Genomic DNA, 57671 nt, shown 5'->3' on the forward strand with positions numbered 1-57671 from the left:
GCTGCAGAGCTAAAAATCCACGACTTTGAGGACAACGCCATCGGCGATGTCTTCGACATGAAACACATTAAAGGAGAGACTGCAAATGCATCAGCTACCGTTACAGAGGATCACACAAAAGATGCCAACAAAGTATTGTGTATAAAGTCAGATTCATGGGAGACCCTCGTGTCTATTCCATTACCGGAAGGAATAACCGGACAAAACTTCTGTGACACATATCAGACCATTCAATTTGACCTACTCCGTCTCGCCTCTTCAGATGATGACTATATGCAATGGGTAATTATGCTCGGCGATGACGAACTGTATCGTGACGAAGGATATCCCCATCAGGGTGAAGAAGAGAAATGGCAACAGCGCAATTACAATTTTAAATCAGTAAAGAATAACGCGACTGCTCTCTATATCGGGTTTAATAATGACAAAGCCGACTACTATATTGACAACATAATTCTGTCGGGATCAGCATCTCAGACCACAGGAACCGCAATTTGGACTGGAGAAAAGTCAAATGTATGGGACATGGCGACGACACCAAACTTCACCGACGGAACCACGCCTGTAACGTTTAGGGAAGGTAACAGCGCAATATTCAATGATGAACCCGGTGCCGACCAAATCGTAAGAACAGAAGCTATTATCAAGGCTTTTGATGTCACATTTAACAATAATCGTTACTCTTACACCATTCTGCCCGGGGAAAACGGTGGAAAGATTACTGGTCGGGGAACCCTTGTCATAGACAACGGGGCTGACGTGACATTAGGTGTGGCAAACGAACTTGAGGGCGGCACTAATCTAATAAACGGAAGATTACGCCTGGCGTCAGTCAATACTACAGCCGGATTTGGAAAATCAATCAATGTTAACGAGGGTGCAATCGACTTCTGTATTGACAATACGTCAAGCAGCTATGCTGAAGTCACAACTCCAATTATCCTTAACGGCAATTCAGTTGATGTGTACACCTCTCGCTATACTTACTGGACCTCTCCCATGACAGGAACCGGTGATATAAATATATATTGCGGAGGAGAACGATCATATATGGGACACCAGAAAAAGAAGGAACAACCCGACTGGAGTGCATATACCGGTACAGTGACCCTATATCCCTACAAAGATGTCATTTCAACCGCAGGCTTTTACGGACTTGTTTTTGAAGGCAACAAGACGTTCAGTCCGGAAGATTACAGTATAAATCGCACAAATCACGTATTTGAGCATTGCAAAGTAATTGCCACTGACGGAACAGCGCTTGCAACTGAAAGCAACGACCGCGGAGTGTGCATAGGTGAGCTGCATCTCGCCGAAAAAGCCAATCTTTACGGTTACTATAAGTCATCGGAAAAAGCTCGTTCCTATTTCATAATAGGAACTACCGGTACTGACGGAATATTGTCAGGACGCATGTGTCCGCCGGAAAAAGAAGGCAAAGTCGTAAAAGGTCAGCTCCTCGGATTGATTAAGGAAGGCAAGGGCACTTACACTATCACCAATAATAACAACCGCCTTACAGGTGGTATAAGAATACAAGACGGAAGGATACTTGTAAGCAATAACACGGAAGAAGCCCGCAACGGCAATCTATCGGGTGCCACCGGTAGCATGCACGAAATCGATGAGACGCAGATATTTGTAAAAAGCAGTGCAATACTTGGTGGCTCAGGCAATATCAGCGGGAATGTCGACCTCTTTGGCTCGCTACAGCCCGGAAACGACAATATCGGCACTCTGACACTTGCTGACTTCGCCGGAGGCTCACCGGTATCACTAATCGTACGCCCGTCAACTCGGATCGAAATTGAGCTTGGAACAGACGGCTGCGATAAAATAGAAGTAAGCAATGCCATTCGTTATTATAATCTGACGGAAGAATTTGAAGAGAGCGACAAGATGCCGCTTATAAAACTCTCCGTAGCCCCCGGTGCCGTTTTCAACGATGGCGACGAGTTTACCATTATCTCTGCCAAAAAGAAAGAAGCTCTCGACGAGTCGGCGAAATGGATGTTTGACCTTGACGCACCGAAGGGATGGCGTATTGAAGAGCGCGAGTGTGCCGACAACTATTCAGTCGTACTCATCACCGACAAAAACGCATCGCTCGCCAAACTGACCGACAGCAACAATCAACCATATATAAAGGATGGCATACTCATAGTAAGCAATGCCGTAGCCGGAGAAACAATCAATCTCTACTCAACCGACGGGCTATTGCTTGGACATACAGTCGCAACAAATGGAGTTAATGCAATTCCGGTCAATAAACTCAATGGCATAATCATCGTGAATTACGGCGACTGTTCTGCCAAACTTACAGTAAAATAATAATTCAGCCTTAAAATAATGACCCGAAAATTTATCAGCATCATCTGCGCGGCAGCAACGCTTACAGCGATTGCCGATGAAAAGATACTCTTTGATTTCGAGGATTACAGCGTCGGAGACAAAGTGGCGATGAGAGACTACTACAGCGAAGACGGAAGCACAGCCTCAAAAGCAGAGATAACAAATGACCCGACAGGAAAACCGGGGAAAGTGCTACATGTTAAAAACGCGAGCTGGAACACGCTTGCCGAACTAAACTTAACCGGGGTAACAGCCGAAGATATAGCCGACGGTTACGGACTCATTGCATTTGACCTCTACCGCCCCAACACCGAGACCGACCATTACCGCCAGTTCCGCTGCGGCATCGGTGACGAATATCTCCATAATGTAGACAACGAATTTGTCTTTCAGGGAGAAACCGGCAAATGGGTATCGCGCACCTACCCCATTAACCCGGTCAACACCACGAGCGATAAGTTCTATATCGGCTTCAACAGCATCGATATGGAATATTACCTTGACAATATCCGTATTATCTCAACCGAGAGCGACTACGACATGACCAATCCGGAGGAGACGCTCCGCCATCATGCCGACAAGTGTGGTATCGGTTTCGGATGCGCCGTACCGGCGTGGAACGATGACGTGGTCGACGACAATAATATCGCAGCACAGACCATTTACAGCAATTTCAATATCATAGTTGGTGAAAACCAGATGAAACCGGCTTATCTCCAGCCCGAAAAAGGAAAATTCTCGTGGTGGGACGCCGACCGCCTTGTCGGTCTTGCCGAACGTCATGGCATGGAAATACGCGGTCACACACTGGTGTGGCATTCTCAGACACTTCCCTGGGTCACCTCCGACGGTTACAAAAACGACAAAGGCAACGGCGGCAAAGGATATACCCGCGATGAACTGCTTAAAATCATGAAGGACCATATCACCACCGTCATGACCCGCTACAAGGGTAAAATCAGGGAGTGGGATGTAGTCAACGAGTGTCTTGACGACGATCAGAGCATCGTATACAGCCAGCCGTCCAAATACAACATGCGCAAGTCAGTGTGGTACAATGTCATCGGCGAAGATTTCCTCGACTCGGCATTTGTATATGCCCATCGCGCCGACCCTGAGGCGATACTCTATATCAATGATTACGGTGCCGACTTCAAGGGCGACGCAAAGACAGAGGCATATTATAATCTGGTAAAACGTCTTCTTAAAAGCAATATCCCCGTTCACGGCGTAGGATTCCAGTGTCATCTCGGTCTGGGTGTTGATGCCGCAAAATTTGAAAACAACGTTAAGCGCTACGCCGATCTCGGGGTAGAGGTGAGCCTTACCGAGCTTGACATCACCACTTGGGAAGCAGGCAACTACGAGCAGCACATACGCCAGGGCGAAGACTACAAGGCGCTGATGGACGTGGCTTTGAAGCATGACCATATACGCAATTTCGTGGTATGGGGTGTGACCGACGACAAGTCATGGCGCAGTCCCGACCCTCTGCTCTTCAATTCGGAATATAAACCCAAATACGCGTTTTTCGCACTCCGCAACACCCTTGAGGCGTGGGCCAACGAGCATGCTGCCGGAATCGAAGAAACCATCTCCGACAAAAATCAAGCGACATCACCCTTTGTCAATGTATATGACATAACCGGACGCCTTGTAAAGCACGGGCTTGAACGCGGACAAATCAATAGCCTTGAACCCGGGCTGTATATAATCGACCGTAAAAAGATATTGATTAGATAAAATGATATATTTGTACAGAGCACGTACAGGGCAGGTAAAAAACATCGGATTTTTTACCCGCTCTGTACCTAATTAAACGATAAAAAGCAAGCATAATCACCGTCATTACTGTTAAAACCGGCATTTGCCATTTACAATATGCAAGATTTTGTTTAATTTTGTAATAGAAATTAGCTTGAATACCCAAAACGATATCGCCTTAAAATCCATGACAATCAAAAGAGTAATTCTGCTATTGTCGCTGACCTTTATATGCTTATTGTCAGCAAAAGCTCAGTCTCACAGGTACTTTTCTTCTGACCATGAACTGTCAAGCAGTCTTATCAATCAACTGTTTCAAGACAGCTACGGAATGATATGGATTGCCACCGAAGACGGACTTAACCGATACGACGGTTCTAAATTCACGGTCTATCACAACATTCCGGGTGATTCGACATCACTCTGCCATAACTTTGTCAACCTGATTTTCGAGCATAGTAACCGGGAATTATTTATCAGCACATATGCCGGACTTCAGATTTATGACCGTGGAGCCGACCGTTTCTCTAAAAAGCTGCCTGTGGTTACACGTGAGGGCGTCGAGAAGATTCAGCCCGTATCGCGTATTCTCGAGCGCAAAAACGGAGATGTGTTGTTTCTAAACGATGACATCTATAAATTTGAAGAGATAAAAGACGGAAAAGCCATAATCAGCCGGCTAAAGTATGACAAAGAGATAAATGCCTCTCCTTACCGAATTATCGAGGATAACGACAGCAATCTCTGGGTGCTTGGCAGGGATGCTGAAAACAACTATATCTACCGCATCGACACAAAGGGTCACACGACCGTAATGAAGCATCATCCGGCAAAACGCTTCCTTGAAACCATCGTAATGGGAAATGACGGTAAAATATATACCGGAAGCATGCGCACAGGGCTATACCGCTATGAACCCGCCACCGACACGTTTACCCGATTCACCACAGCCGACGGCTCCGACCTGTCGATAAAAAACCTTATCAACGACCCGGCGAGCGGACTCATACTGATAGCAACCGACGGACAGGGACTGAAGACTTTTAATCCACGCACCGAGCAGATAAAAGAGTTCTTCCGAGGCCAGCTTGACTTCAATCTTCCCGGAGAAAAGGTCCATCACGTGCTGAAAGACAATTTTGACAATTTCTGGCTTGGGATATTCCAGAAAGGAGTTGTCATGTTTCCTGAACGTCAGAGTACATTCGGCTATATCGGCAACCGCTCCGCCATACATAATGTAATCGGCGACAAATGTGTCACCGCGCTCTGCAAGGACGACCGCGGTGTTTTGTGGGTAGGAACCGACAAAGGAGGCATCTACGCCCTTAACCCTGACCTTACCTTGAGAAATCATTATGAAAAAGGGTTGCCTACGGTGATAATGGGCATGATGGACGACAAAGACCATCTGCTCATCGGCTCTTATCTCGAAGGCTGGGGTCTGCTTGACAAAAACACCGGCAATGTAGAGTATATCGAGACCGGCGACACTCGCAAATCACTGAGTGTATATGGATTTTCCGGTGACGATGACGGCAATGTATGGATTGCGTCAATGGGCAGCGGTGTGTTCACCTACAATCCCAAAGAAAAGAAGGCGGTAAAAAACGAGACTATCTCCTCTCATATAAATCTATGGGTAGGCAGCATTCTATATTCCGCCAACAAACGGCGTCTATATCTCGGCACCTACGACGGACTGTTTGCTGCCGATAACTGCAACGACAGTAACTCGGTAAAGGTATCATCGATAAAGCGCGGCACAATAGTTTACTGCATCCAGGAGGAGCCGACCGGAAAGATATGGTGTGGCACCTCTACCGGATTGCTCGGCTACGACCCGGAAAGCGGAGAGATCGTAAACTATACCACCGCCGACGGACTCCCGTCAAACACAGTATATGCAATCCAGAGAGAAAGCATAAACGCCCTTTGGCTCAGTACCAGTTCCGGGCTGTCGCGCTTCGACATAACAGGACGTAAATTTTCCAACTATCATGCCGATAACGGACTGCAAAGCAATGAATTTTACAAAAATGTTTCGTATAAAGACAACAGAGGCATAATGTATTTCGGCGGCATGAACGGCATAACCTTCTTCTCGCCAAACGACATAAAAAACAGCGGTATAAAATACACGACACGAATAGTGGACTTCTATCTTCACGGCAATCCGGTAAAGGTAGGCTCCAAGTCAGGATTTCGCGACATTATTGACCGCCCGATCTACGAAGCGGAGAGAATCAACCTGTCTCACTACGACAATTCATTTTCAATTGAGTTCAGCACATATGAGCTAAACCGTCCGGAATCGGTAGTGTTCATGTATTCACTTGACGACGATGACTGGGAAACACTACCCTACAATGTCAATAGAGTGAACTTCAGCAATATAAACCCGGGCATGCACACCCTAAAGGTCAAAGCTGTCGACAACGATGTCGAGTCAGATGTTTTGTCAATAAAAATCGACATTGCACCGGTGTGGTACAACTCCATGCTCGCGCGTCTTGTATATATCCTGCTTATCGCTCTTGTCGCATGGTACTTTCTCAATCAGTACAAGAAGCGCCAGCTTCACAGAAAAGAGATCATGGAGAGAGAAAACAGCGACCAGATGAAAGAGGCACGCCTGCAATTTTTCACCAATATCTCCCATGAGATCAGGACACCGATGACCCTTGTGATCAGTCCTATCGAGAAACTGATTAACAACGACCCCGACCCGTCGCGACAGAAAGAGTACAGGCTCATCCACCGCAATGCAAAACGCATCCTGCGCCTTGTTAATGAAATCATGGACATAAGAAAGATTGACAAGAGTCAGATGCACCTTACATTTACCGAAGCCAACCTTGTCCCGATGATTGAGGACTTGTGTGCCACATTCTCCCAGGTCACTTCCGACCATAACATCACTCTTTCATTCAATCACGGAGAGAATGATGAAATTTCAGCCTGGGTAGACGCCGCCAACTTTGACAAGATAATAATGAACCTGCTGTCCAATGCCGTAAAGTTTACTCCCGACGGCGGCAAGATTGACATCGACCTCAAGACCGGAGTAAATCCCGACGACGATTCTCCGCTCGGTGAATATGTGGAGATTTCAGTAAGCGATACCGGCATCGGCATACCGGAAGAAGACCGACTTCACATCTTCGAGCGCTTCTATCAAGTCGACACCAGCAACATCAAGGGAACAGGTATAGGACTTCACCTCGTCAATTCTCTCGTACAGCTACATTACGGCACAATAGAAGTATCGGATAATCCCGATGGTCAAGGCTCCCGTTTTGTCATCCGCCTCCCTCAGGGCAATTCCCATCTTAAAGTAAGCGACATCGCTCTTGAGCCTGTCGCTGCCGAGACGGGAGATGAGGCGGTCACTCCCGACCTGCCCGAAGAGCCGGCGGAAGAGAACAATCCAAAATCAGTCTCCAACGAGCGAATACTCATCGTTGAGGATGACGAGGAGATACGCCACTATATCAAAAAGGAACTTTCATCGCGCTATAAGGTGGAAGAGTGCAGTAACGGCAAAGAAGCCCTTGACCTGATATTCAAGAAATCACCGTCGCTGATAATAAGCGACGTGATGATGCCGGAAATCGACGGTCTCGCGCTTACCCGTAAAATCAAGAAAAATATCAACCTGCAGCATATTCCCGTGATACTCCTTACCGCCAAGTCGCAGGACAAGGACAACATAGAAGGATTGCAGTCGGGGGCCGACGCTTACATCACCAAGCCGTTCAACATAGATGTGCTCATCTCTACTGTCAATAATCTTCTTCTCTCCCACAAGCGGCTGCGCAACATTTACAGCGGCAACCAGAGTCATGACGCAAAGGTTAACATCAATGTGTCGTCAACCGATGAAAAGCTTATGGAGCGCATTATGAAGGTTCTTGACAAAAACATTTCCAACCCCGACATCACGGTGGAAATGCTCGCGGAGGAAGTAGGCATGAGCCGCGTGCATCTTCACCGAAGGCTGAAGGAACTCACCAATCAGTCGCCCCGCGACTTCATACGCAACACAAGGCTGCGCCAGGCTGCTAAACTGATGAGCGAAAAACGCCTGAGTGTATCGGAGGCCGCCGCGCTGACCGGCTTTAAGAATGCCAATAACTTTGCCACATCATTCAAGGCTCTGTTTGGCATGACTCCTACAGAATATGTTAACTCAAAGACTGATAGGGGGGGAGAAACAGTATGATTTCCAGCAAGATGCGTCACTTGACAAGTCTCCGTGCAATTATATTTGCATTTATAGTATTCTCATTCATAATGTTGCCGATACGTAACGGCTACATCCTCCGGTGGTATGACGAAATGTCGCTTTTCATGACAGGCGGCTCGTTTCTGCACCACATGCTTCACTATCCCGGTGGAATGCTCCAATATGCCGGTTCATGGCTTACCCAGTTTATGTATTATCCATGGCTCGGAAGCGCGATACTCATATCACTCTGGGTGATAGCCGGATTGCTCAGTGACCGTATATGGAGGCTACCGGAAGGTATGCGCGGGCTCTCCATGCTTCCGTCTCTGTTTCTCCTTGTATCCGTGCTCGTTCTTGACGAGGCATGGGTCTCAATCAACTATCCCGGCTATCTCTTCGCCCCTACCCTCGGCATCATCAGCTCTCTCTTCATCGCCGACGCGGCACGCATCATCAGCGGAGTGCTTTGGCGCGGGATATTCCTGACGGCATGCACATTATTGTTCATGCCACTTGGATTCTACGCAATCCTCGGGATAATCTTAGGGATAATCGGGTTGATGCAGCAATTCAAGCGCCACAAGCTGTCGGCAAGCACAATCATCCTTATAACTCTTGTCGCCATAATAATTGTACCACAGCTTTACTATTATCTATATGACGGCTTTGCCGGCGACAGCAGGCTGCTGTATCTTGAAGGTCTGCCTGACTTTCTTATGAAAAAGCACGACATCTATCTCTGGCTGCCATTTGCCGGCATAATACTCTCCACATTAATCCAGCCGGCGGCGGCAATGACTGCCAAGCCATTAAGGGCGGGCCGAATTATAACTTGCTGTGTGATTCTTGCCTCAGGATGCTATGGCGCTGTCGCCGGACAGAAAAGCGAACAGTTCAGAGCCACCGTGCTTATGATGCAGCATATCGACACCATGAGATGGGATAAGATAGCCTATATCATGAACCACATAAAGGAACCGCCCACCTTTACAATGAAAATAATAGGCAACCTCGCCCGTATAAAGCTTGGCGGCGGAAATGAGAAAGTAAGTCATAATCCGACCGACAGGAACGCATCACCAAGACACAAGGAAGAGTTTCTTATGTCGGCATTTGTCAACGTGCCTGTATATTATCATCTCGGAAACACCCACGGCAGCTACCGCTGGGCAATGGAGCACACGGTGAAATACGGGACAAGGGCGTTTTATCTGAAATATATGGTAAGGAACTCAATCATGCACGGTGAATATGAACTTGCATCACGCTATAACCGGCTGCTTCTTAACACCATATTCCATCGCGACTGGGCAAGACACTTCCAGCGCTATATTGACAATCCGGAATTAATCAAGGAGAGCCGTGAGTTCAATTCCATCCCGGAAAATCCGGCAGAGACGCTTTTCGTATAATCAGCTGCCTACTCATATACAGCCCGTACAGCCTCCGCGCCGACTGTCCTGACAAGCTCACGCCGCGGCACTTTTACTGGCTGCACCATAAACTCAGGCACATTATAAGACTTCATCAGATTCTTATAATATGAAGTGTCTTCCTGCGGAACGACAAATGCCTTGGAGGCTGTTCCCTCCGGTGAAAAATATGTTATGTAAGGGCGCGTATAGGAACCGTCGTCACGACGCGAGCTAAAGATTATCCACCGTGAACCTGACGACCATGAATGATAGCTGTCAGTATCATCACTGTTGGCACCGGAAAGCGGAATAATCTCTCCCGAAGAAAGATTGACGACAAAGAGATCGCTGTCTTTATGCCATATGTGAAAGGTCCCATAATCAGCCTCACAGAAAAGGAGCCACTTGCCATCGGGCGATATGCGCGGGAGCAGGGCGCTCTTCCCTCTTGACGATGCAGCTACAACCGTGTCAGGCACCGAGAAGCTTCTCTCGGCAGGATTGAAGTCCATGACAAGTATGTCGTAATGCAGACTGTCAAAAGATGCATCGACATTGTCAGGTGTCACTCCGGCAGGATACCTCGCCGCCGAATAATATAGCTTCGTCCCGTCGGAAGACCATGCAGGAAATGTCTCCATGACATCAGGGCTATCCACAATCGTGGAGACTGTCCCTCTGTCGACATCATAAAGTATCAGTCCCGACGAGCCATCAATGACCTCAACCTTCTGATTGTCGCCGGTAAAAAAGCGCTGATGAGTCTCGTTGACGGAATAAGCTATCAGATTCAGCGTTGGATGCCATGCAGGATAAACGCCGGCAGAGAGTGTACTGTCGGTCTTGAGATTCACTTTTTCCGCCTTGTCACCGTTTATAATCACTGTTCCCCCGTTGAACTGCCTTACATGAAACTGCGACATCCCGTCGGCATTTTGATTACGCGGGACATGACAATTTATACAGAACCCTCTTGACTCCTCGCAGGGAAAAGCATTGTTAAAAATCACCGACTCGTCAAAGCTCGACAAGTCACGCTGATTTATCGACAAAGCGCCATATTGCACATATGACGGCTCGATAAGGCGATAGGAAAAATACCTGTCGATGGAGTCATTGGCAACATGGTTGATAAAACCATATCGTGTCCAGCGACCGTCACCGCCACTTACGTAAACCGAATATCGCAGGTCATCGCCTTTATTTGCCTCGAGCAACCTGTGCCAATCGTTCATGTCAAATTTCACCATCTTGCCTTCCACTACAAGCGGAGTTCCGGCATTGCCCTCCACCTTAGTCACATAACGCTCTCCGGGCATGTCGATTTCAAAATTCATGGGTGCGATATTCGGGGGCATCACGATACCTGTATAGTCGGGGGTTAGCGCCGGCACATCGTCAGAGTCGGTCACATTTTCGTCAGGCACCTTGACGGAGCAAGCGGCAAGCAGAGCCGTCAACATTATGACATTAAGAAAAGAAAAAGTTTTCATGGCATTATATTCAAGATTATTATCTAATTGAGATTATCTTTCCTTGTGTTATATACAGTCCTCCTGCAAGTGAAGCCAGCGCGTCACCATCAGCCGCGACCAGTCTACCCGACAGGTCATAGACAACCGCCGACTCATTGTCAACCGACACGCAGTCAGTCACGCCCGCATAAGGGTTATTGTTAGTGGCATAGACATGCTTTATAATCACGGGCTTGAAACCATAAGCCCAGAAGCCTACACGATAGACCTCTGATGTCTTCAGCGGCACAATGCCCGATTCCGTATTTTTCATCATCCCGTCAAGCTCGGCAACTATAAGCTTGCCGCCGTTGAATTTTGACGAATAAGGAGTCGCCCAATAACTTGCCGTGTCAAACACGCGAAATTCCACGCCATTGGTCTCCGGCTCTTCAAGTTCGGCGACTATATAGCGGTAGCCCGACAGGTCAATCGGCTTGTCATACTCCCAGCCGCCGAAACCATATTGTCCCGCAATGAAAGTGTTGGTTGACGCATCAAACGACCCGTCTTCCCATATGTCAGGATTAAAATACTTGAAATCAAACACAAAGTCACCTTCTGCAGGCTCAGGCTGCGGCACAAAGGGAATTTCCTCCGAATATTCCACCTTCGGGTCGGTAATCCCCATTGTAGCAAGCATCGCCACAGCATAACGGCATCCGAGCACACGATAGCCGTGGGCAGTGAAATGCAATCCGTCGCCTTTCTGCGGCAGATTTGCAGCGGATACCACATGAGCATTAGGGATAACCGACGGAAGCATGTTGACGACAGCATTATGGCCGCCGCACACACCGCCCTGTGCCGTGGTCACGACTTCTCCGGCAATAAGCGGCACCTCGGCTGCATTCAACCCGAGGTCGGCTATTATGTCGTCATAGAGCCTTTTTACTTTAAGCGTCCAGTCCTGCTGTCCGGCATTGGACTCTCCCTGATGCAGCAGAATGCCTTTGATTACTCCTGATTTCTGAGCCTCACGGGCACACTCAATCAAGCGGGCATAAGGCACATTGCCATATTCCTTCATCATATTTTGAAGCCAGTCAGCCTCATTGACAAGCGAAGCAGGGTCAAAATCCTTTGAGAGCTGTTCGATACGACAGCCGCCGACAGCCACGGGCACGACACCGACAACCACCTCTTCAGGCAGATTGGCAATCATCGTACGCCCGAAATAATCCATAGGCGTAAGCCCGGTATATTGCCTTACCAATGGCGGTTCAGCCGTGTACCATTCTCCCTTTGACCGTCCCGACTGAGGGAAATCCACAGCTGCCATCACCTTAAAACGCACAGGGACATCAACACGATCAATCGGCTCCACCTGGGCATTTCCTTCCATATTTGACTGTCCGAGGCAAAGATAGATATGAAAATTCTTATCTTGAGCGGTTGCCGCGACAGCAATTATCGCGGCAACCGTAAATATCAGAAAATGTCTAACCATCGCAAATGTAATTATTTAGTCTGCACGACATAATTCATCGTTCCGTCGGGATTATATGACAGAGAATCCACACATACGGAACGGCGTCCTATCGCACCCTTGTGACCGTCAAGCTCAAGCGTCGCATTATGATAGAACAGATAAGGCTGTCCCTTGAACTCGATGATTCCCGGATGTATGGTAAAGCTGTTTTCCGCACTGCCGGTAAGCTCACCTCTCGGAGTCCAGGGACCATCCATTGACGGAGCTGTAGCATAAGATATTGTCTCACTGCCCTTGCCAAAAGAGGCGTAAGTGAGGTAATATATGTCATTTCGCTTGTGAAGCCACGGACCCTCGACATAGTTAGGCACATCAATAACCTTAATTTCACCGTCAAGTTCAATCATATTTGGCTTTAGCTTTGCAAGGAAACATGTACCGTTGCCCCAGCACAGCCACGCGTCGTCACCGTCGATAAGCACTGTCGGGTCGATGTCATTCCACCATCCGCGCTTTCCATTGTCAGTCATGTCGTCAGACACAAGAGGCTTGCCTATAGCATCGACAAACGGACCGACAGGAGTATCGGCGACTGCTACGCCGACAGCCTTTCCAACATAGGGTTCTCCACCCTGCACAGTGGTAAAATAGTAGAACTTGCCATCTTTCTCCACTACCTGCGACGCCCACGCTTCTCCTACCGCCCACTTGAAATCGGCAGGACTCAACACAGCACCGTGGTCAGTCCAGTTTTTCATGTCGTCGGTAGAATAACACAGCCATTCCGTGATATTAAATTCCTTACCTCCCGAAGCCGAGTCCTGACCTTCATAAAACTCATCGTGACCTACGTAGAGATATAATCTGCCGTCGTGTACCATCGGTGCCGGGTCGGCGGTAAACTTGTCTCTAACAAGCGGATTTCCGGCAAATACAAATGTCTTGACTGAATCCTTTGTTTCCTCTGTTGAATCAGACTGCTTGTTTCCGCCACATGCCGTAAGCGCGAGAGCAAGCATAAAATAAGCTGAATGTTTCATGATTTATAATTTATTACCTTTAATAAGAACCCCGCCGTTACATGGCATGGAAATTCTCAACCTCTGTTTTTTATCGATTTTAAGTTGTTTTACTTGACCGTTAAGTGAGCTGTCATCACTATACACGGTAACAGCCTGTCCGGGAGCAAACATGGACAATGGTAGATTGACCGTAACAGGGTCTTTCTGAGCATTTACTCCGGCAATATACCACATGTCGCCGTGTCGGCGAGCAAGAATCACATACTTGCCGGGGTAGCCGTCGACATAAAGAGTTTCATCCCATAAGGTCGGTACCTCCTTCATGAAGTCAATAGCCCATGCCGGTGCATCGGTCATATTGCCCGGAGCAAGTGCGAAATGCTGTACAGGACTCTGAAACAGCACTGCGGTGGCGAGAGCAAACACGTCGGAAGTCACACGTCGGCTTCCACCCGGGGCATTTGCCGCGTTATAATACTTGTTGAGCGCACTGCCTCCGAAATCCATGCTACCTACCGTGTTACGGACAAAGGGATGAATCGTGGCGTTAAATGCCTCCGCGTCACAGCTACCCTGAGAGAAATGCAGATTTTCACTTGCCAGCACAGCCTCACTTGCCGCATAATTGGGATACATGCGCTCCCATCCTCTTGGCAAAGTGCAGCCGTGGAATATCACCAGAAGTCCATAGTCATTGGCATCGGCAAGAATATCTTCATAAAGCTGCATCATAGGCTGCTTGTCGCCGCCAAAGAAATCGACCTTTATTCCGCGTATGCCGTTGTCATGCATCCACTTCATCTCGCGGCGCCGCGCGATTGCGTTGTCCATTATGCCGCGAGGCCCCTGAGGCGCATCATTCCAATAACCGTTGGAGTTATACCACAGATACAGCCCCACTCCTTTAGACTTGGCGTAACGCGCAAGCTCCTCAACGCGGTCATATCCTATCTGTGTATCCCAAAGAGCATCCACGAGCACAGAATTATAGCCCATTGCAGCGGCAAAATCTATATACCTAAGCTGCTCGTCAAAATTAGTGGCACCATCCATTCCGATGATCCAGCTCCACGTCCCTTTTCCGTAGGTATAGTCGCGCGACGGCTCATATTTACGCTCCACTACATCAAATGGCGCGGTTGTCTCCACAATCGGTGACAATGAATTGCCGACAGTGATTATGCGCCACGGCGTAAACCCCGGCAACGGAATGCCGGGAGTCACTGAATGAAGACCGTTCATCTCCCCTTCCTGAGGGAATCCCACTTTATAAGAACCGGCAGAGTCATCCCAAAGAAGACGGCAACCACAATAAGCACCGTCCACCCCGGTCTCTGAAATCAGAGTCCATCCTCCTTCCGGATTCTTAAACAGGCAGGGGAAGGTATAGCCCTCACCCCAACCGTTACGCCCTATCGGCTCATCAACTCCATAGGGAGTCTCATAGCTTGGAGAGGTGCGGGCAAATCCGCCCATCGGCTTGCTCTGCGGAGCCATAAACGTCACTGTCCCCTCCGGCAAGGAAAATCCTGTAATCTCATCCTTAATCACGGCACTGCGTGTATCGCGCACCGGCAACATCCTGTAGCGGAACGCCACGTCATTGTCCGCGACCCTGAGTTGGAGTTCAAACACCGGCTGCGAGTCCTTGGCAAAGGTAAACCACTGCTCATTAGCCACGTAGTTGACGTGGCTCTTCTTGATTCCGGGGAGAGAATAGCTGTCGGAAACATTCTTTATCCCTGACTTCGCCGACATGGACAATCCGCGAGAGAAATCGCCCGTGTTGGCAACCATGCCGAGTGACGAGGGCTGAAGGAAAGTCTTACCATCATACATCACACTGTATAAAGGAGCGCCGTCCCCATTGACCGATACCTCAACGACAAGTCGTCCGTCGGGGCTTGTGACAGTATCGGCACTGACCGCCGACACTGCAAACATCGATAAACCAAATAATAATATCCTGTACATAATCGATTTTAATTCTTTTAATAATACCAATTATCAAAATCAAGGCTTCACGATGCGCACATCGTAGATGCCTCCCGTGCTTGTATTTTCGCGGCTTTGGAACGTAACCGTGACAGCATCAGCCGAAGAAAGCGAGGCAGGAATCTTATAAGACTCCGTAACAAACTCATCTACATTCCACTTTCCCGAAAACGATTCCGATGCTATCAATTCACCGTCAACATAAATGTCGACAATCCTTGACGCAGGCTCATTACCCCAATACTTCACAAGCAAGCGCACGTCTTCCACCCCTCCGGGATTCATGCGGTAAGAGAAGAATCCTCCATTTGACGCGTCTCGCCAGGCAACGTCATTGAAATAGCCTGTCTTTGAGCCTTCACTCGCCATGTAATGGTCAGCTTCAGGCTGCTGCTCACCCGGCTTCACGACATCGACAGTGCGCCTGTCAAGGTCAAGCCTCATAGCCTCAGCCGCTTTCTCCACTTTAAGATAGTTGTCATATTGCTCCGGAGTCATCGAGAGCCAATAAATGATGTAACGTGCATCATGGATGTCGGCAAAAGGCTCAAGCTCAAGCGTCTCAAACTTATCACCGAAGAGTCCGGGCACAGTGAAATGCAGCGGCTTGCCGTCAACCGGAACCATAGCATCCAATTTGTTGACAATCTCATCGCGCGAGCCGATAATGACCGGAGTGTCAAAAACCGACACCAAAGGTCCATGAGCTATATGAGCCCAACGACTGTCATCGGCGACAAGACCGTCGAGCCGCTCATTGCCAAACCGTGCAGCAAGAGTGACCGGGCCGTAAAGCACCGATATATAGTCAGGCACATTGGGCACTTCCTCCACCGATACTTTCATCGGCAATTTTATGCCTATCCGGTCGCCGTTTTTCCACTTGCGGTCGAGCGCCATGTAAGACTGAGGCAAAGAAGTGACCTTTACCGGCTTGCCATTGACCGTCACCTCCATTCCATCACACCATCCGGGATGACGCAGCAACATGGTGAATCGCGACGGCTTGTCAACCTCAACGGATATTTCCGTAGAGTCTTCATAGGGGAAACCGGTAATCTGGGTTAGTCTTACGCCTCTCTCTTTCCAGTCAAGACGCGACGGCATAAAAAGATTGACATAGAGCGAATCACCGAAATGACTGTAGACAAACTCACCATATTTGCCGTGGTTCTCCATACCTGTCCCGACACAGCACCACATGCCTGAATTAGGGCTTGAATACACGCGGTAATGCCCCGGGCGCGCCGGAGTAAAGTAGACATATCCCCCATGTCCGGGATGCTGCGTCGACAGGATGTGGTTGTACAACGCACGCTCGTAGAAATCGGCATACCGTGCCTCCTGCGACATTCTGAAAAGACCTTCCGTAAGTTTCAGCATGTTATTGGTGTTGCATGACTCAGGTCCCTCCCTGTCGGTAACGTAGCTCTTGCAGTCATCCTTTGGGGCAAAATGCTCTCGACGGCTGTTTCCTCCAAAAGACAAAGAGCGTGTTCCGGTCACTGTCTCCCAGAAAAAGCCGGAGGCATCAAGATAAAGAGAATCCCCCGATACTTCGGCGATACGCTCGTAGCCCACCACTTTAGGCACCTGGGTATTGGCATGCATGTTATCAAGATTATCGACATGGGCAGCCATGCTGTCAAGAAGCCGGTGATGAGAAAACCGACGTGCGGCATCAAGATAGCGGGTGTCGCCAGTAATAGCGTAAGCATCGGCATACACCTCAGGCATACCGCCAAACTCCTGGTCAAGCATCGCCTCCATCTGCGCGTCGGAAAGCGGCTCGATAACCCCTATCCCCCAGTCACACAGTCTCAGAAACATATCCTTTGCCTGCGTGCTTCCTGCATAGAGCCATGCATCACGCAGTCCGGCATAAATCTTATGGACATTATACCAGGGTACCCAATATTTCCAGACCATCTGCACGTCGCCGTTTTTCAATCCGTCCCAAAGAGGCGCGCCGCCGGGCACTCCGCCGACATATCCGTCGCCCGAAGCATCCTGACATCGCTTCAGCTCCGACAGCATGTATTCCATGCGCTCCTTCAGCCTTAAATCGCCGGTCGAGGCATAATGGATTGCAAGAGCCGACAGATAGTGTCCGCCGACATGTCCGTCAAGACCATCCCAGCAAGGAAAACTTTCCCCCTTTGGCTGCAGCCCCGCCTCTTTCAGATAAGGCGCAAGAAGACGATCCACATCATATTTCAGCAACACGTCAACATTAAGCTGGCAGGCATGGCTGAAACGGCTGTCAAGCAATTGCACGTCGCCAAGCGGAAACGTGGACGGATAAAGTGACTGCTGTGAATATGCGAGACCCGCTATACCACAAGCTATAATCGTGCTACAAAGTGCTTTCATCGGTATTGTCAAAATTTATCATTTCATTTTCCAGTAATCCATACGGAAAAGGTCGTTGCCTTCTCCCTTGAAATACAAATATAAGTCATGAGTTCCTGACACGGGCAATAATTTGGCAGTATGTAACCGATATGTGTCAAGATTTCCTGTAGGCTCGATCTTGACTGTGCCGATTACTTTGTCACCGGCACGAAGCTCGACCTCCGCACCCGGCTTTACCGACGATGCCGAGATTTCGATAGATTTCGCACCTTTCTTGCCGAAATCCACACCCTTTATCATTATATGCTCGCCATTGTCAATATCATGAACATACATGTTACGGTTTCCAAGAGGCGCTGTCTTCAATCCATATCCCCATGCCATTGTCTCTGCCTCAACGCGACGGAACGGATTAAACGGCTCTATCTGGTTCACCACATTCTCGCTGAAGTAAGGCAATTCCATTATGGTCCCGTCGGGGGCATAAGTCATCTCGGCAGCCGAGACCGACCTGCGTTCATGATGCTCGGGGGTAGACAGACGGAGAATATCATAGTTCAGACCAAACACATAAGACTTCCCTTTATAGTCTATGATGCCGGGATGATTGCCACGTGTCTTTGGAGTATGATCCATGATGTGTCCCTTGTATTCCCAGAGACCGAGCGGGCTGTCGCTCATGGCATAGCCTATGCCCTCGGGACAACATGTTGATGCAAATGCAAGATAATACTTTCCGTCGCGCTTATAAAACCAGGGGCCTTCCTGATAGTCGGTTATGCGCGGAAATTTGATAATATCGCCGGAATAAGACACCATGTCTTTGTTGAGCTTCACTCCATAAAGGTCAGGATTGCCCCAATACATATAAGCCTGTCCGTCATCATCGACAAAGACCGTGGGGTCTATGTCATCCCAATGCTCTTTCTGCCACACAAGCGGCTTCCCTATTGGATCGGTAAAAGGTCCATAGGGCGAATCAGCCACCAGTACACCTATGCCGTTTCCATGAATGGGACAGTACATGTAAAACTTTCCGTCGCGCTCGACAACCTGCTCTGCCCACGCACCATTGTCGCGGGAATGCCACTTGAAGTCTTTAAGCGATGCCACAGCACCGTGGTCGGTCCAGTTAACCATGTCGGTCGAAGTATAGAGCAGCCAGTCAAGCATTTTAAAGCCGTCGGCATCATCCTCGTCATGGGTCGTGTAGAGGAAAATAGTGTCATTATACACCATCGGAGCCGGGTCGGCTGTATACTTGGTCTGTATGATAGGACGCTGAGCGTGTGCAAGGGCGGCACAACCAAATGCGGCAGCAACCGCAACATATTTTACAAAAGTCATAATCAAGAATTTTCAGGTAAGATAATACGATAATTTCCACTAAGATGCATGAAAGCGAAAAGGCGTAGCAGCCCGTCATAATAGGCGTCAAAATACCCGTCGTCATAAGGCTCGTGACGGGAATCCCACAACCGCTTTACAAACTCACGGCTCTTCATGTCGGTAGCAGCAAGCGACACAGCGGCTGATGTAGCCACAAGCCCTACGGAATGGCGCAACGCCTTATGCTCTCCCGCACCGAGAATGCGCTCGACCGGAGTGCCGTCGACATTATACTGGTCGACAAAGTCATCAATGCCCTGCGAATACAGGAAATCCTGAATCAAGCCGGCATAATGCTGCTGCCACTTACGGTCGGCACACGACCATGAATAATCAAGCGCGATATTCATCGGCACACGCCATGAATCAAAACGGAAAGCATCTCCGATAATACCGCCTCGATTCAGCAACGACCCGTCATAAGCGCTATAATCGGGATTAAGACCGGTAACCGGATGAATGCATGAGCGAAGATATTCACGGCTTCTTTCAGCACACTCTCGCCAGAACAGGCTTCTGCCGTCGCCAAGCCACTCCGCCCACACTTCATAAAATGCAGGGACATGATAGGAAGGATCGGTGAAACTTCCTCCAAACCGGTCGGGCGTAAACGTAATCAGTTTATGCTCAAGACTGATGAGCGGAGCCACCCTGTCATGTCCCGCCTTCTTCATGGCGCAGTCAACTATATTGCGCGCTTCGTCAAGATAGCGTATCTCTCCGTCATTACCCCAGCGATTAGCGGCAAATATCAGCGACGTGACATAATACAGCTCGCCATCCGATGCCGGACCTGCGGCATTGCGCGAACCGTCGGTCTTGCAGCTCCAGGCAAAATATCCTTCAAGTTCTCCGTCATGATGCTGCATGTAACGCCTGCCCCATCTCCACAGACGGTCAAACATGTCCTTATTGTCAAATTGAACTGCAACCATCAATCCGTAAGACATGCCCTCTGTGCGCACATCATGATTCTTTATATCACTGATATAAGCCATTGAGTCACCTACCTCAAAATATATCTTGCCGGGACCACTGAAAATAGACTTGTAGATTGAATCAAGTTTTGTCTTCACCGCCTCCGGCTCATAGCCCATCTCGACAAAAAGATTACGGTAACGGCGGGAGGCAAAAGCCCCGTCTTTCCACGGGAGGGCATCAAACCCTATCCAGTCAACCTCTACATTACGCCCCGACTTCAGGGTCACGACAAGGTCAGCCACACCCTCGACCGTTGACGCGGCAACCGGGTGAGTGACATCAATCCATTCCTTTGTCGAAGGCAACCCTACAAGAGCTATCTCTTTGCCATCGGCAGTAGCGACAAGCATTTTCCCTCCTGAGGGAGCCTTGACACGCATAGTGACTGAAGCCACCGGTTTAGTGCCGAAGTCCACGTTATTGTAACGCACCCATGCACCCTTTCCGGAAAACACGCACTTCCACCCGTCAAATGGCGACTTACGGTCGAGAAAATCCACTTTCAGCGACTTTCCTGACGACGCGCTGTAACGGTCAAGCTGTATACGCTCCCTTGCATCGGAAATACCGACTCCGCGAAGCGTAGGCACGACCTTACGTATAAGACCGTCGGGCGTAAATTCGAGAGAATCAATACGCACCGAGCGGTTTTTATCAAAATCGGGCGACATGTCATTATGGTGATAGAAAAGATACCATTGACCGCGATAGTTGACAATCGAATGATGATTGGTCCAGCATCCTACAGGTGACTCATCCATTATCACCCCCTTGAACTCAAAAGGACCGAGCGGACTGTCACCGACCGCATAGGCAAGAGTCTCTGTATTCTTGCGCACCCAAGGAAATGTATAATAATACCTTCCGTCATGCTTGAACACAAAGGGACCTTCTTTAAACCCGTCGGGCAGACCTTCGATCTCGACCGGTTCTGAATCGAGTTCCATCATATTGTCTTTAAGACGCGCGCCTTGCATGCCGCGACCCGCCCAGTAGATATAAGACTTTCCGTCGTCATCCACAAGCACACAAGGGTCTATGCCGCCTATTCCCTCTATCGGGCGGAACATAGGGCGAAAAGGTCCTTCCGGAGAGTCGGCGACAGCCACTCCGACATGAAAGCCAGGCGAACCGTCATTGGCGGCGGCAGGAAAATAGAAATAATACCTGCCATCCTTTTCCACACAATCCGGAGCCCACATCGTGTAGGAACCAGAATCAACCCAGGGAACCCTGTCCTGGCTGACAATCACGCCATGATCGGTCCAGTCAGTGAGATTTTCGGAAGAAAACACATGGTAGTCAGCCATGCAGAACCACTCTTTAAGTTTCTCTACAGGCGAGGGTATGTCATGGGAAGGATAAATATACACCTTGTCATTAAACACTCTTGCCGTAGGGTCGGCGGTAAACTGGTCACGTATGACGGGATTCTGGGCTTCAGCCGTCACCGGCAGCAACGCCATCACAGAAAGTGCCGCTACAAAAAATTTCTTCATAATCTCACTTTTTAAATATCAATGGAAGAAACTCATTAAGGCAACGGCGCCATGTAAGCCACTCATGATGAGTGCCCGGCGACTCATAGTAGATATTGTTGATGCCGATGTCGGAGAGCGACTTGCTGAGACGGTCACTGCCGAAACCCTCCTCCGAGCCCATGCCGAGGAAGAGTGTGTGGACCTTTGAGTTAAAGGCATCAGCATCGGCAAAAACCCCGCCATACACTTTATCAATCGCGTCACTAAGGAATATAGCGCCGCTGAACGCCCCTATATAGGCAAACGTGTCAAGATTATGCAAAGTAGTCTGGAATGTCTCATGACCTCCCCACGACAATCCTGCCATAGCACGGTTTTCGCGATCGGATAGTGTACGGAAATTCTTGTCTATAAACGGGATTATCTCATTCAACAGAATCGGCGTGAAAGAAGCTCCAAACATGTCACGCGTCTCTCCCTGACGACTGCCGAATATATATCCGCAGTTGCCGTAGTCCATCACCACTATCATGGGACGACATTTACCGCCGACTATCTGATTGTCAAGAATGTTAGCCATCATTCCCTGCTGATGCCAGCCGCGCTCATCCTCGCCCATGCCATGTTGCAGATAAAGTACCGGGAAGCGCTTGTCGGCCGAAGTCTCATATTCAGCCGGAGTATACACAAAGCATCGGCGCTCAGCCTTCTCTATGTCGGAGTAATACTTGCACTCGCGCACCTGACCGTGAGGAATATCCTTGTTGAAGGTATAATAAGCCGCAGCCTCGGCACTCTCAGGAATCTCGATTCCGCCTGCCATTCTGCCGCATCCGAAAAACGCCTCCGACGAGGGATCGATCACCGACACTCCGTCGACCACGATAAAATAATAATGGAAACCTACTACAAGAGGGTCGGTCGTCACCATCCAGTAGCCATCGGCATCACGGGTCATGTCATATTTTTTTCCGCATATGTCGACCTTCACGTCATTAGCCTCGGGAGCATGGACGCGGAAAGTGGCACGCGATGACCCGTCGACACATGGATAGACGGCTTCCGGAATGTTGGTGGAAGCGGTAACGCCTTCAGGCAGCGTTGCCGCACAGGCTCCTGCCATCACCGCGATGACAATAGCCGAAGAAACAATAAATCTTTTCATAATATATCCTTAATTCTTTAATGTGATTCAATTTATCTCAACGACAGCGTTACAGAAGACTTGCAATCCGATGAGCCGCCGTAAAATATTTCGTAATTGCCGGGGACTACTTTCATGAGTCCCGACTCATTGTCAAATGTAGCAAACCGCTCCGGCTCAAGCTCAAAATCAACAGTCACGGAGTTGCCGGCACCGACTGACACGCGGCGGAAAGCACACAATGACTTCACAGGTCCGGCTGTGTCTCCCTCACGGCGCATGTAAAGCTGCACCACCTCTTCGCCGTCGCGGTCACTTTCATTTGTCACAGTCACGCTGAAAGGCACTGTAGCTCCTGTCTCATGACTATCAGCGACCACCGGGTCGGAATAGGCAAACGTCGAATAGCTGAGTCCGTGACCAAACGGATATAGCGGCTTTTCAGTCATGTACCGGTAAGTGCGCCCAATCATGTCGTAATTCTCAAAATCGGGCAACTGAGAGTCGCCGGTATAGAAAGTGACAGGCAGTCGGCCTGCCGGATTATAATCACCAAACAGGACATCGGCGACAGCTGTTCCTCCGGCCTGACCGGGATACCACGCCTGAAGGATGGCATCACATATTGAATCCTCGGGCGCAAGCGCGACGGCTGAACCGGAACAGTTGACAAATACAATCTTCTTGCCGCGGGCTTTAAGGTTCTTCATCAGCTCTCGCTGAATAGCCGGAAGCTCTATCGTCTCGCGGTCGCCGCCACGGAATCCGGGTACAGTCACCGGCATCTCCTCCCCTTCAAGACCGGGAGATATGCCTCCTACAAAAATCACGACCTCAGCATCACCGGGGTCAGTGTCATAATCACATACCTTGCCTATGTCAAAACGCAGTTTGCCTGTTCCGTGACCGTGACTGTAAGCCACGGCTATCTCATAAGATTTTCCCTTTTCGGCATAGAAACTATGGGAATAGGAGTGAATCGAGCCCTCTGTGTGACAGGCTATGACAGTCTTTCCGTCGAGGGTCACTGACTGGCGACCGTCATCGGCCTCCATGTTTATAAGATATGTGCTTGACTCCGAGGGAGTGAACGAGCCGGTATAAAGCGCCGAAAAATTTTCAAGATTTACCCCGGGAGCAAAAACAGTGGCTCCTGCCGTGGTAAAATTAAGAGGTGTGGTAAGTTGCTGAGTCGCAACCACGTCACCCTTCATGTCGTAGTCATTCCGGTAGACAGCTTTCAGCCCCTTTTTACCATCGGCTGAGATATTGTCGAAATGTGACACTATATTCTGATTGACCACGTGGTCACAAGCTTTAATATATGCCACGTCACCCACCTTCGAGCGTATGCCGTCAAGGATAGTGACTGTCCGTGACGGAGTGCCGTTGTAATTACCCCATTGCATCACTGAATCCTGTGCGTTGGGACCCATCACGATTATGTCATGCCCCGATTTCGGCAGAGGCAAAATGCCGTTATTTTTAAGAAGTGTCATTGACCTGCGCGCCATGTCAAGCGCTATTTCGCGGTGGGCATGGCAGTCCACCACATCAGGCGACAGTGAAGCCCAGGGAGAGTCGGGATCATCATCCATCTCTCCAAGCGAGAATCGCGCCGTAAGCAGCCTCATGACCGAGGCATCTATCGCCGACTCGGTGACAAGCCCTTTCTCACACGCCTCTTTCAGATTACGGAACTCGGGGCCACACTCAAGGTCGGTGCCCGACACCACAGCCGCCGCACTCGCGTCAGTGCCTGAGGCATGAGTCGCATGAGCCTGCGGATTAAAGAAATCATATATCGCCCAGCAGTCAGTGACAATAATCTTGTCATAGCCCCACTCATTGCGCAGAATCTGAGTCAAAAGACGGTTGCTTCCGCAACATGGCTCACCCTCATAGCGATTGTAGGCACACATGACCTGACCTACTCCGGCGTCTACAAGCGCGCGGAAAGCCGGCAGATAAGTCTCCCTGAGGTCACGTGGGTCAATGTCACGCGCATCGTAGGAGTGGCGGTTCCATTCCGGACCGCTGTGTACCGCAAAGTGCTTTGCACCCGCTATGGTCTTAATATATTTTGAATCGGCGGGACCCTGCAATCCATTGACAACTGCAACGCCCATACGCGCGGCAAGGTAAGGGTCCTCGCCATAAGTCTCCTGACCACGTCCCCAGCGCGGGTCACGGAATATATTAACATTAGGAGTCCAGAATGTAAGACCCTGATAACGTCCATGAGAGCCACGGCTTCTGAATTCATTATACTTTGCTCTCGCTTCATCGCTCACCATGTCAAATGCACGGTTCACTGCATCGTCATCAAATGTGGCGGCCATCGCAATCGACTGCGGAAGCACTGTAGCCACGCCTGCACGCCCTACTCCGTGGAGGGCTTCGTTCCACCAGTTGTATTCAGGAATACCGAGGCGGTCGATTGCTGCCGAATAATCCATCATAAGCGTAACTTTTTCTTCAAGAGTAAGACGCGGCAGAAGATCGGCGGCACGCTCGGCGGCTGACAGCGACCGGTCGCGATAAGGCTCGTTCTGAGCAAAAACAGAGCAACAAGATAATAATAGCAGAGCAAGAAATGTATGTCTCATGGTCAAAAAATGGATTGGGATTAAACTATTCACAACCGGGAGGGCTCCTTGCGTCACCCGGTCCCGGTTGTGAGCTATCGAACTATTCTACTTTTCAGTTGAGTTATCGGCGGATGGCAACTTTCTTGCCGTTGATAACATAGATGCCGTTGGCGAGCTCGCCGAGTGCAGCTTCGTTGTCAGTGTCGAGCACCTTCACACCCATAAGGTTGTAAACAATCCAGCGGTCAACTGACGGTGCAACCTCTACGGCATCAAGTCCGGCAGGATTAGTTGTGGTCAATACAACATTTGTCATATAGAATGAACCTACATATTTACCAAGATTGATTGTAATGCGGTCGGCATCCTCGCCGTTGACTGTAGCACTGATTACAACGCGATTCCAGTTTTCGGTAATATTAAACGTAGTGAAATTTCCCTTGCCGCTGTAGTCCTTAGAGTTCTGGATTCCGGCAGTAATACCCTCTGCGGCAGTACCTTTTACATCAAATGCAAGGTAATAAGTCTTGGCATTTTCCAAATTAACGTCGATACCAATCTGAACATCCCAGGGATTTTCCGATTCAGCAGGATTTGTAATAGCAAGGCAGGGCTTGTCGTCTTCGGTAGTCTGCTCAAAGGTAGCAGAGCCACCCCATCCTCCAAATGTAGCACCATTGCCGGTATACCAAGAAGCCACTACACCTTCACCAGGCTGTTCGGGTTTGGGGTCTTCGGGCTGTTCGGGAGTGTCACCGCCCTCTTCGACAAGATTCCACGCAATATTCTTGAATTCCATTGTGCAAGCCTCGGGAGCGGTTGAAAGACTGATGGCAATTGTCATCATGCCGTCAGCTTCAGCAGGAACCTCTCCGCTGAATGTATATTTTGTCCAGTCAGCACCGACTTCCATGCTGCCGCCGGCGATATTCCAATGCTTATAAGTACCCGGTTCACCATGAGCCTGAAACTCTATCTTTCGGGGAGAAGTCGATTTTGCCTCCATGGCAAATGTATATGTATCTCCTGCGGCAAGCTCCTTATTGGCAGTGATAAACAGCTGGTTGGAATAAGGCTGGGCGGGATCGGCAGTAATGCTTAGCGTAAACACACCGTCAACAGGAGTAATTGCAGAAAACTGCACGTTAAGGTCGTTGGCTGTAAACGAGTTGTCGTTAAGGAGAGAGACCTCTGCTGCACTGATTGAAGAAACTGACATAGCAGCTACAGCCGCGAATGTGAGTAATTTTTTGTTCATAGTAAAAAATTTTGTTAGTTAAGAAAAAATACCGGGAGGGAGGCTTCTCCCTCCCGGCTGATTATTAATGATTATTTTAGGTAGAAATTACTCTTTACCTGCGAGACCGTCGGCAAAGCCTCCGTAAGCGGGCTTGCGGCTGAGATTCTCATCCCAGAGACCGATAGGCTCACCTGGACGCCACCCTGAACCTTCAGGGCTGTCGGTCTGTGCCCATGCACAGATACCATACTGCTGCTCTACAGGTATTATCTCGAAATATTTCTTTACGATAAACTTGTAGTAGTCGCTCATAAGCATCTTCTGCTCCAGAGTAAGGTCAGTAGTCTTTATAGCCTTGTCATTTTCATCGGTGATACCCATGTCAAGCTCGGTGATACGGATAAGCTTACCGGAGCGGGCAAGAATCTCATACATCCTTACCACGTGGGCTTCATTCTTTGCCTGCTTTTCAGGATCAACCGAACAAGACACGTGCATCTGAGTACCGATACCGTCAATCTTGGTAACGCCGTCAGACTCCCACTGCTCAACCCACTTGACAAGACTCTCAGCCTTGAAGTTGTTGTCATAGCCTGCCTCAAGGTTATAGTCATTGATAAAGAGCTTGAGGTCATCGGCATTGCCGCCATTTTCAACGAAATATTTGCGTGCAAACTTGATGGGAACCCTTACGTAGTTTTCACCAAGATATTTCTGCCAAAGGAATGCCGAGGCATCAACATCCTTGTCTGTCTTCAGACCACGCTTGCCGGAGGCATCGCTGCCACCGTCGGCAAGAGGCTCGTTAACGACATCCCATGCCTTTACCTTCCCTTCTGTAGCCTCCATCATACCCTTGACCCAACGTTCCATTTCATTGGTAAGGATTTCAGCCTTTTCTTCAGGAGTAAGAGGTTTGGTTGTTGTTGAAATTACATTCTTAACCTTGTCAACGAAACGGGCGGGAAGCACATCGCCATTTTTCTCTTTAGCGATAAAGTTGTCCTTCATGTTGTCATCGTCGCAAGTGCCATTCTTGATCAATTCCACTCCATTAACCTTAAAACTGATGTCATCAAAATAGTAATTGTTGGCTTCAGCAAATTCATTAAGGTTAAACGCTATTGAGTGACCACCGGTAGCTCCTGCAGGGAATGTTCCTTTCGCAGTGTAATTCTGCCATGAACGAGTAAACTTTGGATTACCGATTCCCTCATAGTGAAGATAATTTCCGGCTTCAGTATGAATCTGAGTTGACGAGTTTGCTACCTTATCAGCACGTATATTCATAGAAATTTCCCAACTGTCTCCTTCCTTGAATGTAGCATCGGTCATAATCCAGAACTGGGTATCCCATGCCGCACTAACCATATTGTCAGAAGATACTTCAATAGCCCTACGCTCCTCCTCTATCTCAATCTCGGTCTCTTTTAGCTTCTCATAAGTAATCGAGAGATTGGTAATATAAAGTGTACCTACATACTTTCCAAGACTGAGCAACATTCGGTCAGTACCATCACCATTTGGCGTACCGTTTATTTTAACGTGAGTCCACGATGACTTCACATCAAAAGCATCGGTAGAACCACGACCTACATATCCATCTGACTTCTGGAAGTCCCAATTTAATGAAGCGGGGTCACCCTTAACGTCAAACTCGATAGTATACACAGTTCCTTCAGTAAAATCAGAAGAAATACAAGCCTGAATGTCCCATGGATTACTCTTCTCTGCATCGTTTGTGAACTTAAAACAGGGCTTGCCGTCTTCATCCTCACTGGTCATGGAGCCACCGCCCCATCCGCCAAATGTGCCGCCTTTGCCATCATAGAACGAACAGAGCACCACTGTCTCGGTACCGATCTCATCCGGATCCATATCTTTGTCGGCGATAAGTGAGTTCAGCCAAGACACCCTCTGCTGGGCGTGCCAGCAAAGTGTGTGACCATATACCTGCAGACCTGCCGCGGTAGCAGCGTCAACGAAATCGATTACCTTGGAGAAGTCCATTGTACCGTCGTCGCCTACTATCGAAGCATATTTCATAGCATTGCCTGTAGTAACCTGGTCAAAGTTGGAATTGGTAAGCAGATACACGCCTCCGCGCTTGAGGTAGTCGTCGGCGCTTACCCCGGTTCCAAGAAGGAACCCGGGGTGAGCGTTACGGTCTACATAAGATTTCAGCGGAGCGTAAGCGTTGAGATACTCATATTGAGCCACGCTTTCGGGCTTGTCGACCTGAAAGTTGGAAGTAGTGTCGAAATCATCGGCACAGCTTGCCAGCATAGGAGCCAGAGCCAACGCCCAGAGTTTATTATATCCTTTCATAATAATCACTGTTGTTATTTGGTATAAGATGGATTAAAGTCGAATATGGGAGCCACATCGCGGGTACGCATCACGAGAGTGTCGAGAGTGGCATACTTCACGCCGCCGAAATCTACAGTATAATCCAGGTAGAGAGCGTCGCGGTCCTTATTGTCCCAGCTCTTCTTCTCGCCGAGCTTCACAAACTTACCTGATCCGGAAGCGGTCATGCCCGGGGTATCGGTGGTCACGGTCACGTTTCCTTCATTGAAAGTAAGCTTGAGGTCACAATTGAGAGTGGTGATACCTCCGGCGTCAGAGATTTCGGTCGAAACGGTAAACATGCACTCTGTAAGTGACTCGGTGGTAAGTTTGACCACTTCATCTTTCTCGACATACTCGGCATGACGCACCTCGGTTCTTGTGCCCGCTGCATCGGTAACCACATCGACACCGCGACGCAGATAGCTTGAATGCCAGGGATTGATATACTTGACTCCGTAGAGCACATAATCCTTGGGAGCCACAGCCCAGTCAGCCGGGTTGCAGCTTACGGGATTAGCGACTCCTTCGACAGGAGTGCCGGCAAGGATGCGGTCGGCACCGCGTGCGGCAATCATGCGCAAAGGTATCACGTAAGTCTCCTTCAAAGCGTCCTTGTCAGCGAAAAATGCATCGGTCAGGGTCACTGTCGTGCCGAAAAGATAATCTTTCTTCTTGGTAAGAGTGGTTGACTCCAGTGAGTAATAATTGGAGGGCATAGCCTTTACCGGAGTGCCGTCACTGAAAGTCAGATTATTCACAAGAGAGGGATCAACCTGCACGTCGATGCTCAGGTCACGCGACTTGTAAGCGCCGCCCTGTGTAGCATAGATGACACACTGGTGCTTGTTGTCAAGAGTGTTGTCCTGCTCGCTGTCATCACCAAGCGTGATAGTCTTCACGGGATACTGATGAGCGAAATAAGCCGACACCCCGCCCTCATAGTCGGGAAAGTCATTGTCCTGGTTCTGGCAAGATACTGCCGACAGCCCGAGGAGGGCACCCAGACCGATTATTGTAGAATATTTGATAGTGTTCATGATGTTATTGTCATTTAAAGGTGAAATTACCATCCCTGATTCTGTACGAGGTTGCTGAACTTGATTACGTCAGAATAAGGAAGCGGACCATATATCATATAATTCTGATAGCGGCGCTGCTCTACATCAATATAGTTGAATGTAGTGCTGTGGTTGCCGATCTGGACGCCCTTCGCGGTCTCGGTGAGCGGAGCCTGCCAGCGGCGTAGATCCCAGAAACGCACATTCTCGAAGCAAAGCTCAAGGCGGCGTTCGTTGCGGATGAGTTCGCGCATCTTGTCCTTGCTGGCGGCACACTCGTCAAGATATGCGTCGGTGGTGCCGTTGCAGATTCCCGCACGCTGACGGATAGCCTTGATTACATCATAGGCGCTGTAAGCGTGAGAGCCGTTGCCCTTGGGACCCCATGCCTCGTTTGCAGCCTCGGCATAGGCGAGATATACCTCGGTAAAGCGTATGCGCTTTGTATAGTGGTATTTCTTCACCTCATTGGTAGAGTTGGGGTTGACATCGGTGCGGAGATGCTTGCGCATGTAGTAGCCGGTACGGGTCGAGTAACCGGTCTCCTTGTTTATACCGTCATTGTTGCTTGCGTCAGTACCGGTGTTGATAGTAGAGTTGTTGACACCGAGAGTGGAGCCGTCGGTCACGATATAGTGGGCAAGACGCGGGTCACGGCCGGCATAAGGATTGGCGGCGTCATACTGCGCGTTAGGATTATCGATAGGATAACCGTTTGCCATCGGGAAAGCGTCAACAAGATTCTGAGTCGGGTTTACGCGTCCCTTGCCATAAAGCGACGGAGGGAAATTGTCAGCTTCAAGTGAAGAGTTTTCCTCATATCCGCCACGCCAGATTATCTCGGCGTCATTAGACTTGTCGTAGTTATTGTTTGCCACGACTTCTGCGCTATACCATATGTGACCCATGGGAGCGAGACCCGCGATGCCGTTATTATGGTCGATTACGACAGCGGCATAGTCGGCAGCCTTTGCCCAGTCGATGTCGGAAGCTCCGGCAAACGCGGGGCTTGCGGCAAGCAGAGACACCTGGGCACGGATTGCCTCAACAATACGTCCTGACATACGGCCCCAGCATGAAGAGCCGAACACACGGTTATAGTCCATGTAGTCTATGCCAAGCGACGCGTACTCTGCGGGAAGGTCTCCATTGCCTGCCAGGTCAACGTAGTCAAGCGGCAACAACCTTGCAGCCTCATTGGCGTCGGCAAGAAGACTGTTGATACACTCCTGGAATGAAGCGCGGGGCACATTCATGTCGGAAGTGGCATCAAACGATGTCTTCCAGATGGGCACACCGAGGAAATCTCCGTTGGCAGCCTTTCCCGCATAGTTCTGCAAGAGATAATACATGTTGAGCGCGCGCAATCCGTAAGCCTCACCTTTGAGACGGTCGCGGAGCATATTGTTGATTACCTCATTGGAAGGAGCGAAGGGGACATTGTCGGCATGCTCAAGGAAGAGGTTGCAATACTGAATCGAAGCGTTACGGTCGCGCCAGTTGTTGACCGACTGGCTTGTCTGAGAGGTCCAAGAACCGGTAGCCATCGACAGATAGGCGTTGGAGATATCATTGGACACCGCATCATCGGTTGCGACATCGCTTTCCGACCCGCTGGGATAAGGCATCAGAATATAAGCGCTACCAAGAAGATTGTCGGCATATTTAGCCTCATTATCCATTGTATCGGGCTGCTTGATATTCTCAATAGCAGGCTCAAAGAGGTCGTCACATGACATGAAGGAGACCGTAAGAGCCGATATAGCGATATATTTGACTATATTTTTCATCGTATACATTGTGTTAGAAAGTTACTTTAGCACCAATATTGTAGAAACGGCTCTGGGGAGTTCCGATTGACATCTCGATAATCTTGCGGTTTTTACCGAAGGTAGCGAGATTGTCACCGCTTACATATACCGACAGACCCTTTACGACCTTACCGGCAAAGAGATTGGCATTGAAGTCGTAGGTAAGCTGTACTTTTGCAAGCTCGAAGCGGTCACGGCTATACATCCAGAAGTCAGATGCGACAAAGTTGTTGGCACCGTTGGAAGTGGTAAGACGAGGATAAGTCGCAGTTGCTGCGGTAGCCTCGGTCCAGCGGTTGCGCACTTCGGCAGAGTACTTGCGGTCACCATATACCCACCAGTAAGAGTTGTCCTTCATGCCGTCGGCTCCGAAGCCGCCTGTACCGTGGAGGAAGAGGGTGAATCCCTTATACTGCGCGGTGAGGTTTACACCGAGAGTGAAGGGGTCGCCATACCATCCGCCGCGACCGAGCAATACCTGGTCGTTGGTGTCGACCTTTCCGTCGCCGTTAATGTCGGCATACTTGAGGTCACCTGCCTGAAGGTTGGTTCCGCCGAGAGCATCCTGGTCATATGCCTCAGCCTCTTCGTCGGTAGCGAAAAATCCGAGACAACGGTAACCCCATATGCCATCGACATCCTTGCCCTGACGATACTGGTAGTCATTCTCATAAATCTCGTCGCGCTTGGTAGCCTTTGTCTTGTAGTAGGTACCGGTCACGCCTACGATAAGGTTTACTTCACCTATCGACTTGTTGAAGTTCACGCCGAAGTCAAAGCCGATGCGGCGGTTGGCATTGTAGTTAAGCCAGGGCACGAAGCTTGCCTCGGGATAGTAGGTAGAGAAGTAAGACGGGAACTTGGTAGAGTTGTTGATGGGCAATCCTTCATTGTCAATGTGGAAGAAAGATGCATCAAGACCGATCATGCGGTTGAAGAACTCTCCGCGAAGATTTACAGAAAACTCTTTGCGCGAGATGTAACCGAGATCCTCGTTGGAACCGCGCTTGGGATAAGCGGCAGGGTCACCCGAGCTACCCCATGAGTACCATCCGCCATTGGTATAATTGGGCGAATACATGTAATAGTCGGTCAGGTAGATGTCAGTCTTCACGTTGCTGAACGAAGCTGAGAGCATCAACTCGTTGACAGCCTCTGAGTCGCGGAGAAAATCTTCCTGAGAGATACGCCAGCCGAGAGATGCCGACGGCGACCATGCCTGACGATGACCCTCGGCAAGCTTGGCTGAGTGAAGACCGGCAAGACTCAGGTCGACATAGTAGCGACGGTCGAAGTTGTAGTCAAGTTCAAAACCGAGGTTGGCGCTGCTTGTGCGGTGGTAAGTACCGGCGGTAGTGCGCTGCCATCCTGCGGCAAGCACCATCGCATGCAGATTGTGAACGTCGGCAAATGTGCGCTTGTAGTCAAAGTTGCCGGTCCACATCATGGTCTGACGGCTTGCCGAGTTGGAGATGTTCTGCACTCCCGAGTGCTCGTCCTTACCCTCGACAGAGATTGACACAATCTGGTCGACACCGTTGAAGTTAGACCATACAGGCACATAAGTCGCATAAGAGTCAGTGTATCCCGAGTTATAGGAAGTAGCGTAATCGACCGAATACTGAGTGTGGAACGACAGTCCCGGGGTCAGCATGCCGAGGTCGAGGTTGATACCTGCGTCAAACTGGAACTGACGGCTTGTGAACTTGTTGTAGCCCTTGGCATAGTAATCGGCAAAGATATTGGTCTTGTCGATTGACGTACCGCCAAGGAAGCAGCCGTTGATAATGTTGCCGCTTGTGCCGAGAAGGTCAAAGACATCCTTGGCGTCGGGATTAATCGCGCTTATAGGGATAAGCGGATTAATACGGTTGGGGCGCAGTGAAGCTGCATTTGCCCAGTAATCGCCGGTGTCGTTGCTGTGAGCGGCACGCGCATTGTAATAGGTGGCTGCGGCGTTTACGTAAGCACTCACCCAGTCGGTAAGGTTAACGTCGATATTACCGCGCACCGAGAAGCGGTCAGTGTAATTATCCTTAGCCTCTCCGAAGTTCACGAAATCGCCCTGGCGGAAATAGTTCACGTTAGTGTAGAAACGGGCACGGTTGTTACCGCCTGAAATCTCGAGCGACGCGTCACTGCGGTTATACACCTTCTTCACGTAATCTTTCGAGTACATGTTGATATCGGGATAACGGTAAGGATTCACCTTTGCTGCAGTGTTGTAAATCTGCTCCTGACTGTACATCGGGTCAAGACCATCGTTGGCAAGCGCCTCATTGTAGAGGGTCATGTATTCGGCAGAACCGAGGTATTCGGGAAACGACTTTGCAACAGCCCAGCCGGTGTTGGCGCGGACGTTAATCTGAAGCGGGCCTTCACCGCCACGCTTGGTAGTGATATAGATCACACCCTTTGCAGCGCGGCTGCCGTAAAGCACCACCGCTTGCGCGCCTTTCATGAAGGTGATGTCTTTCACCTCGCTTGAGATGACATTGTTCATGTCACGCGGCATACCGTCCACGAGCACAAGGAAGCCTTCATCATCGGCATCCATGCCCCAGAGAGAGTTTCCGTTAAATCCGGCGACATATCCGTTAAGAGTGGTGTTGTTGATGTCGTTGATATAGTTCTTCTTCTGAAGCTCTTCAAAATCAAGCGTAGCCACTCCACCGAGCAAATCATATTTATCGATCGTGCGGTAAGCGACCTGCACCTGGTTGTCGCCAACGCTGTCGGTATCTTCAGTCTGTGCCATCACGGGGACGCTCAATCCGAGGATTGCCGCGCCGGCAGCGACTGGAAGAAATGTTTTATATTTTGAAATCATATTTTACTGTGTCTATGGTTAAAGATTAGTTGCTTGTTACCAACCCGGATTCTGCTCGAATTCCGCATAGATATATGTGTCATCGCGCAATAGCGGGAACCAGTAATGCTTGCTCTCGAAGTTACGGTTAAGGATAACTTCTTCATGCCAGTCGGCAACCTGAGCGTCGCGCGGGTCATTGTCAGCAAAGAATGTCTCGTCGGCGCCCGACACACGCTTGAACTCCTGTGAAGTCTTGACTGTGTACTTGGGCTCGGTGAGAAGCAGCCAGCGCTGAAGGTCGTTGAAGCGGAAGCCCTCAAATGAGAGTTCGACAGCACGCTCGCGGCGTATTTCGTCCATATAGGCGTTGCCGGCAAACTTGGCTGCCACATGACCTGCACCTACACGGTCGCGGAGACGGTTGATTGCCTCTACTGAAGAGAGCGGACACTTTGATGACTTGCCCGACTGACCGCCAAGCACAGCCGCAGCCTCAGCATACATCAGGTAAACGTCGGCAAGACGCATGTAGGGGATATAAGCGTGGGGGTTGCCGCCGTAATCGTCGACACCTGAACCGTTGGCGTCAACCTTCTGACATGTGTGTGGCACAAGCTTCTGATAGAAATAACCTGTACGTGAAGCATTTGCAACCGCACGCATAGAGCCGTCGGTAGCGAGTCCGGCATATTTCATTGCAGCGTCAGCCTCGCCCGGCTTGCCTTTCACATACTCGATACCGTCAAACACGATGTCATGATAGAAACGGGGGTCACGGTCCTTGAACGGATGAGCCGGATCAAAGTCTGAATCGGGGTCGTCAAGAGGAAGACCGTTTGCCATACCGTAGTAGTTGACATAGTTGGCTGTCGGCTGATGGATGTGGTTGTCCTGGGCACAAAGCTGGTTGGGACCGAATGTACGTGAATAATTGTAACGGGTGTATGACCATCCTGCCGAGGGACCGCGGAGTATCGCTTCTTTTCCACCGGGCTGCAACCATCCGCGACCTGTGGTGAAGAAGAGCTCGCTGTAGCTGTATTCAACGCCGTCAGCTTTCTCGTGGTCATAGACATTCTTATAGTCAAATGATGCAAACTCATACTGGGTCTGACCTGACTCCACAAGCGCGATTACCTCGCCGAGAGCGTCGGCAGCAAGCTGGGCATACTCGCGGCTATAATCATAGGTCTTGCCGCCACCGGTCTGCGCGCCGTGCTGCATCAACGGAGAGGCTGCCCAAAGATAATTCTTACCGAGATAAGAGAGCGCGGTAATCTTATTGATGCGAAGCTCGTTCTTGCCGAGTGTACGCTTTCCGACAGTAGTCTGGTCCCAGTCTATCGGGAGAAGCTCGGCGGCTTTCTTGAAGTCGGCGGCTGCCTTCTCGGCACACTCTAAATAAGAGAGACGTGCAAGACGGGGCGACTCTCCGGCGGGAAGCTCTTCATCAACATAAGGCAGACCGCCGAGAAACTGCATCATCTCGAAGTGCCACCACGCGCGGAAGAAATAAATCTGACCGAGAAGCATGTTTTTCTCTTCCGTAGTGCCGGTAAAATACTCGTCGATAGAAGCAAGCGCCTTGTTACACTTTGCGATACAGTACCATGCGTGTCCGTAAAGGCGATGGTTGAATTCGCCCGGCGCCGAGCTTGGGTTCAGACCGTCGCGCTTTGCCGCAAACCAGAACTGGAGGTTGGTCTGCCAGGCAAAGAAGTTTCCGAGGTCAATCTGGTGAATGATCACCTCGTCGGCCTGCGGATTCTGGATTTCGTCATCACCAAGATTCCATCCGGTAGTCCAATAGCATTTAGCCTTATCGGGTATACAGTTGTATATCTCCTCGATATAGCCCTGCATATTGGTAAAGTTTTTAAACGGTGTGTCAGCAGCCACATCGGAAGCAGGCTCCTTGTCAAGGTAATCCTCACAAGAGCTGAAACCGGTCATCATGACAAGCGCCATGCCGACAGCCACCAGTGATTTATATATTTTTTCCATAATTGGTATCTGATTTTTTTAGAGATTGAACTTAATACCGAGGTTGAAACGGCGCATGGTAGGATATGCTCCCGAACCGGAACCGCCGGAGAAGTTTGACTCGCGGTCATCGGGCATGCGGGTCCATACCCAGAGGTTGTTACCGTTGAGGTAAACCTTGAGCGAGCCAAGACCGAGTTTCCTGATCCATCCCTTGGTCCAGGTATATGCTATCTCGACGTTCTTCAGACGCACGTAAGAGCCGTCATACAGATACTGTGTACCGTTGCTGTAAGAGCTGACAGTCGAGTACCAGCGGGGCAAAAGCACTTCACCGTCAAGGTCGGTGCCATTCCACCAGTCACCTATATTATATACGTTGTCAATATGGTTGGCGAAGCTTACAAGGTTAACGTCGCGGGTCACATTGGTCACTCCGTAGAACTGTGCGAAGAAGCTCAAGCCCTTCCACTCGACACCGAGCGTGGCGTTGTAGGTGTTTTGCGGAGTACCGGAATAGCCATAGGGTGCGGAGTCCTCGACATCGACCTTACCGTCACCGTTGAAGTCGACGATATAGTAGTCGCCGGGAAGACGGTGAGCGTTGTCTACATCGTGGGTCGGGCTACCGTAAAGTTCATCGAAAGTGTTCATGAATCCACCGTTGATGTGAGAGTGGGTCTGACCGATTGCATAGCCTGCGAGCTTCTGGTAGGCTGGCTTCAGCTCGGGGTCGTCACGGTTGATAATCTTATTGGCGGCGTGAGTCATGCTGGCATTAGCCCAGATGCGTAGGTCGCGGGTAAGATTTTTAGTGAAACGGAGTTCAAATTCATAACCTGACACCTCTGCCTTACCAAGGTTGGCTGCCGGAGGAGTCTGTCCGAAGTAAGAGGGCATAGAGCGGTCACCACCGGCAATGAGAATATCGTTACGCTTGTCCTTGAAAATCTCGACTGTACCGGCGAGAGTGTTGTTAAGGAACGAGAAATCGATACCGAGGTTCATCTTGGTCACCTTTTCCCAATGAGCATCGGGGTTACCGAGCGCGCTCTGACGGTAGAACTGATAGATAGAAGCTCCATCATATCCGTAGCCTGTAGTCTGCATCTTGGTGTTGCCACCGTAAGCCCACTGGTCCATATAGAGGAATCGAGAGCCGGAGTCGTCACCGATTTCACCGTAAGAAGCACGGATTTTAAGTTCTTCCCACCAGTTGCGTATACCGTCCCAGAATTTTTCCTGTGAAGGACGCCATCCGATTGCACCTGAGTTGAAGAAACCGAAGCGATAACCTTTACCGAATTTCTCCGAACCGTTGTAAGCACCGTTGTACTCAACGAAGTAGCGGTCGGCGAAGTTGTAGGTCACACGGAACACCCAGTCTTCACGGTGGATAGGAATCATTGAACCTGTAGCCACTTCCTGACGGGTCCATACACCTGTAAGACCTACATTGTGACGGTTAAAGTCGCGGTTGTAGTTGAGCTGCACCTGATAGTTGAGGTTACGTACCGTGTTCCAGTCCTGCACGGTACCGCCCTGAGTGCTCCACTCGCTTCCGGCGTTATAATCAAAACCATATTTGTCGACCTCCGACTCATACTGTGCGATACCGGTAGCCGGGTCGATCCACTTGTGCTGCGGAGCATGGTAAAGGTCGTTGACTCCTCGCTGCGCCTCTACGAAGCGGTTGTCCCATGACACCATACCGCGAAGATTCAATCCTTTTGTCACGAAGTCAAGGTTCTGCTCAAGCACGAAGTCAGTGTTGACACTGGTGTGAGTGGTCTTGAACGCACCGCCCATCGCGAGCTGCTCGGCGGAGTTTGCCACCTGCGACTTGAACTGAGGATAGTAACCGAAAGAACCGTCGGCATAAACCGGACGGAACACGTCGGGCGCGATATTGTAGGCACCCGCCCATATCTGGGCATCGTTCCAGTTACCGCCGCTGAACGAGCTTCCGTCACTGGGCCAGGTCGAACGCTTCTGACCGGTCGAGCCGGCGATATTCACCTTAAATACAGTAGAGGGTGTCAAGGAGAAGTCAAGGTTAGAACGCGCGTTGATACGGTTGTAACCGAAACCGGTGTCATAACCGCGACCGTTGTTTATGTCACGGAAAAGGTCACCTTCATGCACGAAGTCGATGACAGCGAAGTAGCGCACAAATTTTGTACCGCCGCTGATCGAGACATTTCCGTTATAAGACATTGCATGATCCTTGAACAGATAATCCTGCCAGTCCACGTTGGGATAACGCTCAAACTCTTCCAGGTTGGCGGGATTACGATACTTGTTCAATATGGCAAGCGGAGTCATGTAGCTCCATGAAGAGGGCTGCACTGCAAGCTCGTGGGCGATAGCCTTGTTACGCGCCGAGAGAGCGTCATAGGAGTCAAGCTTGTTAGGAAGCTTCGAGGCCGACTTCATGGTTGCGGTAAATCCGAAATCGATTTTTGCGCGTCCTTCCTCACCACGCTTTGTAGTGATCAGCACAACGCCGTTTGCGCCCTTCACACCGTAAACGGCGGTCGCAGACGCATCCTTCAATACTGAAATCGACTTCACTGAGCTGATGTCGACACTGTTCATGTCGCGCTCGATACCGTCGACAAGCACGAGAGGATCGGAATTATTCCACGAGCTGGCTCCACGGATTGTAATCTTGGCACTCTCCTCACCCGGCATACCGGATGACTGCACGGTAATCACACCCGGGAGGTTACCGGTAAGCGCGGCACTGATGTCATGCACACCGGCTGCACGCTCGAGGACTTCGCCTGTGGTCTGGGTAATCGCACCGACAACAGAAGCTTTCTTCTGCTGACCGTAACCAACCACGACTACTTCGTCAAGTTGTGCGGTATTAGTGTTAAGGCTTACATTAAGCACTGACTTCCCGTTGACCTTGACTTCTTTGGGAAGCATTCCGATGTAAGAAAACACAAGAACATCATTTTTACTGTCGGGAATCTGCAGGATATAGTTACCATCAAAATCGGTAGCCGCACCAATCGCAGGTTTACCCTTGACGACAACCGTAGCACCAATCAGCGGCTCTCCCGTGTCGTCGGTCACTGTTCCTTTCACCGTGTCGGCATAAGAGGTCAAAGACCCGAAGCACAGAAACAGCGCCAGGAAAGAAATGCATCGAAATAGTTTCTTTACATTTTTCATTGTTATTAGTTTAAATTTATAATTACTAAAATGTTTAGGTTGACCGTGACACCCGGTCACGGCTTAAGGTTAGGAATAGTTCGGTTAGATTTTTTCTCTCTGTCAGTCAGTAATAATTGGTTTTAAGGTTAATATATAATTTTATTATCTCACACTTGATGCATACAGCCCCACGGTTGTTCCTGTAAATCCGCCCGCAGTGGCTGTGGATGTATAATTTGCGTCAACTCCGGTCATAAGCTCTTTCCATGTCTTACCGTCGTCGGTAGAAAAATGAAATCCGTAATTGTTTCCGTCAGAGTCTACCTTCAGCATGATTACATTGTCGCTCACAGGGCTCTTTGCAAGCAGTTCGCTGCCATCATTGCCAATCTTGTGAAGCGCCACACACTGGCTGCCATCCTCGATGCAACGGTTCAGGAAATACTGGTGGCTTTCATCTTTCATCACGAGCATTCCCGCACACTGGGTCTCATCCTCGGGACAGAATATCATGCGTGTCTCACACTCATATTTATGATGCTGCACTCGACGGCACACAAAGGGAAGCTCCTTCTTCTCACGTGAAGAGACAGCCGAGCATTTTATTGTCAGGTAACCGGGATTATCGGAAAGCGAATAATGGGCGGTAGCGTCGCCGCGCAGTGTATGCCAGTCGGGGCCGAGAGTCGCCGATGAAAAATCGTAGTCCTTGGTGAAATTACCGAAAGTGACATCATTGCCGCGGGTCACGCCGGCACGACGCACAATCATAGGAATCTCTTCATTGCCACGGGTGATGTAAGGCCATCCGTCGGAAGTCCAGCTTACCGGCATCATGAAAGTCTCGCGACCGAGATTCTCATACTTGCCGTCGACAGGACGGCAGGCGAGAAACACAGCCCACCAGTCGCCTTCAGCTGTCTTGACAAGATCGGCATGTCCCGCACATGTAATCGGGTTGACACGATTGCAGTCAAGATGACGTTGGGTGAGGATAGGGTTACCCTCCCAAGGCTCAAAAGGTCCAAATGGAGACTTGCCGCGATATATCACCTCACTGTGCCAGTCGCCTGTGCCGCCCTCGGCTGTCATCAGATAATATATGCCGTCGAGATTATATATATGTGGACCTTCACACCATATAGGCTTCTCTTCGGGACGACATCCCTTGTTGACAACAATCTTCCGCTCACCTACACACTTCTCCGAGGCTGTGTCAAACTCCACGACCCTCACTGTGCGATGACCGGGATACTCGGGCTTATAGTCGGGCGCGTCATCATTATTTACTATATAAGCCCTGCCGTCATTGTCAAAGAAAAACGCGGGGTCGATTCCCTGCACCTCGGGAAGATACACGGGGTCGCTCCAGTCGCCCGCCGGGTCCTTTGTCTTGACAAAGAAGTTGCCGGCGCCCACATTGGTTGTTATCATATAGTAGGTCTCATTGACAGGATTGTAAGCGATGTCGGGAGCAAAAATACCTCCGCTCACATGCTGCGTGCCTATATTGTCAAGCTGGGAAGGACGGTCAAGCACATGTCCTATGGGAGTCCAGTTGACAAGGTCGGTGCTGTGGAATATGGGCACACCCGGGAAATAAGTAAACGTTGATGTCACCAGATAATAATCGCCTTTACCATTGGAGCAGATTGAAGGGTCAGAATACCATCCGGGGAGAATCGGGTTGTAAAAAGATGATTCATCAGGCAACGGATTGGAGTCATAGAACTCATCCATACCCTTGTAAGAAAACGAATCAAACAATGCCGCTGACTTCTGTGGCTTCTCGCTCGCGCTTGCACGCGTACACGAATAAACCGCCGCTCCCGAGAGCAGCATTCCAGCTGAAATGGCAATTAAGGTTAGTCTTGCTTTCATCAGTCTAATTTCTCTGTGTTACTAAAATTTACGTCTTTAAGGTCTTTAAAACTTTTCGTAAAGATATTTAACATATGGCAGACAGCCGAGAAAAGTTGTTTCAAGAGTGTCTTGCTACGTTACATATGCGAAATTTAATGTAACATATGACTTTAACTACGTAACACAGCTATTGAATATCAGACACATAAGCCATCAATACAAAACCGGACCTCATCCCACGATGAAGTCCGGCTTTAAGTGCGAGAACATAGTATTACCCAAAAACTAAAAATAAAGTCATTTAGTAAAATTAACCTAAATCATCTTTAATCCTAATAGTGTCACCTATCATCTAAAAACATATCCTTAAATTGTACCTCTGTGAATATCTTTAATCCAGCCTTTCATAGGCGAAGTAATCTACATCAAGATGTCCGCCGGGCTGCTTTGTCGCGTAGTTGTAGATGGCAAAGCGTGTCCCCATAAAGAGTCTCGACCAGTCATAACGCATCTGAAACGCTTCAGGGAAGACGGTCCAGTCCTTACCGTCGAAACTGTAGGCAAACCGCGCCTTGTCTGTGCCGGGACGGAATTCAGCGTCAATGCTCAGATACAGGATGTCACCGTCAAGTGAAACCGTAGTGAGGTCAGAATTGTCAACCGACTCTATAATTTTGGTGTCACGCTTGAAGTTGACCACCGAATTATGATATACGAGAGACTTGCGCCCATTTTCATTGCGCACTGACAACAGTGCCGAGTGACCGTTGAAAGCCCCGAATCCGGCGACATCTCCGTCAGCCATGCCCGACAAGTCGAGCTTCACGACTCCCTTGCAACGCGGTCCCTCCATCCGCTGCCCTATGGTGTTGGGCGCTTCATACATATTATCGACCACCTTACTTGTGTAAAGCCTCAGATAGCCGGGGCGTTCGGTCAATGACCATGAGTCATTGCGCGGATTATGATTCCACTCCCAATTTATATTAAGCCGGTCGGAGCCAAAGTCATCGCTTGAAACAATCGCCGATTTCGCCGATTCCTCGCCAAAGCCTTCAAGCCGGTCGGGCACATTGCCGTTTTCATCACCAAGCATAGGCCAGCCGTCGACCCAACGGCAAGGGTTAAGAGTAGGCACACGCCCAACTCCACCGCGATCCTGGAAAATCATTCCCCACCAGTTTCCCTTGCTGTCGTCAAATATAGCTCCCTGACCGACATAGGGAAAACCGCCGAACGTACTTTCGAGAATCACTTTTTTCTCGTAAGGCCCGGTAATATTGTCGGCGCGATAGCAGAGCTGTCGGCGAGGCTTACCCGCCGGCCAGGAGATAACAAGCACATAATACTTGCCATTATACTTGATAACGCGGCTGCCTTCATGAAGATTAGTCTCAGTCGAGTCGGGATGTATCACCACCATATCCACTCCACCCTCCTTTACATCGCTCAAGTCGGGGTTCAGCTCGCGAAGACGAATGTCACCGCCGCCATAAAAGACATATACCTTGCCGTCATCGTCAAAAAGAAATGACGAATCGTGGAAATGCTGAGTGCGCGACACAAGTTCCCATTTTCCCGCAGGATCATCGGCGCTATATATATATGAGCGATAGGGATTGTCATTGGGCGAGAACAGCACGTAATACTTTCCGTTGTGATAGCGCAGAGATGTAGCCCACTGACCTTTTCCGTAGACTGTGCCACCTTCCATGTCATAGAAAGGAGTGTCTTCAAGGCGGTCGAATACATAGCTTATCACCTCCCAGTTCTTCAAATCACGCGAGTGCATAATTGGGCAACCGGGCATAAGGTGCATCGTGGTGCTCACCATATAAAAATCATCGCCGACACTGATGACGTCAGGGTCAGGCACGTCAGCCCAAAGCACAGGATTCTCTATCACGGGTATATCACCGTAAGCGGGAATACTGAAGGATGCGGCGCATGCCAACGCGATAACAAAAGTCGATAACTTCTTCATATTGCAAAATTACTTTTTTCTCCGCCGGCAATGACCGCCGACATTCGGTTCAGATTTAAATGCAATGCAAATTTAACGGTAAGTATTTTTTATCTAAAAAAAACGCGTAACCAAGTCATCTATTTACGTAACGCGCTATCCCGAAAATGTAACAAAGACCTATTGCCACGTATCACACATATCAGTTACAGCCTGTAAACCAACAAAATAAACCACTTGTCACAATATTACGAAAATTAATGCTACATTTGCATTGTCATAACTATATTTTCACTTAAAAAACCGATTCCATGAACTTAAAAAAGTCTATTATTTTAGCTGCGATAACAGTGACAATGGCGGCAAATGCCCACGAAGGACACACCCATGCACCTGAAGTCGAAGTCCCTTCTACCGACATAAACCTCTCCACTCCCTGGCAAGGAAAGCATGTAGCATTTTTGGGCGACTCCATGACCGACCCTAAAAATAAATCGACTAAAAGACATTATTGGTGGTATCTCGAAAAGCTGACAGGCATAGAGCCTCATGTATTTGCCCGCAGCGGATACCAATGGGACGGCATTTATAAGAAAGCCGAGGAAATGAACGCGGCTCTCGGCGACTCGGTCGATGTAATCTTCATCTGGGCGGGCACAAACGACTATAACCATAACATTCATGTCGGCCGATTTTATACAGAGACAATCGACAGCGTTAACCATAACGGGAAAATGGAGTTGCGAAAACACCGTACGTTCGAGATGAATGACACGACATTTGCCGGCAACATAAACCGGGTGCTGTCATATCTGAAACACAACTATCCCGACAAACAGATTATCATAATGACCCCGATTCACCGTGCCTATGCAAAGTTCAACGACCATAACGTGCAACCCGATGAAAACTGGAGCAACGGACAGGGACTTTATATCGAGGATTACGTCAAAACGCTTCGCGAGGGAGCGATGTACTGGTCAGTGCCGGTAATCGACCTGTTTTCGGAAAGCGGGCTATATCCTCTCGAAGAAAACCATTCACAATACTTCCACCACTCGGAAACCGACCTGCTACACCCCAATGACAACGGGCATTATCGCATAGCCCGCCTTATACAGGCTCGCCTCAGCTCCCTGCCCCCGGCCTTCAACAGATAACAAAAAAAATTTGCGATTGGCGAATTTTAGCATAATTTACAGCATGATTCACCAGAATTTTGTATCTTTGCGAGATTATAGACGCTCAATAAGCAATGAATACTAACGAGAAACAAATTGTGCTTGACAAGCGCTACTTGAGAATGGCACGAATATGGGCTGAAAACTCTTACTGCCAACGCCGTAAAGTAGGTGCGATACTTGTTAAAGACCAGATGATAATATCTGACGGATACAACGGCACCCCGGCGGGATTTGAAAACATCTGCGAGGATGAATCCGGTGTGACCAAACCCTATGTGCTGCACGCGGAGGCAAACGCCATTACAAAAGTGGCACGCAGCAGCAACAGCAGCGAGGACTCCACGCTCTACATCACGGCTTCGCCATGTCTGGAATGTAGCAAACTGATTATCCAGGCAGGCATCAGGCGTGTCGTCTACAATGACCTGTACCGCATACAAGACGGACTTGACGTGTTGAGACGCGCAGGAGTGGAATGTATACACATTGCAGAAATCGACGATTGAAAAGACTCACTTATTTCAAGATATGAAACAAATTAAAAATCCTGTCGCCTGGATGCCGCTTTTAATAGCTCTGTCCCTGATAGGCGGCATGTGGATAGGAGTAAGATTTAGCGACAACAGAGGCTCCGGACGAGGAGAAGAGAAGCTTGCAGAAATACTCGGACTGATAAAAAATGATTATGTAGACGAGGTGGATGTCGATTCACTCATTGAACGCACCCTGCCCAACCTGCTGTCCAATCTTGACCCGCACTCGACCTACATACCCGCCGAAGACCTCCAGGCTGTCAACGACGATCTCGACGGCTCGTTCAGCGGCATCGGCATAGTGTTTACGATGCTCACTGACACAGCTACCGTAAACGAGGTAATAGCAGGCGGACCGTCGGAAAAGGTAGGACTGATGCCGGGCGACCGCATAATGACCATCAACGACTCTCTTGTAGCCGGGCAGGATCTCCCCAACACCGACATCGTAAAGATGCTGAAAGGCGAGAAAGGCTCCAAGGTAAAGCTTGGCATAAAGCGCAAAAACGCAAAAAAGCTGCTTACATTTGAAGTCACCAGAGGCGACATACCCGTAAATTCAATCGACGCGTCATATATCATAGCCCCGGAGACCGGCTACATCAAGGTAAACAAGTTTGGACGCACGACGCGCGATGAATTCCTTACCGGACTCGTAAACCTCCGTAACGAAGGCGCAAAACGCTATATCGTAGACCTGCGCGGCAACGGAGGCGGATTTCTTGAAATGGCGATCTACATGGCCAACGAGTTTTTGCCCGCCAACTCTCCGATAGTGTTTACACGCGGCAGAAAAGAGATGGAAGACTCGCAGGTGTTCAGCGACGGAACCGGTGCATTTCAGGATGCCGAGCTTATCGTGCTTCTTGACGAGTATTCGGCAAGCGCGAGCGAGATATTTGCCGGAGCCATGCAGGACAATGACAGGGCGCTCATCGTAGGACGCCGGTCATTCGGCAAGGGACTTGTGCAGCGTCAGACCACCCTACCCGACAGCAGCGCGATACGCCTCACGGTACAACGCTATTTCACACCATCCGGACGATGCATACAGAAAGACTACAAGCCGGGCAAACGCAACGCCTACGAGCTCGACATCGTTAACCGTTACGAACATGGCGAATTTTATAACTCCGACAGCATAAAATTCAACGAGGAACTCCAATACCGCACCCTCAACGGCAGGACAGTCTACGGAGGAGGAGGCATTATGCCCGATGTATTTGTCCCCAACGACACGACAGGAGTCACAAAATATTATTATGACGTCGCCAATGCCGGATTGTTGCAGAAATTTGCCTTTGAATACACCGACAAAAACCGTCAGGCGCTGTCAGGAACAAAATCACTGTCAGAGTTCCTGAACCGCATACCTGACGATGACGAGCTCCTGCAACAGTTTGTCGCATATGCCGTGCAGAAGGGCATACCGGCACGCTGGTATTACATCAACATTTCACGCAACTTGATTGTTAAGAACTTGAAGGCTCTGATAGCAAGCGACATTCTCGGAAGAGAGTATTTCTATCAGGTAAGCAACAAAGACGATGCGACAGTAAAACGCGCCATCTCCGAGCTTGACGCCGGAAGCGCTGCCGCTCCGATTATGCCGAAGCAGGAGCCGCCAGTAACAAGTAATTAACAATACATTATGAAAAAAGATGAAATAAGGCGACGCATAAAAGCCCACAAGGCTTTACTGTCGGAGAGCGAGCGTGAGAAAGCTGCCGATTCAGTATTTTCAATACTTGAAAAATCAGCGGCATTCATCATGGCTGACAAGATTCTGATGTATCACTCCCTGCCCGACGAACTGTCGACGATAGAGTTCATCAACAAGTGGCATGACCGCAAGCACTTTTTCCTTCCGCGCGTCAACGGAGTGGACCTTGAGGTGCTTCCCTACGACCGCACCAGCCTTCAATATGGCGCGTTTCATATCGAGGAGCCTTCAGGCGACGACATCGAGGAGATTGACAACATCGAGCTCATCATCGTGCCGGCTGTCGCCTATGACCGCAGAGGCAACCGCGTCGGCAGGGGAAAGGGATATTACGACCGCCTGCTGAGCCGCACCGCAGCTACAAAGGTAGGCGTCGGATATGACTTCCAGCTGGTCGATGAGATAGACGCCGAGCCTCATGACGTCACTATGGACATAATAATCACCGAATCAGGGACAATAACGATAAAGCATACAAAGCATTAGACAAGAGAAACAATGGCACTAATATACCGCGACACGCGCATGAGCGATGTCATCGCCCACGAACCGTCAGTGATACCGGTCATAAACCGTTTTGGCATAAACCTCGGGACAGGAGATTCCTCGGTTGCAGAGATATGTGCCGCCCACAACCTTGACACCGACTTTGTACTCGCGATATTGAACACCTTTGTTAATGACGGCTATTTCCCCGAGGACACCCTACTCAGCTTCCGTGTCAGCGAGATAATAGGCTATCTTGTAAAGACCGACAATTACTACCGTAATTATCAGATGCCTAACATACATCGCCACTTCTCCCTGCTGCTAAAGACAGCAGGAGGCTCCAATGCGAGCCTTGAGGCGATGTTCAGGTTTTATCTTGAACTGGAGCGCGACATCGAGCAGCGCATAGACCATGACCTTAACGAGTGGTTTCCGGCTATAAGCGAGATGAACGCCGACGGCGGAGACAGTGTAATCATGCCCGAAACGGAATGTGACTCATCAATCGAAGACAAGCTCAGTGACCTGAAAAGCATGTTTATCAAGCATCTGTCGGGTGACTACGACCTCAATCTTTGCTACGCGGTGATTGTGGCTATCATCACTCTTGAGAAAGACATGAGACAGAATAACCGCATACGTGACCGCATACTTCTCCCTATAAGCCGTTCACTCCAACACCGTGGCTCATGACCGTTACTCTCCTACTCGACGACACGTTGCAGGAAATAGGACTGCGTTACCTGCTTCGCCAATATTTTGACATCGACGCAGCGACGGCAGGCTCGGTCGATGAAAGCACCGACACTCCTTCATCCATATATTTCGTCTCGCCAGGCAAGTTCACCTCTTCACTTGACTTTTTTCTCCCGCGCCGCTCGCGTACTGCAATCCTCGACAGCAGCATAACACATGCCCATAACGAAAGCGTAATCGTGGAGCAGCTCGACATTATACTGAAGAGTCTTGAGCAGCGCCATCCCGACACGGCTATGTCGGCAGAACTTTCACAGCGCGAAATCGAGGTGTTGAGTCTCGTCGCGAAAGGGCTCATCAACAAGGAGATTGCCGACAGGCTGAATATCAGTTTCAACACAGTGCTGTCCCATCGCAAAAACATAACCGCCAAGCTCGGCATCAAGAGTGTGTCGGGGCTATCCGTATATGCCATCATGAACGGCTACATCAGCGAGGGCGACCTTCACCGCTGACCATCAACATCACCGTCTACAGGAGTAGGTTTGTGGCGGTGAGCCGCCTTGCTTAGATTCACAAGCAGCACCCCGCTGAAAATCATGGCTACGGCAAGACCCTTGACCGGAGTCATCACATCAAGCCCCATCCATATGCCTATTGATGTCGCCACAATCGGCTGCACGTAATTATACATCCCGACAAGCGTAGGGCGCAATGCCTTCTGCCCGATCATAACAAATATATATGCAATAAACGTGCCGCCAAGCACCACATATGCCACTCCGGCCGCCTCAGCCATAGTAATTGACGCCCAGCGGGTAGCAATTATCGTAGGCAACGAAAACGGCAATATTGCCAGCGAGGCAAATGTAAACATCCACTTCATCAGCGTCACCAGCGAATACTTCTTTATAAAGTTCTTATATAGCGTAAGATATAGAGCATAGCTCAACTGAGCGGTGAGCACAAGTATGTCACCAAGCACCGGGTTGGTGACATTCATCCCCGCCGACGAGCCATGTCCGCCCATCACAAGCAGCACAGCCCCGCAACCGCCAAGAACAATTCCGCCCACCTTCTTCCACGTAATCGGCTCACCGAGGAAAAGCGCTGCAAGTATCATCACCCATATCGGCATCGTTGTGGTTATAATAGACGCCTCGCTCGGGTAAGTGTATCCGACACCAAACACGTAGCATCCTTGATTGAACACTATGCCAAGCATCCCGGCGCCGGCAAGGCGCAGTATATCGGGCAAAGGCACATGCTCCCGGGGCAACAAAAGCGATGTCAGCCAAAACAGTATCGCAGCGCCGAATATGCGGAAATCAGTCATCAGCAGAGGCGCGACAAGTCCGCCTGCCATGACCATTTTCGCAACAGGAGCCATCATCCCCCACATTACATTTGCGCCGAGCATTGAAAAATGCCCCTTCAATTGCGACATACCCTTCATCTTTTCTTCATCAAAATCATTTCCGCAAAATAATCTACAATCAGCCTTAATCCCATTCTATCTCGTCGCCACTCTCGCGCAGGATTTCGTATATCTTATCTTCATTTTCTATCAACGAGATGATTATCCCGGCAAAGCGCCTCGCCTTATCTTCGTTTTCTTCCGTCTCATCGAAATAAGCCACATAAGAGCCTGCCTCCGGGTCACTCTCAAGAGAGTCCAAAATGTCGGGAGCATACTCCGCAAGATAGTAATTAAAGAAAGCGTCCCAGTTATAGCCGTTCATATAGGCGTTTTCGTTTATCTCATTCATTTTTTCGCCTATAGCCAGCGGCTTGACACTTTCATTCTCAAAGCCTACCACGACATTACCATAGCCATTAGTGTACACTCTTACATAATCATGCTCAAAAATTGTTCTACCTTCATCCGTAGCCATATATCTTCCAATTTTATATATTAACAACTGACACGTGACGCAACATACGCTGCCGCCTCACGAGACAAAAAGCGCTATTCGACGGCAAAATTAATAAAAATCCGTTTTCCCCGGCTTTTCACGCACGCAATATCATCCGCGTCCGGACCGTGAGCGAAAAATTATTTGCCGGGAGGGAGGCAAAGTGTTAACTTTGTAAGTTAATAAGCAATATTGAATGACTCATAATGATTTCCATAAACAATCTATCGGTAGAGTTTAGTGCCAAAAGCCTGTTTGACAACATCAGTTATGTCATCAACAAAAAAGACAAGATAGCGCTCGTCGGTAAAAACGGAGCCGGCAAGTCCACGATGCTTAAAATAATCGCCGGATTGCAGCGCCCCACATCAGGAACAGTCTCTGTCCCGCAAGATGTCACAATCGGCTATCTGCCTCAGCACATGACACTCAATGACTCACTCACCGTGATTGAGGAGGTAAGGAAAGCATTCTCCCACATCAAAGAGATGCACGCGGAGTTTGACAGGTTTAACGAAGAGCTGTCGTCGCGCACCGATTATGAATCGGAAGATTACCAGAAGCTCATTGACCATATAACGACCCTTACCGAGCGTCTTGCCATGGAAGAGAGTGAAAACGGCGAGGCTGAAATGGAAAAGACGCTTACAGGCCTCGGGTTTAGCCGTAACGATTTCAACCGTCCGACTGCGGAATTCAGCGGCGGATGGCGCATGCGTATCGAGCTTGCGAAGCTGCTGCTTACACGCCCCGACGTGTTGCTTCTCGACGAGCCGACCAACCACCTTGACATCGAGTCGATACAATGGCTTGAAAACTTCCTCGTGACAAAAGCCAACGCCGTGATGCTTGTAAGCCATGACAGGGCTTTCATCGACAACGTGACCAACCGCACAATTGAAATATCACTTGGCAAGATATATGATTATTCGGTCAACTACTCAAAATATGTAGTGCTGCGCCAGGAACGTCTGGAGCAACAGCGACGCGCTTATCTCAACCAGCAGAAGCAGATTCAGGACACTGAAGACTTTATCGAGCGATTCCGCTATAAAGCCACAAAGTCAGTGCAGGTCCAAAGCCGCATCAAGCAGCTTGCCAAAATCGACCGTATAGAGATTGACGAAGTCGACACGAGCCACCTCAACCTGAAATTTCCACCCGCACCTCGCTCCGGCGACTATCCAGTAATAGCCGACGACCTCGGCAAGGCATATGGCGACCACCAGGTATTTAACCATGCCACTTTCACAATCAAGCGCGGTGAGAAAGTCGCCTTTGTCGGAAAAAACGGCGAAGGTAAATCGACACTTGTAAAGTGTATAATGGGTGAGATTCCATTCACGGGCAGTCTGAAGATCGGTCACAATGTAAAAATAGGATACTTCGCCCAAAATCAGGCTCAATTGCTTGACGGAGAAATTACTGTATTTGACACTATCGACCGTGTGGCGGTAGGTGACATACGCACCAAAATACGTGACATCCTCGGAGCGTTCATGTTTGGCGGCCCGGCATCCGACAAGAAGGTGAAAGTCCTTTCGGGAGGTGAGAAAACACGACTCGCCATGATACGCCTTCTTCTTGAGCCGGTCAACCTTCTCATACTCGACGAGCCGACCAACCACCTCGACATGACCACCAAAGACATCCTTAAACAAGCGATAAAGGAGTTTAACGGCACGGTTATTGTAGTAAGCCATGACCGCGAGTTCCTTGACGGGCTTGTGGAAAAGGTCTATGAATTTGGAGGCGGAAAGGTAAAGGAATGTCTCGGAGGCATCTACGAGTTTCTTGAAAAGAAAAAGCTCGCCTCACTCGCCGAGCTTGAAAGCAGCCGGCAGCCTGTAGCTAAGCGACAGGAAAAGCAGGAGTCCACAAAACAGTCTGAAAAACCCTCCGCGGCAAAATCAGCCGAGCAGCCGGCTAAGCCAAAAATGACTTACACGGAGCAGCGCGAACGCGAAAAAATGGTCAAGCGAGCCGAAAAGAAAGTAAAGGAGGCTGAAGCCGAAATCGCGGCAATAGAGCAAAGCATAGCCGATACCGAGGCCAAAATAGCAGCCGGTGAGACATCAAACGAGATATTTGAGACTCATGCCGCTCTTCAGAAGAAGCTTGACAACGCCATGAGCCTCTGGGAGATTGCCACCATCGACCTTGACGAGCTGAAAGAATCGCTAAAATTTTAACATGTGATAAACAATTTTAATAGATGAATCCTTTTAAATACATACTTGTTTCCCTTGCAATAATATCGACCCAAAATATGAACGCAGAACAAAAAAGAGGCGTCGACCGCGCAAATCTTGACACTTCGGTCGCACCACAGACCGACTTTTACGACTATGCCTGTGGTGGCTGGATGAAAGCAAATCCGCTTAAACCGGAATTTGCCCGCTACGGTACATTTGACGAGCTACGCGAAAACAACCGCATACAGCTACGTGAACTTATCATGAACCTCGACACCAAAAACTCGCCCGAAGGCTCCATCGCTCAAAAAATCGGCGACCTTTATGAAATGGGGCTCGACAGCCTGCGGCTCAACATAGAGGGCTCTCAGCCGATAATCGGCGACGTGGTGGCTATCAACCAGACTCCCAAAAGCGACGTCATCGACCTGCTTGCAACCAAAGTAGGCGTCGATGGATTTTTTGCCACAGGGGTTGAAGCCGACATGATGAATTCTGATGTTAACGCCATGTACTGGAGTCAAGGCGGAATGGGGCTCGGTGACCGCGACTACTATCTTGAAGACAGCGATAACGCAAAGAAAATACGCGATGCCTATCGCACTTATATAATGACTCTGACCCGACTTATCGGCTACGACACTGAAGCGCAGAAACGCACGGCTGACAACGTAATGGAAATCGAGACACGCCTTGCAAAAGCCGCCATGTCACGCGAAGAGCTGCGCGACCCTGCCGCAACCTACAATCCGATGACGCTTGACGAAATTGCCGAAAAATATCCCTATGTGGACCTGCGACGCTACTTCGCGAAACAGGGCATCACTGACATTGAATCGGTAATAATCGGTCAGCCTAATTCTCTCGCTGAAATAAACGCCATACTCGCTGAAGCCTCCGAGCAGGCAATCCACGACTATCTTACCGTAAGCTATGTGTCGACAGCCGCCGACTACCTTAGCGACGACTTCACCGACGCTAAATTCAAGCTGTCGCAGGCGGTGTCGGGCGTAGAGGAACCTATGCCACGCTGGAAGCGGGCTCTCGGAGTGCCCAATGCGTTGCTCGGCGAGGCTGTCGGTCAGCTATATGTAGAGAAGCATTTCCCCAAGACATCCAAAGACAAGATGCTTGAACTTGTAGGCAACCTGAAAACCGCCCTCGGACAGCATATAAAAGGCTTGACATGGATGAGCGACACGACTAAGCAGCGGGCATTGGAAAAGCTCGATGCCTTCACCGTGAAAATCGGATATCCCGACAAATGGCGCGATTATTCTTCACTTAAAATCGACCGTCGCCGCTCCTATTGGGACAATATCAAGGACGCCATAAAGCACGAGATCGACTACAATCTCGCCGACTGGGGAAAACCCGTCGACAAGACCCGCTGGTACATGACACCGCAGACCGTCAACGCCTATTATTCGCCTCTCTCCAATGAGATATGCTTCCCCGCCGGAATACTCCAGGCGCCATATTTCAACCCCGATGCCGACCCTGCTGAAAACTATGGTGCCATCGGTGTCGTAATCGGACACGAAATGACCCACGGTTTTGATGACCAAGGCAGCCAGTTTGACAAAGACGGCAATTTTGCCAACTGGTGGACCGAGGCTGACAAAGAGAAGTTTGAATCGCTCACATCGGGTCTCGCCGAACAGTTTGACAACATAATAGTGCTTGGAGACACTCACGCCAACGGACGCTTCACCCTCGGAGAAAACATCGCCGACCAGGGAGGATTGCGTGTTGCCTATACCGCCTATCATAACAGCCTCGGCGACTCCGAAGGAAAGGTAATTGACGGTTTCACTCCCGACCAGCGCTTCTATCTTTCCTACGCCAACGTCTGGGCAGGCAACATCCGTGACGAGGAGATACTGTTACGCACCAAAACCGACCCCCACTCGCTCGGCAGATGGAGAGTAAACGGCTCGCTGCGTAACATTGAGCCATTCTTCAAGGCATTTGACATAAAGGATGGCGATGCTATGTATCTTGCGCCCGATAAACGCGTTATAATCTGGTAATAGCTCTGACGACATGGACAATAAAGCCATAATCAACTCTCTGTCGGCAGCAATGGGACGAGACAGCAAAGACATCACGTCGCTGCTTGACAGCCTCACTGCGGTAATAAAAGAGCGACTGAGCGACATGGACACGATAGCTATTCCCGGATTCGGAGAGTTTGAACCGGTAAAAGAAGACGAGCGCATCGATACTGACCCGACAACAGGACAGAAGATGCTGATACCCCCTGCTATCAACATCAGGTTTAACCCAAGCTCATTGCTGAAACGTAAAATCAAGGAGTCGAGATGAACCGCAAGATAACATTTCCCCAGCTCGCTGATGCAATGGCGAAGCTGACATCAGGAAACCCGGCGACAGCCGAGACATTCATGAAGCATCTATTTGACCTGATTGCCGACTCCCTCGCAAAGGGAAAGTCAGTGACGATAAAGGGCATAGGCTCGTTTTCTCCCGGTGACAGCCAAGACTGTCCGGTAATCTGGACTCCCGAAAAAGAGCTTGCCGATGCGGTAAATGAACCGTTTGCATTCTTTGACGCAGTCCCTCTTGGCGAAGGCGTGACTGAAGACACCCTGGAAGAAGCCGACGCCGTGATTGACGCCACAACCGAGATAGAGCAGTCGGCGGCAGCGATTCCTGTGATACCCCCTATCCCACCCGCGCCTTCTATACCGCCTATCCCTTCCTCGGCTAAAACCGAGACCGCTCCTGTAGAGGAGCCGGCGGCAGAAGACACCCAGCAGCCTACCGACAGCAGCGAGCCGGCGACAACAGCGAGTGACGATGATGAGACAAATGATACCGAGCCATTGCCCGAAGTTGAAAAAGCCGAAGAGCAACCCGAGGAACAGGAATCAACGGCAACTGCAGAATATGATTACGAGGAGGAGCAGCCCGGCGATTCACCCCGGAGGTTCAATCCCTGGCTCGCGGCAGCCATAGGACTGGTGGCAGGACTGATTGCAGGATTCTTCATTGGCCGACAACACATTGTCACAGAGCCAACAGCCGACAACGGGGAAAAAACCGAGTCGACAGCTCCCGACACCATAGCCGGGACATTAGCAGAACCGATTGATACTGACTCGACTACACTCGTGGAGACAGAGGCTACCGACACGGTAAAAACCTATGAGCCTATAGCAGTCGACACAATCAGCACAAGCCGGTATCTGACTACAATGTCACGCAAGTATTACGGCGACTACAAGTTCTGGGTATACATCTATGAAGAAAACTCCGATGTAATAACCAATCCCAACCGTATACGTCCCGGGACTACAGTCACGATTCCTGACCCCCGGAAATATGAAATAAACGCCAACGACCCTGAAAGCCTCCGCCGCGCCGAGAAGAAAATCGGAGAAATTTCTGCCCGATTGGCAAAATAATCTTAATCTTTTAAGAAGATAAAGGTTAAATAGCTAATTTTAACAATCCCGTTTAACGAATGATTTGTTAGAATTTTTAAATTTGCACCAAAGAGGGAACAAAAACTTTCTACTGTCAATAATAAATAAACAGACAATATATTACTCGACAAAAACCAAATTTATGAGTGAAACGGTAAATATCAGAGAGCTCAACGACCTTGTAGCGGCAAAGAGCGACTTTATCAACCTCATACAGAGAGGTATGGATCAGACCATAGTAGGTCAGAAGCATCTTATCGACTCGCTGCTTATAGCGCTGCTCTCTAACGGGCATGTCCTTCTTGAAGGAGTCCCGGGTCTTGCCAAGACTCTTGCCATCAAGACACTTGCACAGATTATCGATGCCAAATACAGCCGCATACAGTTTACTCCCGACCTGCTGCCCGCCGATGTTATCGGTACAATGGTCTACAGCGTCAAAAGCGAACAGTTTCAGGTGAAAAAAGGCCCGATTTTTGCTAATTTCGTGCTCGCCGATGAAATAAACCGTGCCCCGGCAAAGGTACAGAGTGCCTTGCTTGAGGCGATGCAGGAACGTCAGGTGACTATCGGCGACAATACATTCGGTCTCGACGAGCCATTCCTTGTGATGGCAACCCAAAACCCTATCGAGCAAGAAGGCACCTATCCGCTGCCTGAGGCGCAGGTTGACCGTTTCCTTCTGAAAGTGGTCATCGGCTACCCCTCCAAGGAAGAAGAAAAAGTCATCATCAGACAGAATATCACAAACGAGCGCAAGGAAATCAAGCCGTTGCTGAAGCCGGAAGAAATCCTCGAGGCACAGAAAGTGTGTGAGAAAATATATATCGATGAGAAAATCGAGCGTTACATTGTCGACATCGTGTTTGCGACACGTTTCCCCGCCGACTACGGACTTAACGACCTTACATCGATAATCGCTTTCGGCGCTTCACCACGTGCGTCAATCAGCCTTGCCCGCGCGGCACGCAGCTACGCGTTCCTTCGTGGTCGCGGCTATGTGGTGCCTGAAGATGTAAGAGCGGTTGCCCACGACGTGCTTCGCCACCGTATCGGACTCACCTATGAAGCGGAAGCCAACACCATCACCGCCGATGAAATAATCTCAACCATACTCGACAAAGTCGAAGTGCCCTAAACAGCGACAATAGCTTATGGATGCCAATGAGCTTCTAAAAAAAGTAAGAAAGATTGAGATCAAGACCAAAGGTCTTTCTCAAAACATATTTGCCGGAGAATACCATTCGGCATTCAAAGGGCGCGGCATGACATTCAGCGAGGTACGCGAATATCAGTATGGCGATGACATCCGTGACATCGACTGGAATGTCACCGCTCGCCATAATCACCCCTATGTCAAGGTCTACGAAGAGGAGCGAGAGCTTACTGTAATGCTGCTGATCGACGTGTCGGGCAGCCGTAATTTTGGTGCTGTCGGCGAAGACAAGCGGCAGATGATTGCAGAAATCTCGGCGACAATCGCTTTTTCGGCAATCCAGAACAATGACAAAATCGGTGTGATATTCTTTTCCGACCGCATTGAAAAATTCATTCCACCGAAAAAGGGCAG

At 49.6% G+C, this 57671-nt stretch carries 36 protein-coding genes (2 of these 36 running past the window's edge); 16 read left to right on the forward strand and 20 right to left on the reverse strand.

What is annotated here, in order from left to right; all coding sequences use genetic code 11:
* The 4 genes from E4T81_RS06485 to E4T81_RS06500 all read left to right on the forward strand — a co-directional run.
* A protein-coding gene (locus tag E4T81_RS06485; protein WP_135042584.1) for a hypothetical protein crosses the window boundary here: on the forward strand, positions 1–2331 show its 3' portion. It extends 51 nt beyond the left edge of the window; only the last 2331 of its 2382 coding nucleotides appear in the window; its start codon lies beyond the left edge, outside the window; its stop codon occupies positions 2329–2331.
* Positions 2332–2349: 18 nt separating this feature from the next.
* Complete coding sequence (locus tag E4T81_RS06490) at positions 2350–4095, forward strand: endo-1,4-beta-xylanase (protein WP_135042586.1); 1746 nt, start codon at positions 2350–2352, stop codon at positions 4093–4095.
* 208 nt (positions 4096–4303) lie between these two features.
* A complete protein-coding gene (locus tag E4T81_RS06495; protein WP_135042588.1) occupies positions 4304–8341 on the forward strand; it encodes a response regulator in 4038 nt (1345 codons plus the stop codon).
* Positions 8342–8352: 11 nt separating this feature from the next.
* Complete coding sequence (locus E4T81_RS06500; protein WP_256371510.1) at positions 8353–9759, forward strand: DUF6057 family protein; 1407 nt, start codon at positions 8353–8355, stop codon at positions 9757–9759.
* A gap of 8 nt (positions 9760–9767) precedes the next feature.
* Here E4T81_RS06500 and E4T81_RS06505 read toward each other — a convergent pair whose 3' ends face one another.
* The 18 genes from E4T81_RS06505 to E4T81_RS06590 form a co-directional block, all read right to left on the reverse strand.
* On the reverse strand, positions 9768–11255 hold the full coding sequence (locus E4T81_RS06505) for a PD40 domain-containing protein (RefSeq protein WP_135042592.1): 1488 nt from the start codon (positions 11253–11255) through the stop codon (positions 9768–9770).
* A 19-nt stretch (positions 11256–11274) separates the two neighbouring features.
* Positions 11275–12726, reverse strand: a complete 1452-nt coding sequence (locus tag E4T81_RS06510) for a sialate O-acetylesterase (RefSeq protein ID WP_135042595.1) — start codon at positions 12724–12726, stop codon at positions 11275–11277.
* Between the two features lie 11 nt (positions 12727–12737).
* The gene (locus tag E4T81_RS06515) at positions 12738–13748 is read right to left on the reverse strand and encodes a glycoside hydrolase family 43 protein (protein ID WP_135042597.1); all 1011 of its coding nucleotides are present in this window, start codon (positions 13746–13748) and stop codon (positions 12738–12740) included.
* A 3-nt stretch (positions 13749–13751) separates the two neighbouring features.
* Complete coding sequence (locus tag E4T81_RS06520) at positions 13752–15704, reverse strand: glycoside hydrolase family 97 protein (RefSeq protein WP_135042598.1); 1953 nt, start codon at positions 15702–15704, stop codon at positions 13752–13754.
* Between the two features lie 39 nt (positions 15705–15743).
* Positions 15744–18098 (reverse strand): glycoside hydrolase family 127 protein, encoded by a 2355-nt coding sequence (locus E4T81_RS06525; protein WP_135042600.1) that lies wholly within the window; start codon positions 18096–18098, stop codon positions 15744–15746.
* A gap of 18 nt (positions 18099–18116) precedes the next feature.
* Complete coding sequence (locus tag E4T81_RS06530) at positions 18117–19427, reverse strand: glycoside hydrolase family 43 protein (protein WP_135042602.1); 1311 nt, start codon at positions 19425–19427, stop codon at positions 18117–18119.
* Positions 19428–19429: 2 nt separating this feature from the next.
* Positions 19430–21949, reverse strand: coding sequence for a glycosyl hydrolase family 8 (locus E4T81_RS06535; RefSeq protein WP_135042604.1), 2520 nt, complete (start codon positions 21947–21949; stop codon positions 19430–19432).
* A gap of 4 nt (positions 21950–21953) precedes the next feature.
* Entirely contained in the window at positions 21954–23096 is a 1143-nt protein-coding gene (locus E4T81_RS06540) for an alpha/beta hydrolase-fold protein (RefSeq protein ID WP_135042606.1), read from the reverse strand.
* A gap of 32 nt (positions 23097–23128) precedes the next feature.
* Complete coding sequence (locus E4T81_RS06545; protein ID WP_135042608.1) at positions 23129–25684, reverse strand: glycoside hydrolase family 3 protein; 2556 nt, start codon at positions 25682–25684, stop codon at positions 23129–23131.
* Between the two features lie 103 nt (positions 25685–25787).
* Positions 25788–26924 (reverse strand): carbohydrate binding domain-containing protein, encoded by a 1137-nt coding sequence (locus E4T81_RS06550; RefSeq protein ID WP_135042610.1) that lies wholly within the window; start codon positions 26922–26924, stop codon positions 25788–25790.
* 87 nt (positions 26925–27011) lie between these two features.
* The gene (locus tag E4T81_RS06555; RefSeq protein WP_245207024.1) at positions 27012–29234 is read right to left on the reverse strand and encodes an endo-1,4-beta-xylanase; all 2223 of its coding nucleotides are present in this window, start codon (positions 29232–29234) and stop codon (positions 27012–27014) included.
* A gap of 14 nt (positions 29235–29248) precedes the next feature.
* Entirely contained in the window at positions 29249–30295 is a 1047-nt protein-coding gene (locus E4T81_RS06560) for a DUF5627 domain-containing protein (protein WP_135042612.1), read from the reverse strand.
* Positions 30296–30321: 26 nt separating this feature from the next.
* Positions 30322–32106: a RagB/SusD family nutrient uptake outer membrane protein gene (locus E4T81_RS06565; protein ID WP_209308163.1), complete on the reverse strand. Its 1785-nt coding sequence runs from the start codon at positions 32104–32106 to the stop codon at positions 30322–30324.
* Positions 32107–32119: 13 nt separating this feature from the next.
* On the reverse strand, positions 32120–34957 hold the full coding sequence (locus tag E4T81_RS06570) for a SusC/RagA family TonB-linked outer membrane protein (RefSeq protein ID WP_135042616.1): 2838 nt from the start codon (positions 34955–34957) through the stop codon (positions 32120–32122).
* Between the two features lie 36 nt (positions 34958–34993).
* Entirely contained in the window at positions 34994–36943 is a 1950-nt protein-coding gene (locus tag E4T81_RS06575; RefSeq protein WP_135042618.1) for a RagB/SusD family nutrient uptake outer membrane protein, read from the reverse strand.
* Between the two features lie 18 nt (positions 36944–36961).
* Entirely contained in the window at positions 36962–40105 is a 3144-nt protein-coding gene (locus E4T81_RS06580; protein ID WP_135042620.1) for a TonB-dependent receptor, read from the reverse strand.
* A gap of 144 nt (positions 40106–40249) precedes the next feature.
* Positions 40250–41968, reverse strand: coding sequence for a glycoside hydrolase family 43 protein (locus E4T81_RS06585; RefSeq protein WP_135042622.1), 1719 nt, complete (start codon positions 41966–41968; stop codon positions 40250–40252).
* Between the two features lie 373 nt (positions 41969–42341).
* Complete coding sequence (locus tag E4T81_RS06590; RefSeq protein ID WP_135042624.1) at positions 42342–43934, reverse strand: glycoside hydrolase 43 family protein; 1593 nt, start codon at positions 43932–43934, stop codon at positions 42342–42344.
* A 290-nt stretch (positions 43935–44224) separates the two neighbouring features.
* Between E4T81_RS06590 and E4T81_RS06595 the strand changes: the two genes are divergently transcribed.
* From E4T81_RS06595 to E4T81_RS06620, 6 genes are all read left to right on the forward strand, one after another.
* Positions 44225–45073, forward strand: coding sequence for an SGNH/GDSL hydrolase family protein (locus E4T81_RS06595; RefSeq protein WP_245207025.1), 849 nt, complete (start codon positions 44225–44227; stop codon positions 45071–45073).
* Between the two features lie 95 nt (positions 45074–45168).
* Complete coding sequence (locus tag E4T81_RS06600) at positions 45169–45603, forward strand: dCMP deaminase family protein (protein ID WP_135042626.1); 435 nt, start codon at positions 45169–45171, stop codon at positions 45601–45603.
* Positions 45604–45625: 22 nt separating this feature from the next.
* Positions 45626–47272, forward strand: coding sequence for a S41 family peptidase (locus E4T81_RS06605; RefSeq protein WP_135042628.1), 1647 nt, complete (start codon positions 45626–45628; stop codon positions 47270–47272).
* A 9-nt stretch (positions 47273–47281) separates the two neighbouring features.
* Entirely contained in the window at positions 47282–47839 is a 558-nt protein-coding gene (locus E4T81_RS06610) for a 5-formyltetrahydrofolate cyclo-ligase (RefSeq protein WP_135042630.1), read from the forward strand.
* A 12-nt stretch (positions 47840–47851) separates the two neighbouring features.
* The gene (locus E4T81_RS06615) at positions 47852–48535 is read left to right on the forward strand and encodes a helix-turn-helix transcriptional regulator (protein WP_135042632.1); all 684 of its coding nucleotides are present in this window, start codon (positions 47852–47854) and stop codon (positions 48533–48535) included.
* The gene (locus E4T81_RS06620; protein WP_135042634.1) at positions 48532–49053 is read left to right on the forward strand and encodes a response regulator transcription factor; all 522 of its coding nucleotides are present in this window, start codon (positions 48532–48534) and stop codon (positions 49051–49053) included. The genes E4T81_RS06615 and E4T81_RS06620 overlap by 4 nt, the downstream gene beginning before the upstream one ends.
* Here E4T81_RS06620 and E4T81_RS06625 read toward each other — a convergent pair.
* A complete protein-coding gene (locus E4T81_RS06625) occupies positions 49044–49985 on the reverse strand; it encodes a DMT family transporter (protein WP_135042636.1) in 942 nt (313 codons plus the stop codon). The two genes, E4T81_RS06620 and E4T81_RS06625, sit on opposite strands and share 10 nt — an antisense overlap.
* 55 nt (positions 49986–50040) lie before the next feature.
* Positions 50041–50433 (reverse strand): Imm51 family immunity protein, encoded by a 393-nt coding sequence (locus E4T81_RS06630; RefSeq protein ID WP_135042638.1) that lies wholly within the window; start codon positions 50431–50433, stop codon positions 50041–50043.
* A 227-nt stretch (positions 50434–50660) separates the two neighbouring features.
* Here E4T81_RS06630 and E4T81_RS06635 point away from each other — a divergent pair, with 227 nt between their 5' ends.
* From E4T81_RS06635 to E4T81_RS06660, 6 genes are all read left to right on the forward strand, one after another.
* Entirely contained in the window at positions 50661–52646 is a 1986-nt protein-coding gene (locus E4T81_RS06635; protein WP_135042640.1) for an ABC-F family ATP-binding cassette domain-containing protein, read from the forward strand.
* 23 nt (positions 52647–52669) lie between these two features.
* Complete coding sequence (locus E4T81_RS06640; RefSeq protein WP_135042642.1) at positions 52670–54682, forward strand: M13 family metallopeptidase; 2013 nt, start codon at positions 52670–52672, stop codon at positions 54680–54682.
* A gap of 13 nt (positions 54683–54695) precedes the next feature.
* The gene (locus E4T81_RS06645) at positions 54696–54977 is read left to right on the forward strand and encodes an HU family DNA-binding protein (RefSeq protein ID WP_135042644.1); all 282 of its coding nucleotides are present in this window, start codon (positions 54696–54698) and stop codon (positions 54975–54977) included.
* Positions 54974–56080, forward strand: a complete 1107-nt coding sequence (locus tag E4T81_RS06650) for an HU family DNA-binding protein (RefSeq protein WP_135042646.1) — start codon at positions 54974–54976, stop codon at positions 56078–56080. The genes E4T81_RS06645 and E4T81_RS06650 overlap by 4 nt, the downstream gene beginning before the upstream one ends.
* A 163-nt stretch (positions 56081–56243) precedes the next feature.
* Positions 56244–57239: a MoxR family ATPase gene (locus tag E4T81_RS06655; RefSeq protein WP_135042648.1), complete on the forward strand. Its 996-nt coding sequence runs from the start codon at positions 56244–56246 to the stop codon at positions 57237–57239.
* 16 nt (positions 57240–57255) lie between these two features.
* Positions 57256–57671: the start of a DUF58 domain-containing protein gene (locus tag E4T81_RS06660; protein WP_135042650.1), read on the forward strand. It continues 460 nt past the right edge of the window; 416 of the gene's 876 nt are visible here — the first part of the coding sequence; the start codon lies at positions 57256–57258; its stop codon lies beyond the right edge, outside the window.

It is taken from the genome of Barnesiella sp. WM24, assembly GCF_004570975.1.
GTDB lineage: Bacteria > Bacteroidota > Bacteroidia > Bacteroidales > Muribaculaceae > Muribaculum.

Bases quoted from the DNA above. Each gene is read 5' to 3' on its own strand.
- E4T81_RS06585 (WP_135042622.1), bottom strand. From the start codon at position 41,968: ATGAAAGCAAGACTAACCTTAATTGCCATTTCAGCTGGAATGCTGCTC.
- E4T81_RS06565 (WP_209308163.1), bottom strand. From the start codon at position 32,106: ATGAAAAATATAGTCAAATATATCGCTATATCGGCTCTTACGGTCTCC.
- E4T81_RS06495 (WP_135042588.1), top strand. From the start codon at position 4,304: ATGACAATCAAAAGAGTAATTCTGCTATTGTCGCTGACCTTTATATGC.
- E4T81_RS06510 (WP_135042595.1), bottom strand. From the start codon at position 12,726: ATGGTTAGACATTTTCTGATATTTACGGTTGCCGCGATAATTGCTGTC.
- E4T81_RS06610 (WP_135042630.1), top strand. From the start codon at position 47,282: ATGAAAAAAGATGAAATAAGGCGACGCATAAAAGCCCACAAGGCTTTA.
- E4T81_RS06620 (WP_135042634.1), top strand. From the start codon at position 48,532: ATGACCGTTACTCTCCTACTCGACGACACGTTGCAGGAAATAGGACTG.
- E4T81_RS06595 (WP_245207025.1), top strand. From the start codon at position 44,225: ATGAACTTAAAAAAGTCTATTATTTTAGCTGCGATAACAGTGACAATG.
- E4T81_RS06490 (WP_135042586.1), top strand. From the start codon at position 2,350: ATGACCCGAAAATTTATCAGCATCATCTGCGCGGCAGCAACGCTTACA.
- E4T81_RS06535 (WP_135042604.1), bottom strand. From the start codon at position 21,949: ATGAAGAAATTTTTTGTAGCGGCACTTTCTGTGATGGCGTTGCTGCCG.
- E4T81_RS06515 (WP_135042597.1), bottom strand. From the start codon at position 13,748: ATGAAACATTCAGCTTATTTTATGCTTGCTCTCGCGCTTACGGCATGT.
- E4T81_RS06635 (WP_135042640.1), top strand. From the start codon at position 50,661: ATGATTTCCATAAACAATCTATCGGTAGAGTTTAGTGCCAAAAGCCTG.
- E4T81_RS06600 (WP_135042626.1), top strand. From the start codon at position 45,169: ATGAATACTAACGAGAAACAAATTGTGCTTGACAAGCGCTACTTGAGA.
- E4T81_RS06505 (WP_135042592.1), bottom strand. From the start codon at position 11,255: ATGAAAACTTTTTCTTTTCTTAATGTCATAATGTTGACGGCTCTGCTT.
- E4T81_RS06580 (WP_135042620.1), bottom strand. From the start codon at position 40,105: ATGAAAAATGTAAAGAAACTATTTCGATGCATTTCTTTCCTGGCGCTG.
- E4T81_RS06630 (WP_135042638.1), bottom strand. From the start codon at position 50,433: ATGGCTACGGATGAAGGTAGAACAATTTTTGAGCATGATTATGTAAGA.
- E4T81_RS06540 (WP_135042606.1), bottom strand. From the start codon at position 23,096: ATGAAAAGATTTATTGTTTCTTCGGCTATTGTCATCGCGGTGATGGCA.
- E4T81_RS06605 (WP_135042628.1), top strand. From the start codon at position 45,626: ATGAAACAAATTAAAAATCCTGTCGCCTGGATGCCGCTTTTAATAGCT.
- E4T81_RS06545 (WP_135042608.1), bottom strand. From the start codon at position 25,684: ATGAGACATACATTTCTTGCTCTGCTATTATTATCTTGTTGCTCTGTT.
- E4T81_RS06555 (WP_245207024.1), bottom strand. From the start codon at position 29,234: ATGAAAGGATATAATAAACTCTGGGCGTTGGCTCTGGCTCCTATGCTG.
- E4T81_RS06625 (WP_135042636.1), bottom strand. From the start codon at position 49,985: ATGTCGCAATTGAAGGGGCATTTTTCAATGCTCGGCGCAAATGTAATG.
- E4T81_RS06655 (WP_135042648.1), top strand. From the start codon at position 56,244: ATGAGTGAAACGGTAAATATCAGAGAGCTCAACGACCTTGTAGCGGCA.
- E4T81_RS06650 (WP_135042646.1), top strand. From the start codon at position 54,974: ATGAACCGCAAGATAACATTTCCCCAGCTCGCTGATGCAATGGCGAAG.
- E4T81_RS06570 (WP_135042616.1), bottom strand. From the start codon at position 34,957: ATGATTTCAAAATATAAAACATTTCTTCCAGTCGCTGCCGGCGCGGCA.
- E4T81_RS06590 (WP_135042624.1), bottom strand. From the start codon at position 43,934: ATGAAGAAGTTATCGACTTTTGTTATCGCGTTGGCATGCGCCGCATCC.
- E4T81_RS06575 (WP_135042618.1), bottom strand. From the start codon at position 36,943: ATGGAAAAAATATATAAATCACTGGTGGCTGTCGGCATGGCGCTTGTC.
- E4T81_RS06560 (WP_135042612.1), bottom strand. From the start codon at position 30,295: ATGAACACTATCAAATATTCTACAATAATCGGTCTGGGTGCCCTCCTC.
- E4T81_RS06640 (WP_135042642.1), top strand. From the start codon at position 52,670: ATGAATCCTTTTAAATACATACTTGTTTCCCTTGCAATAATATCGACC.
- E4T81_RS06500 (WP_256371510.1), top strand. From the start codon at position 8,353: ATGCGTCACTTGACAAGTCTCCGTGCAATTATATTTGCATTTATAGTA.
- E4T81_RS06615 (WP_135042632.1), top strand. From the start codon at position 47,852: ATGGCACTAATATACCGCGACACGCGCATGAGCGATGTCATCGCCCAC.
- E4T81_RS06525 (WP_135042600.1), bottom strand. From the start codon at position 18,098: ATGAAAGCACTTTGTAGCACGATTATAGCTTGTGGTATAGCGGGTCTC.
- E4T81_RS06645 (WP_135042644.1), top strand. From the start codon at position 54,696: ATGGACAATAAAGCCATAATCAACTCTCTGTCGGCAGCAATGGGACGA.
- E4T81_RS06530 (WP_135042602.1), bottom strand. From the start codon at position 19,427: ATGACTTTTGTAAAATATGTTGCGGTTGCTGCCGCATTTGGTTGTGCC.
- E4T81_RS06520 (WP_135042598.1), bottom strand. From the start codon at position 15,704: ATGTACAGGATATTATTATTTGGTTTATCGATGTTTGCAGTGTCGGCG.
- E4T81_RS06550 (WP_135042610.1), bottom strand. From the start codon at position 26,924: ATGAACAAAAAATTACTCACATTCGCGGCTGTAGCTGCTATGTCAGTT.